Below are 57,671 nucleotides of genomic sequence, written 5' to 3' on the forward strand. Positions count from 1 at the left end.
CTGCGGCTCCTGGAAGACCATCGCGATCCGCCGCCCCCTGATCCGGTTGAGGTCGGTCTCGGGGAGGCCGAGGAGCTCCTCGCCGTCGTACCGGATCGAGCCGGCGGCCCGCGCGCCCGGCGGCAGCAGGCCCAGGACGGCGCGCGCGGTCATCGACTTGCCGGAGCCGGACTCGCCCACCAGAGCGAGGATCTCGCCCCGGCGCAGGCTGACCGACACGTCCTCGACCGCGGGCCGCGGCTGGGCGAAGGAGATGGCGAGGTGCTCGATCGCGAGCACCGTCTCGGTGGGGTGGAGGTCAAGCACGGCGGGCCTCCGAGAGCGACTGGGAGATGAGCAGGAGCCCGAGGACCAGCGCGACCACGACGGCGAGCGGGCCCACGGCGAAGAAGGGGGCGTCGTGCAGCAGCCGGACGCCGTCCTTGATGAGCGAGCCGAGGGACGGGTTCGGCGGCCGCACGCCCAGGCCGAGGAAGCTCATCGCTCCCTCGATGAACACCGCGACCGACATCGACACGGCGAGCTGGACGGTCAGTGGCTCCAGCGAGTTGGGCAGCACGTGCTTGCGCAGCACCCACAGCGGGCCGGCACCGACGACCTGCGATGCCTCCACGAACGGCATCTCGCGCACCGTGCGTACCGCGGTGCGCACCAGCCGGCCGAAGACTGGGATCTCCAGCGCGACGATCACGATGCCGACCGTCAGCAGGCCGGGGCCGAAGAAGGCGGTCAGCAGGATGCCGAGGATGAGGGCCGGGAAGGCGAGCAGCAGGTCGAAGGCCCGCTGCGCGACAACGTCGGTGACCGACCACCAGCTGGTGACCAGGCCGAGCAGGACGCCGAGAGCGGCACCGACCGGCACCGCCGCGAAGACGACGACCAGGTCGGCCCGGATGCCGTAGAGCGTGCGGGACAGGATGTCCCGGTTGAGCTCGTCGGTGCCGAGCCAGTGCCCCGTGGACGGCCCCACCAGGTTGGCGCCCGTGACCTGCTCCGTCGCGCCGTACGGCGCGAGCAGCGGACCGAGTACGCCGAGCAGCACCACCGCGCCGACGAGCACGAGGCCCGCCAGGCCGCGGCCGTGGCGCAGCGCGTGCAGCAGCCCGGGCCGCCGGGTGGGTGCGGGATCGCCGGGGACCGGCCCGACGGGAACCGGGACGAGCGGTTCGGCGACGGCGATGTCGGTCATCAGGAGACTCCGTTCAGCCGGACACGCGGGTCGAGCCACGCGTGGATGAGGTCGCCGGCGAGCTGGGTCAGCACGAACACGACCACCGAGAGCAGCAACAGGACCTGCACGACCGGGTAGTCGCGCGCCGAGATCCCCTGCTCGATGAGCCGCCCCAGTCCAGGCCAGGCGAAGACCGCCTCGACCAGGATCGCGCCGCCGAGCAGGGTGCCGAACTGGATGCCCAGCACCGTGACCGACGACGGCAGCGCGTTGCGCAGCGCCTGGGTGAGCACGATCCGGCGCCGCGGGATGCCGAGCGCCCGGGCCGTGGTCACGTACGGCTGCTGCAGCTGGGTGCGCAGCGCCTCGGTCAGGAAGCGGGTCAGCGCCGCCCACGCCGGGAGCGCGAGGGCCAGGCCCGGCAGGAGGAGGTACTGGAAGGCGATGTCGGGGTGGGTGAAGAACCCGCCCGGCGGCGTACCTCCGGCCGGCAGGACCGGGAAGCGCACCGCGAACACCAGCACCAGCACCAGCGCCGTCGCGAAGGTCGGCACCGCGACCGCGGCCGTGTTGAGAGCGGACAGCAGCGAGTTCAGCCACCGCCTGTCCCACACGACCGCGGCGGTGCTGGTGACCAGGGCGCCGACCGAGGCGAGCACCAGCGCGAACAGCGTCAGCACCACGGTGTTGAGCGCGCCGTCGGCGATCAGGCTGCCCACGTCGCCGCCCAGCTTGTACGACGGGCCGAGGTCCAGTCGCGCGAGGTCGCCGAGCCAGTGCGCGTACTGGCTCCAGAACGGCCGGTCCAGCCCGAGCTCCGCGCGGATGGCCGCGCGTGAGGCGGGCGTGGCGTCCGGCCCGGCGAGCACCGAGACCGGGTCGCCGGGCACCAGGCGGATCAGGGCGAAGATCCCGATCGACGCGAGCACCGTCACCAGCAGGGCCGAGCCCAGCCGGTGGAGCAGGTAGCGGATCATCGCGGACTCACCTCGTCAGGTAGCTGTCGTAGAACAGCGGCTCGCCACGCTTGGTCTGTCCGACGTCGTGGACCTCGGTGCTGCTCGCGTCCTGCGGGAGCGTGATCGCGATCTCCAGCAGGAACGAGCCCTCGAGCAGCTGCTCGTTGAGCGCCGCATAGTCGGCGGGGTCGACCGCGCCCGGCTTCTGCTGCCACACGCCCTCCGCCGCCTCCTTGTACTCCGGGTCGACGTAGAGCGAGGCGTTGTGATCGGCGTTGAAGGGGTACGCCGACACGGCGAGGGTCGACGGCGTGTAGTGCGCGTAGCCGTGGCTGAGGATCCACAGCGCGGGGAACTTCGCGCCGATCAGCTGCTGGATCACGCTGGCCTGCTCCTGCGGGTCGAGCTCGACCTCGATGCCCACCTTCGCCAGGTCCGCCTGCACGATCTGCGCGATGGCCCCGTAGATCGGGTTCTCCGAGGGATAGGTCAGCGGCAGCTTCGGGATCGCGACGCCGTCGGCCTTCGCCTCGTCGACGAGCGCCTTCGCCTGGTCGAGGTCGAACTCGTAGGTGGCGTCGGCCTCCTCGTCGTACGCCGGCGAGTAGTCCGGCCACGGCAGGCTGATCGGGATGGCGGCGCCGCGGAAGACCTCGTCGACCACGCGCCGGCGGTCCAGGGCGTAGGCGATGGCCCGGCGGACCCGTACGTCGGAGAGCGCCGGGTTGGTCACATTCGTGCCGACGTACACCTGACCCTCGGCGCCGTTCCACTGGTTGACGTGGAACCGGTCCTCCTTGCCGAGGCTCTCGAAGTCGCGGTACGACGCGCCGAGGATCAGGTCGAGCTGGTGGGCGCGGAGCTGGGAGACCTGGGCCTGCGGGTCCGGGATGACGCTGACGTCGATGCCGTCCAGGGCCGGCTTGCCGCGCCAGTAGTCGTCGTTGCGCTTGAAGCTGATCTTCGCGCCCGGGCTCCAGCTGTCGAACGTGAACGGGCCGGTGCCGACGAACGCCTTGCCCTCGCGGAGCTGGTCGATCGACTCCGCGTCGATGATCGGCAGCATGTCGAGCAGGTCGAAGACGTTGCTCAGCGGGTGCGCGAAGGTCAGCGTGATCGCGTGCTCGTCGCTGGTGTCGAAGCCGGTGATCGCGGCGGCGGTGCGCTGCAGCTGCACCGTCCAGACCGGGTCGGCCCAGGTCTTGATGCTGAACTCCACGTCCTTGCTCGTGAAGGGCCGGCCGGAATGGAAGGTCACGTCGTCGCGCAGCTGCAGGCTCAGCCGGGTGCCGTCCTCCGACAGCTCCCACGACGTCGCCAGCGACGGCTGCGGCTCGAGCTCGTCGAGCGGGTAGTCGATGAGCGAGTCGTAGACGCTGCCGATCAGCAGGTTGATGGAGTCGCTGGAGTTCGTGAAGATCCGCGCCGGGATGATGTCGTTGAGGGCGCCGACGCGCAGGGTGCCGCCCTCCTGACGCTCGCCGGAGCTGGTCTTCAGCTCGTCCACGGCGGAGGAGCACGCGGCGGCCGCCACCAGGGTGGACGTGGCGATGAGCGCGGCGGCCACGCGCCGGACCTGTCGGGGTCGCCGGAGTCGCCGGACTCGTCGGGGTCGTCGGCGGGGACGGGCGGGGACGGCAGGGGACACGGGTGTTCCTTTCGCAGGGTGATGCGGGAGGTCCGAGAGGGGTGGGATGGTCAGGCGCCGCGGCGGCGTCGACACGCGCCGTCCGCCTCGACGCACGCGAGTGGGTCGTCGAGAACGGGACCGAGGGCGACGGTGCAGGCACTGATCGCCTGGATGTCGCTGCCGAAGCGCGTGAACGAGACGGGGACCGGCCGCTCGAGGGCGGAGTGCGCCTCGTAGGCCGCGACGATCACGTCGAGCAGGCCGGGGTCGCCGGTGAAGGCCTGCCCGACCAGCACCACCTGATCGGGGGAGAGCATGTCGCGCACCGAGCCGGCCGTCGCGCCGAGGGTGCGCGCTCGCTCCACGTCGGGGAGTACGTCGATGGCGGCGGCCAGGCAGCCGGACCGGCCGCACGGGCACGGGACGTCCGCACCGGTGGGGAAGTGGGCGAGGCTCGCGGCCCGGGTGACGTCGGTCTGCACGCCCCGGTCGACCGCGACCGACCAGCCGAAGGTGTCCCGGGCGTAGAGATAGAGGGTCAGCCCGCCGGCGTCCGCGGCGCGGTCGGGGTGGCCGGCGCGGTGGCTGTCGCCCTGGCTTTCGCGGTGGCTGTCCCGGCGGTTGTCGCGGCGGTGCAGGAACTCCGCTGCCGCGACCGCCGAGATGTGGTCGCCGGTGCGGACCGGGAGCCCGGTCAGCTCGTGCAGCTCGGCCTCACGCTCGGTCGGGACCAGCCCGATCTCCCGCCAGGGCGCGACCAGCCCGGCCGCGAGCGGGACCCGCCCCGGGTGGGAGCCGAGCAGCGTGGCGGCCTCCCGGCTGAGCTGCTCGAGGTCGGGCTCGGTGCCGAGCGGACGGCGTACCGTCTGCGAGGCGAGGACCCGGCCGGTGAGGTCGCCGAGCGCGACCGTCGCGATCCGGCGGCCGACGTGGACGCCGATGGTGACGTAGTGGTCGGTGTCGATCTCGACGGGGACTCCGGGGCGGCCGGTGACGCCGGGACGGGCGAGGTCGGGGCGCTCGCGCAGCAGGCCGCGCTCGACCAGCAGGGCAGCGGTGCGGCCGACGGTCGCGATGCTCAGCCCGGTGGCCGCGGCGATCTCGTCGCGGGAGGCGCGGCCCGCGGCCCGGACCTGCTCGAGCACCTGGGTCGCGGTCGAGCTGAACCGGCCGCGGGACACGGTGATGATCGGCGAGCGCGTCACGCCGTACCTCCTCGTCCCCGGTCGTCTCGACCTGCAATGTCTACCAACCTACTTGACAAACTCTAGATCACGACGGTGCCTGCGACGCAAGCCGAGCCCGCGATCCGGGCGGGTTCGGCTCACGGTGAGCGAAAGCCTTGTCCGGTGGGGGTTTCCTCCCCACCGTTGGGCCTCGTCCCGATTCCCAGCGACCCGAAGGACCACCCATGACCATCAGCCTCGACCGCGAGAACGCCGCGCCCACCGCCGCGCCCACGAGGATCGGTGTGAGCAAGCTGGGCAGCCGGATCGGCGCCCGCATCGACGGCGTCCGCCTCGGCGGCGACCTCGCACCGGAGACCGTCGCCGAGATCCGCAAGGCCCTCAACGAGCACAAGGTCGTCTTCTTCCGCGGCCAGGACCACCTCGACGATGCCGGCCAGATCGCCTTCGGCGAGCGGCTCGGGCCGCTGACCACCGCGCACCCGACCGTCAACACGGGCAGCGCGCGGGTGCTCGCGCTCAAGGCCACCCAGGGCATGGCCGCCAACTCCTGGCACACCGACGTGACCTTCGTCGACCGGGTGCCGGCGTTCTCGATCCTGCGCGGCGTCACGATCCCGGAGTACGGCGGCAGCACCGTCTGGGCCAACACGGCGACGGCGTACGAGACACTCCCGCCGCAGCTCAAGGCGCTCGTCGACGACCTGTGGGCGGTGCACACCAACGACTACGACTACGCCAACCACTACACCGAGGAGGGCGAGGCGAACTCCCAGTTCAGCCGCGCCGAGTTCGCCTCGACCGTCTACCAGACCGAGCACCCGGTGGTCCGGATCCACCCGGAGACCGGCGAGCGCGCACTGCTCCTGGGCCACTTCGTGAAGAACTTCGTCGGCTTCAACGCCAAGGAGTCGGCCGTCCTCTACAACCTGCTCCAGGACCGCGTCACCAAGCTGGAGAACACCGTCCGCTGGGCGTGGCAGGCCGGCGACGTCGCGATCTGGGACAACCGCGCCACCCAGCACTACGCGGTCGCTGACTTCGACACCCAGCTGCGCGAGGTCCGCCGGATCACCGTGCAGGGCCCCGTGCCGGTGTCGATCGACGGCCGCGAGAGCCGCGTCCTGGAGGGCTCGGCCGACGTCTACAACCGGCTCGACGAGCTGATCAGCTGAATGTCACCGGTCGGCACGCGGGCGTAGCGTCGGCGGCATGACTCCTGCCGCGCTGCTCACCGATGCCCTCTCCCGCGTGCTCGAGACCGTCGAGGCCGTCCTCGACGGTCTCGGCGACGACGTCCTCGTCGAGCGCCCGGGTCCGGACGCCAACACCATCGCCTGGTTGGTGTGGCACCTGACCCGGGTGCAGGACGACCACATCGCCGATGTCGCCGGGACCGGCCAGGTCTGGACCGACGACAGGTACGCCGAGCGCTTCGACCTCCCGTTCGACCCGCACGACATCGGCTACGGCCACACCACCGAGCAGGTCGGCCAGGTCCGCGCCGCCGCCGGCCCGTTGCTGGACTACTACCGCGCCACCCATGCCCGCACCCTGGCCTTCGTCGACACCGTGACGCCCGACGACCTCGACCGGGTCGTCGACACCCGCTGGGACCCGCCCGTCACCCTCGGCGTCCGGCTGGTCAGCGTCGTCAACGACTGCACGCAGCACGCCGGCCAGGCGGCGTACGTGCGGGGACTGCTGGGCGGCGACCGGACGTGAGCCGCCTGTTGGCCTCGATCGACGAGCTCGAGTCGGGACGGAGCGGCGGAGGTCAGTAACACGCCGTCCACCCGACTGGTCGCCGGTTCTCCGCACGACACGCCGGCGAATCAGCGCTTTCCCCGCTGACAACCGCCGGGTAGTCGGGTGCGCGGCGTGTCACAGCACCGCGCCGGGAAGCGGACCGTCAGAGCTCGGCCACCAGCTCCCGCACGATCTCGCCCGCCGGCCGCGCCTGCGCGCTCCGCCAGCCCGTCCCCGCCCACAGGTGCAGCCGGTGCGGGTCGCCCGCGCGTCCGGCGGCGCGGCGCAGGTCGCGGGTCAGGTGGTGCAGCTCCGGATAGCCGTACGGCGCCGCGGCGTGGTGCCGCTCGACGAACCCGTTGCGCAACGCCCGGGCCGGCCGTCCTGTGAAGCAGTGGGTGACCACGGTGCTGTCGAAACCGGGATCCGCCAGCGCGGCGCGGTGGGTGGCGCTCGTGCCCGCCTCGGTGGCGCGGAGCAGGAGGGTGCCGACCGCGACCGCCTCGGCGCCCGCCGCCAGCAGCGCGCGTACGGCGCCCGGCCCGTCGACCCCGCCGGCGGCGACGAGCGGCAGCCGGGTCGCCGCGGCCACGGCGCGCACGACGTCCGCGGTGTCAGTGTCGGTCGCGACCTCGGGGATCGGGCGACGCGGGTCGAAGGTGCCACTGTGCCCGCCGGCCGCAGGCCCTTGGACGATGAGCCCGTCGACCCCGGCCTCCTCGGCGGCGCGCGCCTCGTCGGGCGTGGTCACCGTCGCCAGCACCCGGGAGCCCGCGGCCCGCAGGGCGGCGATGTCGGCGCGATCGGGCAGCCCGAAGGTCAGCGACACCACGGGCACGGGACGCGCCACCAGCAGGGCGATCTTCTCGCGCCAGGCGTCGTCGTCGTGCCGCGGCTCGGCGAGGAGGTCCACGCCCAGCGCCTCGGCCTCACCCCGGATCGTGGTGGCGTACGCGCGATAGGTGTCGGGCGCGATCGCCCCGGGCTGCGGCACGAACAGATTGACCCCGAACGGCTGCCCGGTTCCGTGGGCGGCCGCGAGGTCGGCCTCGAACGCCTCGGCCGACAGGTAGCCCGCCGGCAGGAAGGCGAACCCGCCGGCACGGGTCACAGCCGTGGCGAGGGGCAGGGAGGAGGGCCCGCCGGCCATGGGCGCCGCGGCGAGGGGGAGGGTGGAGTCGAGCAGGGGCACGGCTCCAGCATCCCTCAGGCCCGGGTGGACGTGATCCGGTAGCGCGCTCGTGGGTGGCCTCGTCGTAGAGGTTCATCCCCGCTGGCGCGGGGCGGACTCGCCGTCGCCGACCACCTCGAGGTAGACGTGGGGCTCATCCCCGCTGGCGCGGGGCGGACAGCTTCAGGGGCAGTGAGGCGGCAAGGACCACGGGTTCATCCCCGCTGGCGCGGGGCGGACGCCTTGTTGTTCTCGATGACGAGGGCGCGGGCCGGCTCATCCCCGCTGGCGCGGGGGCGGACCACTGGCTCGACCACCCACGCTCGGCCGCGACGGTTCATCCCCGCTGGCGCGGGGCGGACACACCGTACCCACCGCGGTCGGAGGCCACGCGGGGCTCATCCCCGCTGGCGCGGGGCGGACAAGCTCCGCAGCCCGCGAGGGATGCACGGATGGGGCTCATCCCCGCTGGCGCGAGGCGGACAAGGAGTACCCGTACGAGATCTCCGTCGGCCAGGGCTCATCCCTGCTGGCGCGGGGTGGACTCTCGGAGTCTGGCGGGGGCGACAACGGCGTTGCGCTCATCCCGCTGGCGCGGGGCGGACACGCGCGACACCCCCCGAGCCTGTCTGGCGTGGGGCTCATCCCCGCTGGCGCGGGGCGGACCTCAACGCTAGGAGCCCGCCGGCCCCGGCCACGGGCTCATCCCCGCTGGCGCGGGGCGAACTCGCCCGCCGTGGTGATCCCGATGAGCAGCGCGGGCTCATCCCGCTGGCGCGGGGCGGACTCCGCAAGCTGCTCGAAGCGAAGGACTGCTTCGGGCTCATCCTCGCTGGCGCGGGGCGGACCCCGAGGACACAGTCGTCGTTCCGGCGATCCCAGGGCTCATCCCCGCTGGCGCGGGGCGGACGACGGCCAGATCGTGGTGCCGGACCTGTCGGTGGGCTCATCCCCGCTGGCGCGGGGCGGACAAGGTGTAGCGGCGCGTCAGGACGCCGGGCTGGGGCTCATCCCCGCTGGCGCGGGGCGGACCGAGGAGGGGGCGAGGGAGTCGACGCCGTTGGGGCTCATCCCCGCTGGCGCGGGGCGGACATCCTCGGCCTGCACCCCGCCACCGAGCCGGAGGGCTCATCCCCGCTGGCGCGGGGCGGACCTGACCGAGCGACCCGGCCCGGACGACCACCCGGGCTCATCCCCGCTGGCGCGGGGCGGACTCGAACGCGCGCTCGGTGGAGTCGCCGGCGCGGGGCTCATCCCCGCTGGCGCGGGGCGGACCTGGTGCGAGTTGGCGACGTGCTCGCGGGTCTGGGCTCATCCCCGCTGGCGCGGGGCGGACCGCTTGACGACCGAGGTGTCGATCATCTCCAGGGGCTCATCCCCGCTGGCGCGGGGCGGACCCGATCATGACTGCTGACGAGGGCCGTACCCAGGGCTCATCCCCGCTGGCGCGGGGCGGACCTGTGCCGGCGCTGCCGAAGTTCCGTGCCGCTGCCCTCATCCCCGCTGGCGCGGGGCGGACATCTCGGACAGGTCGTGCGTCCCGGTCGGCGCGGGCTCATCCCCGCTGGCGCGGGGCGGACGGGCTCTCAGGCGAGGCGGAGCCCCTGTGCCGGGGCTCATCCCCGCTGGCGCGGGGCGGACATGTCGAAGTCGATCGAACCGACGCCAGCGCTGGGCTCATCCCCGCTGGCGCGGGGCGGACATGACCGACTCCAACGCCGAGTTCGTCGACGAGGGCTCATCCCCGCTGGCGCGGGGCGGACAAGCTCGAGCTGGCCCGCGCTGACTGCCGGTCCGGCTCATCCCCGCTGGCGCGGGGCGGACCGTGGTGTCCTGTCGTGGACCCGAGTGGGCGACGGCTCATCCCCGCTGGCGCGGGGCGGACCCACGGCGGTCGACGGCGTCGCCCTCGACGATGGGCTCATCCCCGCTGGCGCGGGGCGGACCGTCCGAGCTGGGTGAGCGCCTGCGGTGCGTTGGGCTCATCCCCGCTGGCGCGGGGCGGACGCGCACCGGACCAGCGACGGCGTGGTCGGGACCGGCTCATCCCCGCTGGCGCGGGGCGGACCGTCGCTCCGGCTCGACGCGGCTGATGTGGTAGGGCTCATCCCCGCTGGCGCGGGGCGGACGGCAGCAGTCCGGCGACCAGGGTCACGGCCCGGGCTCATCCCCGCTGGCGCGGGGCGGACGGCTTCTGGTAGACGCCATTGAGGAACGACCAGGGCTCATCCCCGCTGGCGTGGGGCGGACGCCGTCGCGAGCGCATCGTCGGCCCGCTTCCCGGGCTCATCCCCGCTGGCGCGGGGCGGACGCTCGGTCAGCGACTACTCGCTGGATCACGCGGGGCTCATCCCCGCTGGCGCGGGGCGGACTTCGGGGAGCCGTAGTCGAGGAGGGGCCAACCGTGGCTCATCCCCGCTGGCGCGGGGCGGACCCCAACGCACACGACCAGTGGCCGCTCAAGGCAGGCTCATCCCCGCTGGCGCGGGGCGGACGACGCACGACCAGGAGACGAGTTCTACGACCTGGGCTCATCCCCGCTGGCGCGGGGCGGACGCTCGACCGGCGGGGGGTCTGATGTTCTGGGCGGGCTCATCCCCGCTGGCGCGGGGCGGACCGGTCGGCCTGGGAGATGCACAGCGGGTCGATGGGCTCATCCCCGCTGGCGCGGGGCGGACTCGTAGGCCCGGGCCTCCTCGACCGGCGACAGGGGCTCATCCCCGCTGGCGCGGGGCGGACCAGCACGACGTCGGGGAAGTGGAGCTCGCACAGGGCTCATCCCCGCTGGCGCGGGGCGGACATCCGTCGCGACGCCGGCCTCACGCAGGCGCAGGGCTCATCCCCGCTGGCGCGGGGCGGACGTGCGGCTGATCTTCCCCGACGTGATCCACGGGGGCTCATCCCCGCTGGCGCGGGGCGGACCGTGCACGGCGGCCGACCCGCGGCTGCTCCGGGGGCTCATCCCCGCTGGCGCGGGGCGGACGTTCGATGCCGGGCAGCGTGCAGCGTGACCGCGGGCTCATCCCCGCTGGCGCGGGGCGGACACCGTGGATGTCGTCGGTACGGCGGTCGATCTGGGCTCATCCCCGCTGGCGCGGGGCGGACGTGGTCGCGTTGATCGCGTGGGAGACGAACCCGGGCTCATCCCCGCTGGCGCGGGGCGGACGTCCCGGTCCAGCCGCGGTCGTAGGCCGTGAAGGGCTCATCCCCGCTGGCGCGGGGCGGACGAATTCGCCACCGACGGCGACAAGTTGCTCAGGGGCTCATCCCCGCTGGCGCGGGGCGGACCTGCGGAAGATGCGGCGCCGCTGGTTCGGCCCGGGCTCATCCCCGCTGGCGCGGGGCGGACTTGCTGGCGGGGTTGATGGATTTGTTTGTGACGGGCTCATCCCCGCTGGCGCGGGGCGGACGGCCGGTGTTCATCGGTGACGACTGTGGCGCGGGGCTCATCCCCGCTGGCGCGGGGCGGACGGCCGGTGTTCATCGGTGACGACTGTGGCGCGGGGCTCATCCCCGCTGGCGCGGGGCGGACTCCGGCGCGGGCTTCGGGTTCGGCTCGGACGCCGGCTCATCCCCGCTGGCGCGGGGCGGACACCCTTCCGCGGATCCTGTGCCAGACCCAGCAGGGCTCATCCCCGCTGGCGCGGGGCGGACACCCTTCCGCGGATCCTGTGCCAGACCCAGCAGGGCTCATCCCCGCTGGCGCGGGGCGGACCACAAGGGCTGCCACTGCCTCGCCTCGCCCGTGGGCTCATCCCCGCTGGCGCGGGGCGGACTACCGCCTCGCGACGCTCGACTACTCGCCGTTGGGCTCATCCCTGCTGGCGCGGGGCGGACGGCTGCTGCCGGCCGCGAAGCACGCGGGACAGGGGCTCATCCCCGCTGGCCCGGGGCGGACCGGGAACGGTCGGGGGAGCCACGGGCGGAACGGGGCTCATCCCCGCTGGCGCGGGGCGGACATCCCCCGGATATGCCTCTCGATGTCGACGGGGGGCTCATCCCCGCTGGCGCGGGGCGGACCGACAGTGGGCGGCCGATGCCGCCTGGCGACCGGGCTCATCCCCGCTGGCGCGGGGCGGACGCAGTGCGGGGCGGGACGGTGATCGTGTAGCGGGGCTCATCCCGGCTGGCGCGGGGCGGACCCCGCGAACGCCACCTCACTCCGGCTCTTCCCGGGCTCATCCCCGCTGGCGCGGGGCGGACGCCGGCCGATAGAAGGCAGTTCGGCGAGTCGGGGGCTCATCCCCGCTGGCGCGGGGCGGACGCGGAGCAGTCGCTCGGCGCGACCCAGACCGTGGGCTCATCCCCGCTGGCGCGGGGCGGACTGCGATCGCGGCCTAGCTGACGTCGTGGAGAGGGGCTCATCCCCGCTGGCGCGGGGCGGACTGCGATCGCGGCCTAGCTGACGTCGTGGAGAGGGGCTCATCCCCGCTGGCGCGGGGCGGACTCGCAGTCGCCGACCACCTCGAGGTAGACGTGGGGCCCATCCCCGCTGGCGCCGGCCGGCTCATCCCCGCTGGTGCGGGGCGGCCACACCGCGCGGCGAACCCGCGTCGTGGGCTACGGGCTCATCCCCGCTGGCGCGGGGCGGACACCCGGATCAACACGCACACCGTGGCCGGTGCGGGCTCATCCCCGCTGGCGCGGGGCGGACCTCAAGAAGATGGTCCGCGACTGGTGGGGTCCGGGCTCATCCCCGCTGGCGCGGGGCGGACAGGCTTCGGCGAGGAGCGCGACTGCATCTGGTGGGCTCATCCCCGCTGGCGCGGGGCGGACCGCACGGCGAAGTGGCAGCACGCCTTCGACTCGGGCTCATCCCCGCTGGCGCGGGGCGGACGGGCAGGCGATGTCGCAGGCCCAGCAGGCGCTGGGCTCATCCCCGCTGGCGCGGGGCGGACACGCACGCGGCCCACACGTCGAGGGCCTTGCGGGGCTCATCCCCGCTGGCGCGGGGCGGACGTCACCGCGGCGACCGGCAAGGAACAGGCCAAGGGCTCATCCCCGCTGGCGCGGGGCGGACGGCGACATCGGGGACGGTCAGCGGGAGGTCGAGGGCTCATCCCCGCTGGCGCGGGGCGGACGCACTTCGACGTCACCATCGACGAGCTGATGACGGCTCATCCCCGCTGGCGCGGGGCGGACCTCACCGACCCCGTCGAGCCGAACGGCGGCTCGGGCTCATCCCCGCTGGCGCGGGGCGGACGAACATCAGATCACCCCTTCGAGGACCGATGCGGGCTCATCCCCGCTGGCGCGGGGCGGACAACATGTAGATGTTCGGATGCTTGATCGCGTAGGGCTCATCCCCGCTGGCGCGGGGCGGACGCCGCCGTAGATCGACGGGCGTGCGGCGCCGAGGGCTCATCCCCGCTGGCGCGGGGCGGACGCCATCGGTCAGCAGGGACCGCACGATCTGGAGGGCTCATCCCCGCTGGCGCGGGGCGGACGACCCCAGGCTCGCGCGCGCGGACGTGAAGCAGGGCTCATCCCCGCTGGCGCGGGGCGGACGACCGGAAGTTCTACGACTTCCCCAACGAGGGGGGCTCATCCCCGCTGGCGCGGGGCGGACTACACCCCGCCGACCGTGATGATCGACGAGGCGGGCTCATCCCCGCTGGCGCGGGGCGGACAACACCCCCGGTGGTGTCGAGGCGTCCGGAGCGGGCTCATCCCCGCTGGCGCGGGGCGGACGGCGGCGCAGCTCCTCGCGGATGTCGTCGAGCTCGTCGAGCAGGGCTCATCCCCGCTGGCGCGGGGCGGACGAGGCGCCCGAGGATGAGGACTCGTGCGGCGGGGGCTCATCCCCGCTGGCGCGGGGCGGACACGCACCGGTCGAGGTGCCCGAGGGGATGACGGGGCTCATCCCCGCTGGCGCGGGGCGGACTGACGCCACATCTTCGACCCGGACTCTGACCGCGGCTCATCCCCGCTGGCGCGGGGCGGACCTCGGGGCGGTACTCGGCGCAGGGGACGGTGTCGGGCTCATCCCCGCTGGCGCGGGGCGGACACTTGCTGACCTGCGAAGATACCCGCCGCGATGCTGGTTCGAATTCACTTTCGCCGACGTGCCCGCCTGGCCCGAGCAACGCTGCTCCATCCGGGCCTGAGCTCCGGCTGACTACCGGGCTCCTGCGGCCGGAGCATGAGGGACAAGCCGTCGACGTCGACCACTTTCCAGTCGTGGCGATGCACGCGGAAGGACATGCCTTGCTCGGCGTCCGAGCTGAAGACCATGATCGCCCGGCCGTCCTTGCACAGTTCGAGCACCCGGCCCCACATCAGGTCGCGGACCCGGGCGGAGATCTTTCCGACGAACACGCCGGGACTCACCTCAAGGAGCCACCGAGTCAGATGGCCCCGAAGGCCGGCGGGACAGGCGGTGAGGACGAGAACTACCACGGCACGTCAACGTCGTACGACGTTCCGCCGGCCACGTTTCGAGAGCCGCCGTCCCACAGCTGGACCACGTTCCAGTCCTGTCCGTCGTCGTCCGCGTCGGGCAGAAGCAGACGGCGGATGTCGCGGCTACAACGAGCCAGGATCCGCCCGTCCTGGACGGCGTCGCGAACCGCGCGGCGGGTCTCGCCGGGGATGTCCTCGGGGTTGTCGGCGGCGACGTCGAAGGCGACCGGGATGGCGATCTCGGCCTTGTAGAGGTCCGCGATGTCGAAGACGAAGGAGCGGGCGTGACCGTTGTGGACGAAGCCCAAGCCCGGAGAGCAGCCGAGCGCGACGATCACGGCGTGGCTGATGCCGTACAGGCACGTGGTCGCCGCCGACAGCGCCTGGTTGACCGCCGAGCCGCCGGCGAAGTCCTTCACGTCGTAGTCCCGCTTGCTCCAAGGGACTCCGGTGCGCTCGGAGTGCTCGCGGTAGAGCGCGCGGACCCGGGCACCTTCGCGGCCGCGTAGCTGCTGCATGGTGGAGGTCGACACGTCCTCGTCCGGGAAGCGCATGCCGTACATGGCGCGAGCGACACGCAGGCGCGAGGATTGATTGGTGACGGCCGCGGCCTGTGCCTCCAGGAGGCGGGACGATTGGGCTAGTCCGCGGCCGTGGGCGTAGTAGCGCACGCCACGCTCACCGATCCACACCGCGGTGGCACCGCTCTCCGCGAGCAGCACCATTGCTTGGTGGCTGACGTTGGTGCCCGGCCCGAGCAGCAGGGCGCCGAGTGTCGCCGCCGGAATGTGCATCGTCCCGCGCTCGTCCATCGCGGTGATCGCGTTGCCCTCGCGGTGGATCACGCATCGTTCGAGATAGACGAAGCTCAACCGGTCCTGCGCCCGTACGAGTTCCGAGATGTCGACCGGCGCCGGCCCGGGGATCTCCTTCACGGCCGCGGTGCCAGCGTCAGGAGACCGCAGCCATAGCCCTTGGCTCTCCCCAGGCCGTGCCGCATGGAGCGTCGGAGGGGTTCCGGATCCGAGACGGTCAAGGTGCCCTCGTACGTCGCTGTGGTCAGCGTGATCTGTCGCCGGTCGCCGTCGCTGCGCCGCTCGAAGGAAAGACCGCGGCGCGACACGACATCCGCTGTGAGGGGGCCATCCCGGCCGCCGATGTCGAACCCCCATTCGGAGCTGCGCTCAACCAGCCACTCGAGCTGGTGCTGCACCGTGACGTGGCCGACCCGCTTCCCGCGCCCTGATCCCTGCGCGACGCTCCGTACCGGATTGGCGGTGAGCCGGAAGGCCCAGCCCTGCCCGGTCTCCAGCCGGTCGGTGAGCCGCGACAGCGGAGCCGACTGCCAATGGTCCTGTCCGGTCGGCCAGCCGGCCTGCTCGACCATGTGGGCCAGGTCCGGCTTTGCCGGGCTGGAGATCAGCAGCGTGAGCTCGTGCGTCCTGCCGACGTCCAGGCGCCAGAGCACTCGGCCGCTCTCCGTCTCGGTCGGCGTGCCGGGCGGGAAGGCGGACAGCACGGCGGCATGCATCTTCTGGGGTGAGCCGACCAGCGAGCGCGTGCCCCGCCGGGCAGGGTTGAGGTACATCCGGGTGAGGTACATCAGGCCCCTCCGAGCGCCGCGAAGAAGTCGAGATCGGATCGTCCCTCCGGGTTGGCGATCTCGACCGGCCGAGCACGGTGCACGTCGCGCCAGCCGTACTCGCGTCGTACGGGCGAGAAGCTGATCGGTACGTCGCGCACAGTCTCGGTGTCCGGCTCCCCAGGATCCGCATCGAGGACCAGCTCCAGGTGGACCGTTCTGCCTTGCTGACGGCGATACCAGGGACGCGCCAGCCAGTCGGCCGTTCTCAGTGCCTTCTCGAGACCGGTCTCGTGCAGTCCGAGGCTGACGCCGTGCTCGGAGGGAGGGCAGGCGCGTCGTCCCAGGTAGAGCGGAAAGACCGGCGCCTCAATTGCCGCTGCCAGCCCCTCCAGCAGACTCCGGTCGCCCTCGACGCCGGCGATGAAGGCCGCGTCCGCCAGGTAGTAGCGGTACGACAACGGCATCGGTTCCGGCTTCCCCGGGCCACGCCGGATCGCGGTCTGGAAGTCGCGCACCAGGCGTCCCCGCTGGTCGACGCGTACGCCGAATCGCAGCTCCGCCAGGTCCTCGATCGGATCAGTACGCCGGCGCCCCTGCGCCGCCGCAAGCAGCCCGATCACTCCGCTCTTCGTCGGCTCGGTGCGGGTGTGCCTCTTGACGAAGCGGCTCGCGTCCCCCCACGCCTGCAGGGGGCCGTCGAGCCGGAGCAGCAGGACGGTCACCCGATCGTCTCCAGCACGGCCCGGGCGCGCTCCTTGACCGCCGACACCAGCGGGTCGAGCCCCAGCACCTCACCCGTCGAGCCCAAGACCTCGCGGACCGACCCGTTGACCGCCAGCACGAAGCTGTCGGACGGCGCCATGCCGTAGCACTCGTCGATCTCCTGGGCACGGGTCGCGAGTCGCTCGGCGGACAGGGTGGAGATCGACCGGTCACTGTCGGGGCGCACCGGCTCCTCGAATGCGCCGACCAGGTTGATCGGTCGGCCGTCGCGAAGCTGGACCACGACGGCGTCGGGCAGGGTGCCGTTGGCGAAGGTGTTCTGCTTGCCGGTCGGCATGCTCACCACGAAGGACCGGATGAAGGCCTCGGCGGCGCGCGACTCGAGCTCGAGATCACCGAGGTTCTCGTGCAGCTGGTCGAGGTTGATCGTCGCGTAGCGGTACAGCGTGCTCGAGTTGAACTCGATCACACCGATCATCCCCGCCGCGGGATCTCCTTCGGTGTTCCTGTCATCGACGGCGGTGTAGTAGTCGTACTCCGACTCCACCGCGTGGGTGCTCAGCGCGTGCGCGACCTGGACGGCGGCGTCGACGTTGATGGACGCGTCGTCGGCGACCATCCGGCCGAAGAGGGCGACCTCGATGCCGTTGTCGAGCTGGATCGCCTTCTTCGCGGCGGTCTTGTCGATGGCGCCGCTCCGGCCCTCGACCGCCAGCCGGGCGAGGTTCTGGACCTGCTGGTTGCTGACGAACAGCAGGTACTCGCTCAGGTCGAGCTGGTCGTCTCCCTCCTCGCCCTTCTTCTTGCGCGCCGCCTTGAACTTGATGCCGGCCGCTCCCATCACGTTCTTCGCCAGCTCGATCGCCTCGGTCTGCTCGATCGAGTCGTCGATGGCTCGGATCTGCTCGATCAGGTCGGCGATGATCCGGCGCGTGCGGACACCACGCTCGGCGTCCGGCAGGTAACGGGCGAAGTCCTTCCGGGTGGCGCGCTTCCAGGCCTGGGAGCTGACCCGGGCTCGGGTGAAGCCGCCGAAGATCCCCGTCTTCGGCCGGCCGGTGTCGTCACGGTTGATATTGCTCGACGGGACCGTCTGGAGCACGTGGATGTCGATGAAGGTGGTCATGCGTCGTTCTCTCCTGCGGTCGTGGCGGTCGTGGCGGTCGTGGCGGTCGGGACTGGCGGGTCGTCGGTGGCGGTGGACGGGATGGGTCGATGGAAGTCGCGGCTCCAGCGTTCGCGGGCGCGGTGGATGCGGCCGGGGTGCTGGACGTCCTGCAGATCGACCGCGAGCTGTGCGTAGTCGAGGGGGATCTCCGCAGCGCGCAGCTGCGTCACGAGCGCGCGGAGATGCTCGAGGACCGCGTCGAAGGAGCCGGCCCGGACGAGTGCTTGCATGTGGCGTCGTACGCCGTCGGACTCGTTGCGCAGCATCAGCGTGTGTGCGGCGCGGCCGAGGCGGTGCTTGTCGTCGCGTCGATGCATCGACTGCTTGCGCTTCGACTGCTGGTGCAACGCGAAGAACGAGAGCGCCGAGGTGGCTGCCAATTCGTAGGTTGAGGGGGCATCGCCGCCCCCGCGCAACTCTTCAGGGAAGTCGCGGGCCAGGATCTCCCACGCCTCGGGAGGGGTGATCCCACCGCGGGGAAGCGCCCGGCGCAGGCGGGCGAGTTCGGCGACGACACTGCCGCGGTCGGCCTCGTAGCCCTTCCGGAGGCGAGCAGCCTGAGCCTGCACGAACCGTTCGAGCAGCGCACTCCTCTCGCTCCAGATGCTCGGTGGGGGCGTCTCGGTCATGACGTCGCTCCTTCTGCGGGCTGCCGGGTGAGCGGCAGCGCCTTGGCAAGGTTGAGGTAGAACCAGTTGGTCGCGGTCGCGGCGTTGAGCGGGCGGCGTACGTCGTTGTCGATGAGCACGCCCGGCCAGGCGGCGGCGCTGACACTGTCGAGCAACTGACGCATCACGGCGATCACCTCCCGGCGGACCCGCCGCTGCCAGGCTTCCCGAGCAGCACCGCGGTCGGTGTCGACGGAGAGCGTCCGCACCCAGCCGCGGTACGGGGCGTCGAGCGCGGCGTACCCCTGCTCGCGGGCCTCAGCGCGATGACTGCCGCGCAGCTCACGATCCGCTCCGGACGCGCGGGCCAGTTCGTCGGCGAACTGGCCGAGCGCTCGAACCGCCGCGTCGACGTCGTCGACCCCGTTGATGGCGAGGGCCTTGAGCCGGGGGTCGGACAGGACGGCGAGGTTGAGTGGCAAGACGTCGTCGGTGAGGTCGTCGATGACGGAGCTCTGGGCGCCGTAGTGCACGCCCACGGCACGGAGCTGGAGTGGGTACGACGACGGCAGGATGTCCTCCTCCAGCTCGGCGAGCCATTCCAGCCATCGGCCCGACTGGGTGACGGCGCCCCGGTCGGTCCCGGTCAGCAAGCCGGCGAGACCCCTCCACACCGCACGCTCGGGCAGATGCTCGCGAGGCATGAAGATCGGGTCGGCACTCTTCTGTGCCTTCTCCTGGGCCTCGCTACGGCGCCAGCTCGTCATCGTCTCGGCCCGGAACAGGTTGCGCGGGTGCAGGGGATCACCGTTGGCGATGAGGACGCCGGTCACCCGCTCACCGTCGTGCCCGAGACAGATTCTCCGGCTCTGCCAGGTGAGCAGGTCGACCGGGCCGGTGGGCGCTTGTGGCCGGACTTCGACGCCCGGTCCCTGTGGCGGGCGCTCCCACACCGGCAGGTCGTCCTCGGTCCAGGAGGGATCGAACGGGAGGTTGAGCATCAGTGTCTCGAACAGGTTGGCTCCCTCCACGATGACCAGGCCGAGCCAGCCGCACCACGCGGTGCCGATCGGATACCCCTTGCCGCCCTTGACCCGGTCGTCGCCGACGGCCCCGGACTTGATGCCGGAGGGGTCGAAGGAGTGTGCGTGGACGAGCCAGCGTGCCGCCTCGGCGTAGGACATAGATCCGGTCTCGCGGCCGGTGCGGGTGGTGAAGTAGCGATGACCGGCCGGTACGTCGGCGATGAGACGCGTCAGCTCGGTCATCTCGTCCTTCGCCGTGTGCAGCCCGGCCACCTGGAAGAACGGGAGCTCCGGGTGGAGCAGATCGAAACGCTCCGCGTGCCGGCCGAGGTAGTCGTCGATCACGGCTGCGTCGAACCGCCCGTTGCCCCAGAGGACGGCCCAGTCGTCCGGAGTCCTGCCTCCCGGGTACGCGCGTCTCAGCACGGCGAGGAGGAGGCGGAGCACGGCGACGGCCTGCGTCGGCACCTCTCCACCGAGACGCCGGAACTCGTGGGAGCGGACGAGCGCGTCGCGCAAGGAGACGTCGCGCACAGCGTTGTCCGCGTCGGCGACGGTGACCCACGCGGCGTTGATCAGGTCGAATCCGGGGGCTCCGGTGCTGTCCGCCATGCGCGCAGCCTCGCGTGGGGACAGGCCGACCTGCGTCGGTTCGGGTAAGCCGGAGGGGCAGAACCTGGCATGTTGTCAGCCGCGTGATAGGAGTTGGCGAACCATCCCTACACGTGTATGGACATGGATGCGCCCGGAGGTGCTCACGGTCCGGTACCGGTCACCATGAGCCCGGTCTCCAGGTCGTAGCCGATCTGGTAGCCGCCCAGCTCGGCGCGCCAGCTGTCGTCGAGATGCAGCGCCAGCTGCCCGGCGAGCCAGTGGGACTCCTGCCAGCCGACGTGCGCCTGCGCCTCCAGTGCGGCGAGGGTGGCGTCGAACTGGCGGTCGTTGGTCAGCTGCAGCGGCAACCGGACGGTCGTGGCGGCGAGGGCCCGGGCGATGTCGTTGTCTGGCGGCCCGTGGAGAGGCACGACCGGGCGCCCGGCGTACTCGCTGCCGTCCTTGAGGTAGACGATCTCGCCGTCCGTGCGGCGCTGGACGACGATCACCTCGATGCCGTCCTCGCTGTCGCGGACCCGGCTGGCACCGGGCGAGCGCGTGTCGTCGGCCTCCGACCCGCCGCCGAGCTCGAGCCAGCCCCGGAGGTCGCTGGTGGCGGCCACGGCGCGCAGCCGGTAGTCGTCGGCGCGGCGTCGCTGGTCGCCGACGATCAGGCGGTGGCTCTCGTCGGCCTGCACGATGACGTCACCCCAACCGACGGGACCGGGCACCGGGGTGGCGTAGGCCTCCTCGACGAGGGGCCGGATGTCGTGCGGCAGGGTGAGGACCCCGGGAGTTCCTGGCGTGAGGCCGAGCACGGCGGCGCCGCGGAGCAGCAGGCTGAGATCGTAGATGGCGCGGCTGCCGCGGACCGGCTCGGGGACGCCGTCCTCACCCCAGTCCGCGACGCCGGTGACATAGAGCCGGGCGCTGCGCAGCGGCTCCGGCCGGTCGGCTTCGCCGTCGCCCCGGCGGTGGCGGTGCAGCCGACCGACCCGCTGCAGCAGGAGGTCGACCGGTGCCAGGTCACTCGCCATCACGTCGAAGTCCAGGTCGAGAGACTGCTCCAGCACCTGCGTGCCGACGACCACCTGCCGGGCCGGGCGCCGGGCGCCGGGCGGTCCCAGCGCGTTGCGCAGCCGGGTCTCCCGCTGCGCGCGATGCGTGGCGACGAACCGGGAGTGGATCAGTACCACCTCCACCTCCGGGAGGCGCTCGCGGAGGAACCGTGCGGCGTCCTGGGCACGGCCGACCGTGTTGCGGATGACGGCCGCGCACCCGCCCTCGGCGAGCAGCCGCTCCAACGTGGCGGCCAGCGATTCCAGTTCGTCGTCGAGGCAGGTGACCTCGACGGATCGAGGCGGCTCCGGCGGCGTGTCCTCCGGCGAGCCGGTGACCTCCACGCCGGTGCGGCCGACCGTGGTGACGGCGGGATAGGGCGCGTCCTCGGGAACGGCGGCGGAGGGCTCGCCGAGGCCGCGCCGGTAGGCGTCCGCGAGCTCCTGCCGCTGCCCGTGCGGAAGGGTCGCCGACATCAGCACCACCGGGACGCCGTACGCAGCGAGCCACTCCAGCGCGCGGGTGAGGTAGGCCCGCATGTAGTCGTCGGCCGCGTGCGCCTCGTCGATGATCACGACCTTGCCCGCGAACGCGAGGTGGCGCAGCGCCAGGTGCTTGGCCTGGAGTGCGGTGAACAGGAGTTGGTCGATGGTGCCGACCACCATGGTGGCGAGCACTCCCTTCTTCCGCCCAGTGAGCCACGACAGGACGCGGGCCTCGGCCTGCTGCGCGGTGGCGCCGTCGTCGTAGACCGGGCTCACCCGGCGCTGGGCGACGAGCTCCCGGTAGCGATCGTTGAGTCCCGCCTTGCCGTGGGCGAGATGGGTGCTCAACGCGCCGGTCTGGTCGAGCCGGGAGATCCAGCCGAGTACGCGGTCGAACATCGCGTCCGAGGTCGCCATCGTGGGGAGTGCGACGTAGACGCCACCGCAGCCGAACCTCGCCGCCAGGGCCTCGGCGGCGAGGAGCGCCGCCTCGGTCTTGCCGCTGCCCATCGTCGCCTCGACGATGATGAGCGGTGGCTCGCCGGCCGTTCGAGCGGCGGTCAGCGCTATCCGCTGAATGGGGCGTGGGGCGAACGCGGCGAGGGCGGGGAACCGGCGAGCCAGGAGCGCAGCGGCGTCGCCCTCCGGCCGAGAGGGTGCCCAGGGCGCTGGGAGACCGAGATCCTGCCAGGCGCGTTCGGCCCGCTCGCCCTGCCCGCCGCACTCGCCGAAGGGGAAGAGGTCGGTGTTGGACGCCAGCCAGTCCGAGACGATGACGGCGCCGGTCAGCAGCGCCTGAACGGTCGCCGGGAGCACACAGTCGGTCCAGGCCGCGAGCAGCTCATCGAGGTCGAGGCGGCGGGCGGTGGCATCGAGGATCTCGTCTTGGACCTCCGCCCACCGACCCTCGCCCACCAGGTCCGGCCGGCTGCGGACCCGACTCAGCTGCGTTGTCGTCGGTGGGGTGCCGTGGTGGCCCCCGACCACCACGGCCTGGGACCGGGCCTGATGCAGGCCGAACCCGTGGTGCTCGCGCAACCACCGCTGGAGGATGTGGTGACCGACCAGTCCGTGGGGTGCTGTCGAGAACTCGGTCGAGTCCCGGGGCAGCAGGAGACCGTGCTCGCGCATCCGGTCGGCCAGTGCCGGCACCTTGGCCGCGAACGGCGGGGAGCACTTGCCGATGTCGTGGACGCCGGCGAGCCACTGGAGTAGCCGCCGGCCGTCACGCGCATTCGGTGGCAGGCTCGCTTCGATCAGCGACCGGATGTGGACCGGGAGCCAGTCCCAGACGAGCGCCGCGACGTCCGCCGAGTCCTCGAGGTGCTGGACCAGCGCCATGGAGTCGGTGCCCGCGAAGTCGGCGGACTTGCCCCACACCGACCACGCGGCATCGCTGTATCGGCCGGGGTCGGTGGACATGGCCGGGAACCTAGTGGCCGCCGCTGACGGAATCAGGGGAACGTCAGATCGATCGTCAACCTCAGGCGGATCTTGTCACCCGGTAGCGCACGAACGACGGCACCGCGAGCGCCGCCACGACCACCAGCACGACGACCAGCACCCCGCCACCGGCCGCCGCGGCCGCCGTACCCACCATGGCGGCGCTCGCGCCGTGCGCGACGTCGGCGATCCGGGGGCCGCCGGCCACGACGACGATGAAGATGCCCTGCAGGCGACCGCGGACCTCGTCGGCGGCCGCGGTCTGCAGCATCGAGGTGCGGAAGGCGGCCGAGGCCATGTCGGCGGCGCCACCGACGACGAGCATGAGGACGGCGAAGACGAGCCAGCCACGGGCGGGGCCCGACGTCGCGTCGGCGCCGAAGACGGCGAGGCCGAAGCCGACCATGGCCAGGCCCCACACGATGATGCACCAGATGACGGCGCGGCCCTGGGCGGTGATGCGCGAGACCCAGCCCGAGAACACACCGCCGAGCACGGCCCCGATGGGGATGCCGGCGAAGAGCAGTGCGAAAGCCAGGCCGCCCTCCTCGGGGCCGAGGAAGCTCTCGTGCGCGATCTCGGGGAACAGCGCCCGGGGCATGCCGAAGAGCATCGCGATGATGTCGACGACGAAGGACATCATCAGCACCGGCTGGCCACGCAGGTAGGTGATGCCCTCGATCACCGAGCGGAGGCCCGGAGCCCCGGAGACGAGACCCTCGATCGGCAGCGCGGGAAGCCGGATGACGGCCCACAGCGTCGCGAGCAGGCACACCGCGTCCGCGAGGTAGAGCCACGAGAAGCCGGTGAACGGGATCAGGACGCCGGCGATGAGCGGTCCGCCGATCGCGCCCGCCTGCATCACCGTCATGTTGAGCGCGTTCGCCGCGGGCAGCATCTCCGCGTCGAGCAGCCGCGGCAGCACGGCCGCGCGGGTCGGCTGGTTGACCGCGAAGAAGCCCTGCTGCACGGCGAACAGCCCGAGCAGCAGCCACACGTTCCCCAGACCCAGGGCGGCCTGCAGGCAGAACAGGGCGGCGGTGCCGATCAGTCCGGTGGTGGTGACCATCAGGATGGTGCGCCGGTCGAAGTGGTCGGCGAGCGCGCCGCCCCACAGGCCGAACACGACGAGGGGAACGAGGCCGAAGACACCGGTCAGGCCGACGTACGCCGACGAGCCGGTGTCCGCGTAGATCTGGGCCGGCACCGCGACGACCGTGAGCTGCGCCCCGACGACCGTGACGATGTTGGCGGTCCACAGCCGCCGGAAGTGCGGATCCTGCAACGGCCGGGTGTCGGCCAGCATCCCGCGAAGACTCACCAGAGAAGGCTACGGACGGTACCGGGCGGGCGATGAATCGAGCCCGGTGCGACGGTCGACACGTCATGAGCACCCCGGAGCAGAGCGGCGTCGGCCCGCTCGACATCACCTTCATCGAGACCCTTCGCCAGAGCGACGCCAAGGGCGGCTGGACCTATGTCATCTGGCCCGACTCCGTCGCGCGCTTCGGCACCCGCGGCCGCGTCAAGGTTCGCGGCACCGTCGACGGCGCCGCGTTCGAGACGTCCTTCATGGCCCTCGGGGACGGCACGCACAAGCTGCCCGTCGCCAACGCGCTGCGCGTCGAGTCCGGCAAGCACGCCGGCGACACCGTCGAGGTCCACCTCACCGAGCGACTGGCCTGACCCCACGCGCCGCGGCCGCGAACCGGACCTGACCCACGGGCGGGGCAGAGGAATCTGAGAAAGTTCGTGGCACGCTGTCGTAGGCAGTGTCCCCCGTTCGTGGAGGGGGTGAGCGGCGGTCATCGGGACCGCCCCGCACCGACTGAACCCAGGAGAATCCCATGACGCAGTACCTGCTTTCCGTGCACGGCAACGAGGAGGAGTACGCCGCGGTCCCCGAGGACCAGTGGCCCGAGATGTTCGCCGCGGTCGAGCGCTTCAACGAGCAGCTGCGCACCGACGGCGTCTGGGTGTTCGCCGGCGGCCTGGAGGGCGCCGAGACCGCGACGGTCGTGGACGCCCAGGGGGACACCCCGGTGTTCACCGACGGCCCCTACCTGGAGACCAAGGAGCACGTGGGTGGCTTCTGGGTCATCGAGGTGCCCGACCTCGACGCCGCGCTGCGCTACGCCACTGCGGGCTCGAAGGCCTGCCAGGGCAAGGTCGAGGTCCGGCCGTTCCAGGCCGAGCCCCCGGCCGAGGCGTGACGGACGACCCCAGGGCTGCCGTCGAGCGGATCTTCCGTGACGAGTACGGCCGGCTGATCGCCTCCCTGGTCCGCCGCTTCGGCGACATCGACATCGCCGAGGACGCGGCCGGGGAGGCGCTCGTCGCCGCCCTCGAGAAGTGGCCGAGGGACGGTGTGCCGCCCAACCCCGGCGCGTGGCTCACCACCACCGCCGGCAACCGGGCGATCGACCGGCTCCGGCGCGAGAAGCTCCGCGACGGCAAGCACCAGGCCGCCATCATGATCGAGGACGACACCCCCCATGAGCCGACCGGCGTCATCGAGGACGACCGGCTCCGGCTGATCTTCACCTGCTGCCACCCGTCGCTCGCGCCGGAGGCACGGATCGCGCTCACCCTGCGCCTGCTCGGCGGTCTCACCGTCGCCGAGATCGCCAGCGCCTTCCTCGTCCAGGAGACGACGATGGCGCAGCGGATCACCCGCGCCAAGGCCAAGATCAAGGGCGCGAACATCCCCTACCGGGTCCCCGAGACCGAGGACCTGCCCGCGCGCGTCGGCACCGTGCTCGCCGTACTCCTGCTCATCTTCAACGAGGGCTACCTCTCCTCCGGCGACGGCGAGCCCGTCCGCGCGGAGCTCACCGGCGAGGCGATCCGGCTGGCCCGGACCCTCCACGAGCTGCTGCCCGCGGACCTCGAGGCGACCGGCCTGCTCGCGATGCTGCTCCTCACCGAGGCCCGCCGCTCGGTGCGGGTCCGCGCCGGGGAGCTGGTCCCGCTCGACGAGCAGGACCGGGGCGGCTGGGACCGCCGCCTGATCGCCGAGGGCCACGCGCTCGTCCGCGCCTGCCTGGCCGCCAACCGGCCCGGCCGCTACCAGATCCTCGCCGCTGTCAACGCCGTCCACACCGACGCACCCACCGCGGCGGCCACCGACTGGTCCCAGGTCGTCGCCCTCTACGACCAGCTCGCCCGACTCGACGCGTCGCCGATCGTCGCCCTCAACCGCGCGGTCGCGGTCGCCGAGCTCGACGGGCCCGAGGTCGCGCTCGCGATCGTCGAGCGACTGCCGCTCGACGGCTACCACGCCTGGCATGCGACCCGCGCCGAGCTGCTCCGCAGGCTCGGGCGCAGCGCCGACGCCCGCGCGCAGTACGACGCGGCGCTGGCCGTCTGCGACAACGTGGCCGAGCGCGCCTACCTCACCCGGAGGCGCGGCCAGCTGGCATCGGCCTGAACCCGGGCCCACGCCGTCGGTCACGGCCCTCGGGTGCCCGTGGCGGCCCGGGGTCATCGGCCCGGGCTCGTCGGCCCAGCAGAAGGGGGACCACGACCCCTGCTGCCCGGGTCATCCGTTCCGGGATCGTCGGTCCGCCCAGCACGAACAGCGGAAGAGGACGAGAAGATGCAGGCTCGACGTACGGCGATATTGACCGCGACCACGGTGATCGGCGCGTCACTGGTGACGATCGGGACGATGCCCGGTGCGAGCGCGGGCCCCCAGCGGGCGGACCTCATGGTCTTCGCGCTGGGCACGCCGCCGGCGACGGTGAAGCACGGCAGCTCCTTCGAGCTCGGTGCCACCGTGGCCAACAAGGGCCGCGCGAGCGCCAAGCGGAGCTCCCTGCGCTTCTACCTCTCCCGGGACCGGGCACGGAGCGCCGACGACATCGTCGGCGGGAGCGTGGCGGTGAAGCGGATCAAGCCTCGCAAGAAGAAGACCGTCAGCGGCAAGGTCCACGTCCCCGTGGGAGCCAGCGGGAGCTACTGGGTGCTCGCCTGCGCGGATGCGACCGCGAAGGTGAGGGAGACCAAGGAGCGCAACAACTGCCGGGTCTCGAAGAGCCAGGTGGAGGTCGACGCGGGTCTGCACGCGGCCCTGGTCGGCCGGCTCACCTTCCTCGACGAGGGGGAGCGGACCGATCCGACCACCGGGCGGGTCGAGACCTGGCGGCGCACGGCGTCCGCCTCGATCTCGATGGCCGTCGACGGGGACCCCCGCAACCCGACCTTCGCCAGCACCGGCAGCACCTACGAGCGCGCCGGATCGGTGGTCGCTCTCGAGGAGTCGGACAGCTGCCGCGTCGAACTGGACCGCGAGGAGACCGGCGGCGGGACTCTGAGGTACGCCGGCGACCGGTTCAACGACGACATCAACGGTCGTTTCACGCGCACCGACCTGAGCGGGCTGCGGATCGGCCTGTCGCTGCGAGCCGACTGGACCGCGACCACCACGCGGACCGGCCGGGGCCAGTTCCCGTGCGACCCCTCGACCACCACCACCCAGGGCACCGTGCTCGACGTCAGCAGCATCGAGCTCGCCGAGGTCTCGTCCACCGCCTCGGGCATCACCTACCGCGTCGTCGGCTGGCTCGGCGAGCAGAACACCCCGTCCGAGTGGGACAGGGTCGAGGGCACGCTGACCCTGACCCCGCGCTGAGAAGATCTCGGCGACGCACGGCGCTCGCGACGGCGCCTCGGCTCGGTGTGTTCCTAGGCTGGGCCCATGACGCTCGCTCCGCTCGCTCTGCCGACCTCGCCCGACGACTGGCCCACCTGGTTCCGGGCCTACACCGAGGCGGAGCTGGACCGGGCGACGGCGCTGGTCGGCGCGCTGCGGGCGGCGCCGCCCACCGACCCGATCGACGCCCTCCGGCAGTGGGACCGCGCCTCGGGCCACCTCGGCAACGCGTCCGCGGCGGGCTCCCTCTTCGGCAACGTCCACCCCGCCGCGGAGGTCCGCGACCTCGCCGACGCGGCCGAGCAGGAGGCGCAGCGGATCGCCACCTCCTGGGGTCTGGACCGGGCGCTGTACGAGGTGTTCGCCGCAATCGACGAAGCCGCGGTCGCCGCCGACCCCGCGGCCGCCCGGATGCTCGCCAAGGTGCGCGACGACTTCCGCCGCTCGGGCGTCGACAAGGACGAGGCCACCCGGACCCGGATCGCGGAGGTCCGGGAGCGGATCACCGAGCTGGACCAGGAGTTCAGCCGGGTGATCCGCGACGACGTACGCACCGTCCGGGTCGCGCCGCGGCAGCTCGCCGGGATGCCCGACGACTGGCTGACCGCCCACCCCGTCGACGACGAGGGCATGGTCACCGTGACCACCGACTACCCGGACTCGGTGCCGGTGCGGATGTTCGCCCGCGACCAGGACGTCCGCCGTGACGTCACCATCGCCTTCCTCGACCGCGGCTGGCCCACCACTGAGCCGCTCCTCGCCGAGCTGTTCGCGCTGCGCCACGAGCTCGCCACCACGGTCGGGTACGCCGACTGGCCGTCGTACGACGCCGACGTGAAGATGATCGGCGACGGGCCGGCGATCCCCGCGTTCATCGAGCGGATCGTCGAGGCGGCCGACGAGCCGATGCGCCGTGACCTCGACCGACTGCTCGAGCGCTACCGCCGCGACTTCCCGGACGCGACGGAGGTCCCCGGCTACGACTACAACCACTACGCCGAGCTGGTCCGTGCCGAGAGGTACGACGTCGACTCGCAACGGGTGCGCACGTACTTCGACTTCGGCAAGGTCCGCCAGGGCCTGCTCGAGGTGACCGGCCGACTGTTCGGGCTGCGCTACGAGCAGGCCGACGCGCCGGTGTGGCACGAGGACGTCACGGTCTACGACGTCTTCCGGGACGGGGAGGCGGAGCGGATCGGCCGGATCCATCTCGACCTGCACCCGCGCGAGGGCAAGTACAAGCACGCCGCGCAGTTCACCCTCGCCGACGGCGTGGCCGGCGAGCAGCTGCCCGAGGGCGTGCTGGTCTGCAACTTCTCCCGGGGCCTGATGGAGCACGACCACGTGGTCACCCTGTTCCACGAGTTCGGCCACCTGCTGCACCACGTGCTGGGTGGCCACGGCGAGTGGTACCGCTTCGCGGGCGTCGCCACCGAGTGGGACTTCGTCGAGGCCCCGAGCCAGATGCTCGAGGAGTGGGCCTGGCATGCCGACGTGCTGCGCACCTTCGCCACCGACGCCGCCGGCGAGCCGATCCCCGCCGACCTGGTCGCCGCGATGCGTGCCGCGGACGACTACGGCAAGGGCATCTACGCGCGGACCCAGATGTTCTACGCCGCGATGTCGTACTGGTTCCACGCCGACCGGGCCGCCGCGCAGGTCCCCGACCTCACCGCGCGGATGATCGAGCTGCAGGACCGCTACGCCGCGCTGCCCTATCTCCCGGGCACCCACATGTTCGCCAGCTTCGGTCACCTCGGCGGCTACAGCTCCGGCTACTACACCTACATGTGGTCGCTGGTGATCGCGAAGGACATGTTCAGCGCCTTCGACGAGTCCGACCTGTTCGCACCCGAGGTGGCACGTCGCTACCGCGACCGCGTACTGGTCCCCGGCGGCGCAGGCAATGCCGCAGATCTGGTCGCCGGCTTCCTCGGGCGGCCGTTCTCCTTCGACGCGTACGCCGCCTGGCTGGCCCGCTGAGGCCGGTGACCGACCAGGTCGGCGTCCGATCCGGAGCCGATGACGCCCGCGGGTCGCGGTCGGCCTCCGCGCGGGTGAGGGCGGCCCGGTCCGAAGCGGCCGCGCCGGCGACGGCGGACCGGGATCGTGTCGCCACGGACGGGCCGCGCCGGACGTGCCGGTCGACCGGGCGGTGCGCCCAGACCCACACGCCGGCGGCCGCGCCCAGGCCCAGGGCGAAGACGATGAAGACCGAGGCGGTGGTCGGCGTGGTCGGCCGGCCGTGGGTGAGCGCCAGCGTCAACGCCGGCCCGGCGACGCCGAGTGCCCCGAAGACCGACACGACGGCGGCCTGCGCCCACCTCATCCTGGTCGGGATCCGCGGTGTGGCGGCGGGCGTGCCGTCGCGGCCCGGCCAGGTCCGGGTCTGCCACGGGCGTGCCGCCAGGAGCACGCCTGCCGCGGTCACGGCGGTCGATGCCGATACGAGTGTGGTGAGAGCCTCTGGATGGGTGCCCATGTTCGGGTTCCGTTCGCAGGGCGGCTGGGCCCGAGATCGAGGCCGCGGTGGTCGGTGCGTCAGGTGCGTCGGGTGCGTCGGAGAAGGACCGGACACCCGGGAGCGGGGTCAGGCAGATCGGCCGATGCGGCGCGATCCGATCCGGACCGCATCGGCCGCGGTGGCGCCGAGCGGGGCGATCATGACGGGTCCGCGTACCGGGCGCGCTGGGATTTCCACGATTCTCCTTCAAGGGCGTAACGCCGATGAGGCCTCGGCGTTGAGCCGGACGAACCCCCGCAGATGCTCTGGGGCCCGCATTGTCCGGCCGACGGATCTGTGCGCCGCCCGAGAAGTGCGCGACCTCCATCTCAACATGGTGCGTCGGCCGGCCCGACCGGCTGGTTCTCGGATTCGATATCGCCGAGCGGCGACGGTGGTGGACACCACGTTGCGCTGCGGGTAAAGACCTCGTTCTGATCCTGGATCCGGCTGCCGACCGTCGTGGGGCTGGTTAGGGTCGGCCAGGTCTCCTGTCGATGGCCAGGCGGGTCTTCAGGTGGGCGCTCTCGGGGAGGGGGTGCCGCCATCTGTGAAAGAGGACCAGGCGAGTGTGGGAGATCATCTCGTCCTTCGAGGCTCGCGCCGCTGCGGGCCATGATTCCCGCGTGTCGTGGGACGGAGGGCAGGCGCGGTGGGTCGCGCTCGAGGGCCGGGCGGCGCTGCTGCACCGCGCGGTGCTCGCCAACAGCCTGGCGCTCGTCCACCTCGCTTCGGCGGACGATGTCGGACACCTCGACGCACTGACCCGTGCGGAGGGGGCGGCCGACATCGCCCGGATCCAGGAACGGGTGCTGGCCCCGATCGATGACCCGGAACGGTCGCTGACGGTCAGGCTGATCGAGAGCCTGGGGCGCCTCGCCTGGGGACGGCGGGCCCGGACGGGGACCTCCGTCATCAGCGGCCGCCCCGAGCTGGAGCAGACGTGTGCCGAGGCCGCGCTGCGCCTGCTGCTGGTGGGGAAGCGGGCCGCCGAGCCGCGGCCCGTCCACGCCGCGGCGGACCTCGACGCGCTGATCGACGGCAAGGACCTGGCAGCGTGGCGAGCCCTGGCCGCGGCCGCGGTCGCCGCACCGTGGACGGGACAGGCCGAGCGTCACCTGGCGTTGATCAGCTCCGGCGGCCGGGTCGGCGAGACCGCGGGCCTGCAGGCCTTCGTGGAGATGGTGCAACGGGTGACCCGTGAGGACGAACGGCGCGCCGTCGCCCACCAGATCCGGTCCAGCGTCGAGAGCACCGGCCTGTCCCAGCGGGAGTTCGCCGCCCTGATCGGGACCTCCCCGTCGCGGCTCTCGACGTACCTGACCGGTGCGGTGGCTCCCTCCGCGACCATGGCCCTGCGCATCGCCCGGGTCGCTCGGTGGGTGGTGGCGACCGCGGTCGCCGGCGTGGACGGGGCCGGTGGCCCCGCGCCTCGGCGGCGCCATCCGAGCGACCACGACCTCGGTCCGGGACCGCGTACCCGGCGCCGGCACGCCCGTAAGCGGCCCGGCCGCGCGTGACGTCCCCCTTGCGTCGGCACCATCGATCGCGTACGGTTGCGATATATCGCGATACGAACACGACCTGTTTCCGCGATATCTCGAACGCAGACCGGGACCCACGAGGTCCCCGACACACCGAAGGAGGTCCCGCCATGGGACGCCATCACGAGAACCCGAGTCAGTACGACGACCGCGACCCCTGGGGTCGCTCCGAGCCCCGCGGATTCCAGCGCCGCCAGCGCGGCGGGGGCCCCGGTCCCTGGGGTGGCTGGGCCGGCTGGGACCAGTGGGGTGAGCCCGGCCGCGGCCGGGGACGCCACGGTGGTCCGGGCCACGGCTTCGGCCCCGGTCCGGGCATGCCCCCGCCGTGGCTGGCCGGCCTCTTCGGCATGGGCCGCCCCGAGCCCGGCCGGGGGCCGCGGGTCCGCCGCGGCGACGTACGCTCCGCCATCCTGGACGTGCTGCGCGACGCCAACCAGCGCGAGGAGTCGCCGAACGGCTACCAGGTGATCCAGGCGATCACCGACCGCAGCGGCGGCGTGTGGAAGCCGAGCCCCGGCTCGGTCTACCCGACCGTCCAGCAGCTCCAGGACGAGGAGCTCGTCGAGATCGACGAGGCCCGCGGCCGCCGCGCCATGCGGCTCACCGCCAAGGGCGCCGCCTGGTGCGCCGAGCACGCCGACGAGCTCGCCGCCGTCTGGGTGCCCTTCGACCGCTCCCGCGAGAAGGCCCAGGCCGGCGACGTCGACCAGGGCCATGCCGACCTCAAGGCGGAGATCGGGCAGGTCATGGGGGCGGTCTGGCAGATCGTCACCGCCGGCTCCGACGCCCAGCGGCAGGCCGCGGTCGGCGTCCTCGTCGACGCCCGCCGCAGTCTCTACGGCATCCTCGCCGACGGCCCGGCCCGGGACGCCGACGACCCGGCCGACCAGGCCGACCCGGAGGATCCCGCCGACCCGGAGGATCCCACGGACCCGACGGACCCCGCCGACCGCTGATCCCGTTGCGCCGACCCGGCGCAGATTGATGAACCGGACGCGCCGACCCGGCGCAGATTGATGAACCGGACGCGCCGGCCCGGCGCACAGCAGCTCAAAACGGAGCTCAGTTTGCGCCGGGTCGGTGCGATTTCGGGCTCAGTTTGCGCCGGGTCGGTGCGATTTCGGGCTCAGTCTGCGCCGGGTCGACGGCCATTCAGATTCAGTCTGCGACGGGTCAGCCGGTGTAGTACTCGTCCGCCACGTCGAGCGCCTCGTCGAGGATCGCGAGCCCCTCGAGCAGCTCCTCCTGCGAGGTGGTGCACGGCGGTGCCACGTGGGTGCGGTTGAAGTGGACGAACGGCCACAGGCCGCGCTCCTTGCAGGCGGCCGTGAAGCGGGCCATCGGCTCGGCGTCCGGGCCGGCGGCGTTGAACGGCACGAGCGGCTCGCGGGTCGCGCGGTCGCGGACCAGCTCGATCGCCCAGAACATCCCCAGTCCGCGGACGTCGCCGACGCTGGGGTGCCGAGCGGCGAGCTCGGCCAACCGCGGCGCGATCACGTCGCTGCCCATCGCGCGCACGTGGTCGAGTACGCCGTCCGACATCACCCGGATCGACGCGACCGCGGCCGCGCAGGCCAGCGGGTGACCGGAGTAGGTGAGGCCGCCCGGGTACGCGCGCTCGCGGAAGGTGTCGAAGATCGACTCCGAGATCACCACGCCGCCGAGCGGCACGTAGCCGGAGTTCACGCCCTTCGCGAAGGTGATCAGGTCCGGTGTCACGCCCCAGTGGTCGACGGCGAACCACTCGCCGCAGCGGCCGAAGCCCGCCATCACCTCGTCGGCGATCAGCACGATGCCGTGCTGGTCGCACAGCTCGCGTACGCCGGCCAGGTAGCCCGGCGGCGGCACCAGGATGCCGTTGGTGCCGACCACCGTCTCCAGCACGACCGCGGCGATCGTCGCGGGGCCCTCGACCATGATCGTGTCGGCGAGGTGCTGCAGGGCGCGGGCGCCCTCTTCCTCCTCCGACGCCGAGTGGAAGGCCGAGCGATAGGTGTACGGACCCCAGAAGTGCACCGATCCGGGGATCGACGGCTCCGACGGCCAACGCCGCGGGTCGCCGGTCAGCGCGATCGCGCCGGCGGTGGCGCCGTGGTAGCTGCGGTAGGTCGACAGCACCTTGTGCCGACCGGTGTGCAGCCGGGCCATCCGGATCGCGTTCTCGTTGGCCTCGGCGCCGCCGTTGGTGAAGAAGACATGGTTCAGCGAGCCGGGCGCGCGCTCGGCGATCAGCCGCGCCGCCTCGCCACGTACGTCGTTGGCGAAGGCGGGCTGCACCATGCACAGTCGCGCGGCCTGCTCCTGGATCGCCGCCACCAGGGCGGGGTGCTGGTAGCCGAGGTTGAGGTTGACCAGCTGGGAGGAGAAGTCGAGGTACGTCCTGCCGTCGTAGTCCCAGAACCGCGATCCCTCGCCACCGGCGATGGGAAGCGGACTGATCCGGTCCTGCGCCGACCAGGAGTGGAAGACGTGCGCGCGGTCGTCGGAGACGACGGCCTCCGCTCCGGAGCCGGTGGTGATCGCGTGCGAGAAGGTCGTCACGGCGTCACCGGTTCCGCGGGAAGCCGAGGTCGATGGTCGAGGTCGCGGGGTCGGGCCAGCGTGAGGTGATGACCTTCGCCCGGGTGAAGAACTCGATGCCCTCGGCTCCGTACATGTGGTGCGAGCCGAAGAGCGACGACTTCCAGCCGCCGAAGGAGTAGTGCGCGACGGGCACGGGGATCGGCACGTTGACGCCGACCATGCCGACCTCGATCTCGCGCTCGAACTTGCGTGCCGCGCCGCCGTCGCGGCTGAACAGCGCGACGCCGTTGGCGAACTCGTTGCGGTTGACCAGGTCGATCGCCTCGTCGAAGGTGTCGACGCGCACGACCGAGAGGACCGGCCCGAAGATCTCGTCGCGGTAGACCGACATCTCCTCGGTGACGTGGTCGATGAGCGAGGGGCCGAGGAAGAAGCCCGACTCCGGGACGTCGGTACGACGGCCGTCGAGCACCACCGTCGCGCCCGCCTCGGCGCCGGCGTCGATGTAGCCGGCGACCCGGTCGCGGTGGGCACCGGTGATGAGCGGACCCATACCAGTATTGGGCTCGGTGCCGTCGCCGACGGTGATGTCGAGGGCGCGGGTCTCGATCTCCTTGACCAGCTGGTCGGCGACGTCCCCGACCGCGACCAGCACGGAGACGGCCATGCAGCGCTCGCCCGCCGAGCCGTAGGCGGCGGAGATGGCCGCGTCGGCGGCCATGCCGAGGTCGGCGTCGGGCAGCACGATCATGTGGTTCTTGGCGCCGCCGAGGGCCTGGACCCGCTTGCCGGCGCGGGTGCCCGCCTCGTAGACGGCCTGGGCGACGGGGGTCGAGCCGACGAAGCTGACCGCCGCGACGTCGCGGTGGGCGAGCAGCTCCTGCACGGTGCCGGCGTCGCCCTGGAGGACGGTGAACACCCCGTCGGGCAGGCCGGCCCGCTGCCAGAGCTCGGCGAGCAGCAGGGACGCGGACGGGTCGCGGTCGCTGGGCTTGAGGATGAACGCGTTGCCGGTCGCGATCGCGTTGGCGCACATCCACAGCGGCACCATGACGGGGAAGTTGAACGGGGTGACGCCGGCGACGACGCCGAGCGGCTCGCGGATGGAGCGGACGTCGACACCGGTGCCGACCTCGGAGGAGAAGGAGCCGCGCAGGTGCTCGGCGATGCCGACGGCATAGTCGACGTTGTCGAGGCCGCGAGCGACCTCGCCGGCGGCGTCGTCGAGGACCTTGCCGTGCTCGGCGGTGATGGCGGCGGCCAGGTCGTCGGCGTGGCCGCGGACCAGCTCGCGGAAGGCGAAGAGGACCTGGGTACGCCGGGCGAGCGAGCTGTTCTTCCAGTCGCGGGCCGCCGCGGCGGCCGAGGCGACGGCGCGCTCGACGAGCGCGGCGTCGGCGAGCTGCACGGCGCCGGTGACCTCACCGGTCGCGGGGTTGAACACGTCGCCCGTCCGCGCGCCGTCGACACTCAGCCGGGCGCCGTCGAGCCAGTGGGGGATGGAGGTCACGGTCATGCTGGTGACCGTAGGTCGGAGACTGCCCGGTCACCAGTGGCAGACTGTCTCAGATCAGTCGATCTGGTTGACACTGTGCCAAGGAGGTCGCGCGCGTGCTGCCCACTCTCGCCGAGGTGCTCGCCCTGCCCGAGCTCCAGCGCGGCGACCCGGCCGTCGTCGCCGCCCGCGACCGTCTCGGCCGCGCTGTGCGCTGGGTCCACGTCAGCGAGCTGAGCGACATCGCCGAGCTGCTCAGCGGCGACGAGCTCCTGCTCACCACGGGCATCGCCCTGCCGTCGTCCCGCCCAGCCCTGCGCCGGTACGTCGACGGGCTGGTCGACGTCCGCATCGCCGGTCTCGCCATCGAGCTCGGCCGGCGCTACACCGACGCACTGCCGCCCGCCCTCGTGGCCGCCGCCGAGGAGCGCGGCCTTCCGCTGATCGCCTTCCGCCGGGAGACGTCGTTCGTGGCAGTCACCCAGGCGGTCCACCAGATCGTCGTCAACGCGCACCTCGCCGAGCTGGAGGCGTCCGAGGAGGCGCACCGGGCCTTCACGCGGCTCACCCTGGGCCGGGCCCGGCCGCAGCAGGTGGTCGACCTGGTGGCCGAGATGGCCGACCGACCGGTGGTGTTCGAGAACCTCGTCCACCACGTCATCGCCTACAACACGGCCGGCCGGGACCACGACGCCGTGATCGGCGACTGGGAGCGGCGCTCCCGCAGTGCCCGGCTGCGTGGTCCAGGTGGTCCAGGTGGTCCGGGCGCGGCGGTCGACGTGGGTCCGGAGCCCGGCCGGTTCGGCCGCCTGGTTCTCCTCACCGACGGCACCGACAGCACCGACGGGGAGGTCACGCCGCGGCACCGGATGCTCCTCGAGCGCGGGGCGACCGCGCTGGCGATGGGCCGCCTCATCGACCGCGACGCCCAGAACCTCGAGCTCCAGGCGCACCGCACCCTGCTCACCGAGCTCGCCGCGGGCGTGGACGTCCCGCACCTGGCGTCCCGGCTCACCTCGCTCGGGCTGCGCTGGAAGGGTCGGCAGGTGACCGGGCTCGTGGTCCGGATGCACGGCCCCGACGGTGGCGCCGGCGAGCTCCGCGCGGTGGCCTCCGACCTGCTGGACGAGCTGCGCGTACGGCGTACCAGCGGGCTGGTCGGCCCGGTCGACGACGAGCGCGTGGTCGCTCTCGTCGCCCACCCGCCCGGGTCGTCCGACGCGGTCGCCGACCGTCTCGTCGAGCGGCTGGCCCGCACCGGAGCCCGCCTGGTCGTCGGCGTCGGCTCGGCCGTCGACGACGTCGCCGGCGCCGGGGCCAGCGTCCGCGAGGCGCTGGTCGTCGCCGACTCGGCCGCGCCCGCGGACCCGCCCCGCGCGGTCCGGCTCTACGACCTGCGCCTGCGCGGCCTGCTCCACCTGCTGCGCACCGACCCACGGCTCCAGCAGTACGTCGAGCGCGAGCTCGGATCCCTCCTGGCCCATGACGCCCGCACCGGTGAGCGGCTCGCCGAGACGCTCGCGGCGTACTGCCGCAGCGGTGGCAACAAGGTCCGCACCGCCGAGCTCTGCCACATCTCCCGCCCGGCGCTCTACGCGCGCCTCCAGCGGATCGGCCAGATCGTCGACATCGACCTGGCCGACCCGGAGAACGTGCTCGCCCTGCATGTCGCGCTGCTCGCCCGCGAGGTGATGGCGGAGCGGACGGGTCAGCCCAGCATCAGGTAGTCCGCCGGCAGCACCAGCGGGTTCTCCTCGTCGGTCCACGGGATCGGGGCGTCGTCGCACCGGCCGTCGACGTCGCACCGGCGCAGCGTGCTGGTGCCGTCGACCTGACCGTCGACCTGACCGTCGACCTGACCGACGACCCGACCGCCGAGGCTCCAGCTGCTCAGGCCGGTGAGCCCCGGCAGCTCCACCGGCGTCCCGCCCGCCGTCGGCTCGATGCTCGCCACGGACCTGGTGTCGTCGAAGCGCACGACGAAGACGTGGTCGCCGTCGGGGGAGAGCGCCGTGGTCTCGATCCGTCGGCCGAGGTCGCGGATGACGTCGCCGGTCGCGGCGTCGACGAGGGTCCAGCGGCCGCCGTCGTCGAACGAGGTCGCCACACCGTCGTGCACGGCGACCGGCGAGAACGGCAGCTCCCGGTCCTCGCCGGTGCGCCAGTCGACCCGGTGCGCCGTGCGCTGGTCGGTCCCGACGTAGGCGAAGTCGCCGTCCAGCTGGATCTCGCGGACGCCGGACGTGCCTCCCTCGGGGATCTTGCCGGGCAGGTCGACCTGCAGGGTGGCGAGCTCCTTGTCGCGCGCCACGTCCCACACGTGGATCCGGCCCTCCTTCTCGAGCGGGACCAGCCAGGCCACCCGGGCGTTGCGCGGGTCGCCGGAGACGGACCAGGCGTCGGCGGGGATCGACAGTGGCGTGACGGTCCCGTCCGGCCGGACCAGGCTGAACGCCTTGCCGCCGGCACCGCCGGCACCGTTGAACTGCTGGGTGACGACGCCCACCGACGTCTGGGCGAGATGGTGGGGCGCCGGGGACAGCTCGGCAGTGGCGTCGCCGACGATGACGTGCTCGCCCACGGAGAACGCCCCGAGCTCGGCGTACGCGTCGCCGGCCGGGTCCTGGGTGGCGACCTGGGAGTTGCGAGCCGGGCGGTCGTCGAGGCCCGCGACGACCGCGCCGCCGATGCCGACGGCCGCGATCGCCGCGGTCGCGGCGGCGACGGTGCCGACCCGACGGCGGGTACGACGGGCGCGGCCCGCCGCGGCGATCGCGGTGGCGTCCGGGTGGGGGATGGGCAGGTCGTCCACGGTGTGGTGGAGCAGGTCGGTGAGGCGCTCAGCCATGGTGGCCTCCGGTGGTCAGTGGCTTGCCGGGGATCGTCTCGGGGAGGTCGACGCCCTCCCCCAGGAGGCGGCGCAGGTTGTCCAGCGCGGCCGAGGTCTGGCTCTTGACGGTGCCGGACGTGATGCCGAGCAGGTCGGCGGTCTCCTCGACGGAGAGGTCGTCGTAGTAGCGCAGCACCACGACCGCCCGCTGCCGTGGCGGCAGCTGGGCGAGGATCGCCAGCAGGTCGATCCGGTCGCCGGTGGCGCCGCGCGGGTCGGTCTCGGCGACAGGCTCGGGCAGCTCCGCGGTCGGCCGCTCCCCGCGGAAGGAGCGCCGCCGGAACCAGCTGGTCGCGGTCGTCACGACCGCCCGCCGCGCGTATGCCCGCGCCGCGCCGACGTCCCGGATCCCCGACCAGTTGCCGTAGGTCTTCGCCAGCGCGGTCTGCACCAGGTCCTCGGCCAGCGCGTGATCGCGGACCAGCAGCACCGCGGTCCGGTACAGGCTCGGCCAGGCGGTGTGGACCAGGTCGGCGAACTGCTCGTCCGTCGGGCTCCGAGATGCGCGCGACGCCATCGGGCCATCCTCTCGTGGTGGGGGTTGCACAGAGAGGGACGCGCGAGGAGCGCATTCGGTTGGGCCCGATCCGGCGCCCGATCAGGAGAGCGTGACCGCGCGGTGCACCCAGGTGGAGGCCGGGCGCATCCCGACCTTCTCGTAGAGGCTCAGGGCTCCGGTGCGGGAGTCCGTCGACAGGCTCGAGGAGGTGGCGCCCCGCGCTCGGCCGGCGCCGAAGGACGCGACGAGGAGGGCCTGCGCCAGCCCGCGGCCACGGTGCTCCCGGGCGACGGCGAGCCGGGACACATAGGTCTCGGTGCGGCCCCCGTCCGTGCTGTTCCAGGCGTTGGACACGCCGACCACGCGCCCGCCGGGCCCGGTGACGACCTGGAGGTGCCACGGCTCGAAGCCGGGCCGGCCCCACACCTGGGCGCCGAAGTCGGCGAGCGTGGCGCGCCCGCGCTCCGACCATTCCAAGAAGGCGTCCTCGGTGACGGTCCAGACCTGTTCGTGGTCGTCCGGCCGTGCGGGGCGCAGCGTGTACGGCGCCGGCAGCGGGCGCTCGTCGATCCGCGCGCCGTCCGGCAGCCGGAGCATCCAGCTGGTCCAGCGCACGTGGTAGCCCAGCGCGATCAGCAGCCGGTCGCCCGCCGATCCTTCGGGCACGGGCATGCCGAGCACGGCCACGCCCCGTCGCCTGGCCAGCTCCTGGACCCAGTGCGCGAGCCAGGTCCCGATCCCGCGCCCGCGGTACGACGGCAGCACCGCGGCGTCGTACCGCTCCTCACCGAGGTGCTCGACATAGGCGACCACCCGGTCGCCGTCGAGCACCGCCACGGAGCTCGACTCGAGGTCGGCCGACGGACGCTGCCAGTCGGCGAGCAGGTCGGCCTCGTCGATCTCGGCGCGGCCCAGGTCGTGGCGCTCCTGCTCGGCGACCAGCTCCGCCACGGCCGCGGCGTCGGCGAGGGTCAGCGGCCGGGTGTCGAGGTCGGGGGGTAGTGCCACGGCGAACATCCGGGTGAGTCTGCATGACTCACCCGGATGTCGCGCGGGATTTTGCGTCGGGTCAGGCGTTCTTGATCGCCGAGATGTCGAACTCGAGCTTGATCTTCTCGGAGACGAGGACGCCGCCGGTCTCGAGCGCGGCGTTCCAGGTCAGGCCCCAGTCCTTGCGGTTGACGGTGACCGAGCCCTCGAAGCCGACCCGGATGTTGCCGAACGGGTCCTTGGCCGAGCCGTTCTCCTCGAAATCGATGGTGACCGACTTGGTGACGCCCTTGATCGTCAGGTCGCCGGTGATGGCCCAGTCGTCGCCGTCGCGGGACACGTCCGTGGAGACGAACGTCCACTCCGGGAAGTTCTCGACGTCGAAGAAGTCGGCGGAGGTCAGGTGGCCGTCGCGGTCGGGGGCACCGGTGCTGACGCTGCCCGGGTTGATGGTGAGCGTGACCGACGAGCCGGCCGGGTTGGCCGCGTCGATGTGCGCCGTCGCGTTCCAGTCGGTGAACTGGCCGCGGACCTTGGTCACCACGGCGTGGCGGGCGACGAAGCCGAGGCGGCTGTGGGCGGTGTCGAGGGTGTAGTCGCCGGTGATGTCGGTGAGGGCTGAGGACTCGCTCATGGTGGGGCTCCTGGATCGTGGGGTTTGTTGAATCTTCAAAGACCGGAACCAATGGTGACACGTCAACCATTCCCGGGCAAGTGCGTGACCCGGGTCACCGTGCCGGGCCCGGCCTCGTGGGGCGGTACCCGCAAATGCGGCAAGCCGCCCCGGTCGGGGCGGCTTGTCGAAGAGAGTCGCGTGCGTCAGGCAGCGTGTGAGTGCGCGGCGGCGGGCTGGCCGACCTCGACCCAGACGGCCTCCATGCGCGTGCGTCCGTCGGCGCCGGTCACCGGCAGCCAGCGCATCTCCAGATGCGTGTCGGTCATGTGCGTGTTGGTCATGGGTCACCTCCTGTTCACCTTGTGTTCACCAAGGTAGCACATCCCCCACCTGGGTGCCTGAAAGCGGGCGATCCGTGCCGTCGGCGCTCCACTTCGGGGAGCAGGTGTCGGTCCCGTCGGGCCTCGCCCCTCCACCTTCTCGTTCAACAGGGGAGATCGAGGGGAATCAGGCACATCTGCCCGATTCCGGGCAGGAATTTGAACAATCGGCTCCAGGGGTGCACGCTCACCGGGTGCACGTCGATCAGCGACTCCTCCAGCACGTCCAGGACAGCACCGGTCTGGGCACCGCGGAGGCGATCCGGCTGGTCCAGGACGTCCTCGCCTTCCACGACGAGACGGTGGAGGCCTGGGTCCGGCGGCGGCACGCGGAGCTCAAGACGCACGGCGCGAGGAACGACGAGATCTTCGCCCGGCTCCGCGAGGAGCTGCGGACCACCGTGGTCGCGGCGCCGGACCTGTCGGAGCGCCAGCTCCGGCGGGTCATCTACGGCTGAGGGAGGACCAGGACATGTGCGGGATAGTCGGCTACATCGGGACCCAGCAGGCGGCACCCCTGCTGCTGGAGGGGCTGGCCCGGCTCGAGCACCGCGGCTACGACTCCGCGGGGGTCGCCGTCCTCGGCAGCGGTGGGCTCAAGGTGGCCAAGCGGGCCGGCCGGGTGCGTGACCTCGCCGACGGCCTGCCCAAGCGGTTCGGCGGCAAGATCGGCATCGGGCACACCCGCTGGGCCACGCACGGCCCGGCCAACGACGCCAACGCCCACCCGCACACCGACGAGGCGGCCCGGGTCGCGGTCGTCCACAACGGCATCATCGACAACGCGGCCGCGCTGCGCGCCGAGCTCGCCGACGACGGGATCGTCCTGGCGTCCGACACGGACACCGAGGTGCTCGCCCACCTGATCGCGCGGTCGGGGGCGGCCACCCTCGAGCAGCGGATCGCCGAGGCTCTCGGCCGGGTGGAGGGCACCTACGGCATCGCCGTCGCCCATGCCGACTTCCCCGACCGCCTCGTCGTCGCGCGCAACGGCAGCCCGCTGATCATCGGCGTCGGCGACCGCGAGATGCACGTGGCCTCCGACCTCGCCGCCCTCGTGCGCTACACGACCACGGTCGCCCACCTCGACGACGGCGAGATGGCGACGATCACCGCCGGCGGCTTCACGACGTACTCCCTGGGCCGGCTCGAGGCCACCGGCCGCACCGAGCTGATGGCCACCGACCGCCGCGCCAAGGAGGTCGACATCGACCCGGCGGCGTACGACGCCGGTGACCACGACTCCTTCATGCACAAGGAGCTCCTCGAGCAGCCCGCCCGCGCGGAGGCGGTGCTCCGGGGTCGACTCGACGACAGGTTCGGCACCGGGCACCTCGGCGGCCTCAACCTCGACGCCCGCGAGCTGCGCGGGATCCGCCGGGTCAAGATCCTCGGCTGCGGATCGGCGTACTACGTCGGGCAGATGGGGGCCTCACTCCTCGAGGAGCTGGCCCGGATCCCGGCCGACGCGGAGCCGGCGAGCGAGTTCCGCTACCGCAACCCGATCGTCGAGCACGACACGCTGTACGTCGCCGTGAGCCAGTCCGGCGAGACCATCGACACGCTGCTGGCCGTCCAGGAGGTCCAGCGCAAGGGCGGTCGCGTGATCGGCCTGGTCAACGTGGTCGGCTCGGCGATCGCACGCCAGGTCGACGGCGGCATCTACCTGCACGCCGGGCCCGAGGTCGCCGTCGCCTCGACCAAGGCGCTGACCAACATGTTCCTGGCGTTCGCGATGCTCGCCGTCCAGCTCGGCCGGGTCCGCGACCTCTCCATCGCCGACGGCCGCCGGCTCATCGCCGGCCTCACCCGGATCCCCGAGCAGGTCGACCAGGTGCTGGCGACCGAGGCCGAGCTCGCTGTCGTCGCGAAGCGCCTCGCGGAGGCCGAGAACCTGTTCTTCGTCGGCCGGGTGCGCGGCTTCCCCGTCGCCCGCGAGGGCGCGCAGAAGTTCAAGGAGATCAGCTACCGGCACGCCGAGGCCTACCAGACCAGTGAGCTCAAGCACGGCCCGCTCGCCCTCATCTCTCCGGAGGTGCCGACCGTCGCGATCGTCCCCGACGACGAGCTGGTCGAGCGCAACGTCGCCGCGCTCCACGAGATCGCGGCCCGCGGCGGCCCGCTCGTGGTGGTCACCCACGCCGGCGTCGACCTCGGCGACCTCGAGCGCCCGGGTGGCGGGGTGGTCGGCCGGATCGACGTGCCGAGGAACGAGCGCGAGCTCGACCCGATCCTGCTCACCATCCCGCTGCAGGTGCTGGCCTACCACGCCGCCCTGGAGCTGGGCCACGACATCGACAAGCCCCGCAACCTCGCCAAGTCCGTCACCGTGGAGTGACTACCTAGTGCCGCGTCTCGGAAGTTCTTGAACGCTTCGCGCACCCAGTGCACGCACCTCGCGGCGTTGCCGACGCTGGCGAGACGACCCGGTATGGCTGCGCGCCGGCGCCTTGCGATGCACGCGCCCTGAGCACGCCAACCGACCAACAACTTCCGAGACGCGACACTAGTCTGGGTGCATCCGACCTGGAGGATGCGCGATGGGTGACGAGCTGCGCGGCCTGGTGGGCCGGTTGCGGAGGCGGCGCGCCGGAGCGGGCGCCGATGCCGTCCTCGGCCTCGTCGCGCGTCACCTCGCCGGCCGTCGGGAGGCGCTCGTCGTCGTGCTCGGACCCGGTCGTGACGACCTCGTAGCCAGGGCCCGGGCGATCGGGCCGCACTGGCAGGTCCTGCGGCCCGACGAGGACGCGGGCGAGCGGCTGGTGGCGCTGGCGCTGGCAGGTCCGGCCGAGGTGGTGATCGACCTACCCGTCGCCGACCAGGGACTGCGCCGGTTCAACGCCCACTTCTTCCAGGTCGCCGCCGGCGGGATCTACGTCGTCCCGGGTGCGGCCGGTGAGCTCGGCCCGACCCCCGGGCCGCTCGGTGCGTTCCTCGCCGAGTGCTGGGCGAGCGATCCGAAGCCGCTGCGCGCCGGCAAGCGCTCGCCCACCGACAGCCGCCGGATCGCTGTCCGGATGCATGTCACCGGCCGGGCCGAGGCCGGTGCCCTGGTCCTGACCCACGACCTCCCCGACGTGCTCGTGAAGCTCGACGAGCCCCAGGGCAATGCGTACCTCGACCGCCTGGGCGGGCCGCATCGGGTGCTGTCCGTCCTCGCCGCGGAGACGCCTCCCGACGCCCGGGTGATCACCGAAGGACCGGAGCAGCGCGAGCCGGCGATGGACCGGCCGGTCGCGGAGGCCGCGATCGCCCTGCGCGACTACCGCGGCGTCGTCGTGGACGTGGAGCAGACCGTGATGACCGACCGGGTCGTGCTGCCCGACACCTTCCGACACAACCAGTGGCATCGGTTGACCACCCGCCGGATCGCGGACGTCGCACCCCGCTTCGGCGTACCGATGACGCCGGTGCCACCGGACCTCCCCCTGCTCGAGGGCACCTATCTCCACCTCGACAGCGAGTTCCGCGGGCACTTCGGCCACCTGATGACCGAGGTGCTCTCCCGGATGTGGAGCTGGCCGGCCGCGCTGGAGGTCGACCCCGACGTACGGGTGCTGGTCGGCGCGGCCCGCAAACGGCCGGAGCTCGCCGCCTGGGAGTACGACTTCTACGCGGCCTGCGGCATCGCCCGCGACCGGATCGTCCGGATCGACGGTCAGGTCCGGGTCGAGCGGCTGCTGTCGGGGACGCCGATGTTCAGCAACCCCAACTACGTGCACCCCCGGATCGTGGAGACCTGGGACCGGGTCGGCGACACCCTCGCGGCCGGCGCCGACGACCGGTCTCGGGCCGAGCGGATCTTCATCGCCCGCCGGATCACGAAGCGGTCCTGCACGAACGCCGAGCAGGTCGAGGGCCTGTTCCGCAGCCACGGGTTCCACGTCGTGTATCCCGAGGACCACCCGCTCGGCGAGCAGGTCGCGATGTTCCGTGCGGCCCGGGTGGTCGCCGGGTACGCCGGCAGTGGCATGTTCACCGCAGCGTTCGTCCCCCACCCGCAGCGTCTCGTCCTGATCGGCTCCGCGGCGTACACGCCCCGCAACGAGGTGCTGATCGCGGCGGTGCGCCGCCACCGGGTCGACTCCGTCGTCTGCCGTGCGGACGACGCGGACGACGTCCACTCCTCGTTCCGCGTCGACCTGGACCGCGAGGGCCCCTACCTGCGCTCGGTCCTGGCCTCGCTGTGACGGGCCCGCGCGTCCGCCGCGCCGGCCCCGCCACAGCGTCGGTCAGGGAATCTGGACCGTGACGCGGACGGGCGCGTGGTCCGACAACAGGTCGGTCCACAGTCCGTTCGCGTAGGGCTCGTCGGTACGCCACGACGTCACCCGCGCGCCCGGCGGGACGAAGACGCGGTCGATGTGGCCGCCCCAGCGGGGGAAGATGCGGGGCGTCGACGACCAGGCGTTGAAGGAGTTGAGGTACGGCAGCGCGGCGTACTCCTCGGCGACGTCGTAGGCGTCGTCGTAGCCGAGCGCGTTGAGGTGCTCGCGAGGCCCGTCCCGGCCGCTGTTCCGGTCGGAGTTGAAGTCGCCGGCGAAGATGATCGGCGGGACGGCTCCCGGGAGGTGACGCGCGGCGACATCGGCCTGGACCGCCGCCACGAAGGCCACCGCCTGGTCGTGGCGCACCTGGTCCGAGGCCTGCGCCGGCGGCGCGAGGTGGAGGCTCGCGATGACGACGGGCCGGTTGCCCGCGCCGGGCGCCTTGTCGGTCAGCTCGACCCAGCAGCCGCCGTGGCTGTATCCCGAGAAGCGCATCCCCCGCGCGGTGTTGGCGACGATGTCGAACTTCGCCGACTTCACGATGAGCGACTGGTTGCGGGCGTTGGGCTGGTCGGGCAGGCCGACGCCGACATTGCAGGCCCGCTCATATCCCGCGGTGTCGTCGAGATCGTCGACCGCCGGGGTCGACTCCTGCAGCGCCACCGCGTCGGGACCGATGGCCGCGATCCGGGCCTGGGCCCGCGCGGCCCGGTCGTTCCACGGGTGGCCGGCGCAGGCGGGTCCGTCGGCGCTGCACACGTTCCACGTCATCATGTTGACCTGGATCCCGCCGCCCGTGAACCGGCTGGCCGGCTCGGTGTACTTGCAGCCGGCCACGCCCCAGGCGCCGGTGCCCAGCGGGCCGCTCGGCCGGACCTGGAAGCAGTAGGTCTGGCTGGGGGCGAAGCCGCCGATGAGCGCGCCCGCCGTACCGGTGCCCGTCGCGTTGACGGTGACGACCTTCTTCTTCTTGTGCTTCTGGATGTCCTTCTCGCCCGGCACGTAGGCGAGCTCGTACGACGTCGCGCCCGGCACCTCGTTCCACCGGAAGGTCAGTGCCAGCGTGCCGCCCTGGGGCTGCTGTCGGTCGACCCACACCGGCTGGACCGGGCCGAGTCGCGGCGACGTACGACACCGGGACTTCGACCACTTGCCCTTGCGCTTGCCGTTGTAGGCCCGCACCTTCACGCAGTAGTCCGCGCCCTGGGCCAGGCCGGTGATGACGTGCGAGGTCTTGCCGGTCCGGGCCTTGTGCGCCTTGCCGCCCGGCACCTTCCACTTCACCTTGTACGACGTCGCGCGGGCCGCGCGCTTCCACTTCACCTTGAACGAGGCGCTCGCGCCGTCGACGCGGGGCTTCTTGAGCTTGACGCCCTTCACCTTCGCCGGCTTCGGCGCGGCGCTGGCCGGTTCGGCGAAGCCGGCGACCAGGCCGGACGTGCACAGGAGGACGGCGATCGCCGCGAGCAGCAGGTGCCGCACGCGGCGGTGAGTGGTGTCGGGCCTCATGAAGTTCTTTCTCGTCGCGGAACATGACCGGGTGCCGAAGGTGAAAGCGGATGCAGTGATTCCGGCATTACATTCCGCTATTACATGCTGTCATTACCAGACGGCGCCCCGTCGAACCCTCCTCGACAACCGGGTGACCCAGCGCACCGCGACGTGGATCACGCTCCGCAGGCTTGACGGCACTACGCTTGACGGGTGAGTGACACCGAGGAGCAGCCCGCCACGTTCGCCGACCTCGGTCTCGGTGACCGCATTCTCAAGGCGCTCAAGGACATCGGCTACGAGTCGCCGTCCGCGATCCAGGCCGAGACCATCCCACACCTGCTTGCGAGCCGCGACGTGATGGGCCTGGCGCAGACCGGCACCGGCAAGACCGCCGCCTTCGCGCTGCCGATCCTCGACCAGCTCGACCTGGCCCAGAAGACGCCGCAGGCGCTGGTCCTCGCCCCCACCCGCGAGCTCGCGCTCCAGGTCTGCGAGGCGTTCGAGAAGTACGCCGCCAACCTGCGCGGCGTGCATGTGCTGCCCGTCTACGGCGGCCAGGGGTACGGCGTGCAGCTGTCCGCGCTGCGCCGCGGCGTCCACGTCGTCGTCGGCACGCCGGGCCGGATCATGGACCACCTGGAGAAGGGCACGCTGGACCTCACCGAGCTGCGCTTCCTGGTCCTCGACGAGGCCGACGAGATGCTCAACATGGGGTTCGCCGAGGACGTCGAGACGATCCTCGCCGACACCCCGGCCGACAAGCAGGTCGCGCTGTTCTCGGCGACCATGCCCAAGCAGATCAAGTCGCTGTCGGCGAAGTACCTGAAGAACCCGGTCGAGATCGCCATCGAGCGCAAGACCCGGACCGCGGAGAACATCCGCCAGCGCTACCTCATGGTCAGCTACCCGCAGAAGGTCGACGCGCTGACCCGGATCCTCGAGGTCGAGAACTTCGAGGGCTCGATCGTCTTCGTGCGGACCAAGAACGAGACCGAGACGCTCGCCGAGAAGCTGCGTGCCCGCGGCTACAGCGCCGCCGCGATCAACGGCGACATCGTGCAGGCCCAGCGGGAGCGGACCGTCAACCAGCTCAAGGACGGCAAGCTCGACATCCTGGTCGCCACCGACGTGGCGGCCCGCGGCATCGACGTGTCGCGGATCAGTCACGTCTTCAACTACGACATCCCGACCGACACCGAGGCCTACGTGCACCGGATCGGCCGCACCGGCCGCGCCGGCCGCAGCGGCGACGCGATCTCCTTCATCACCCCCCGCGAGCGGTACCTCCTCAAGCACATCGAGAAGGCCACCCGCTCCACGCTGGAGCAGATGCAGCTCCCGAGCGTCGACGCGATCAACGAGTCGCGGCTGAGCCGCTTCGACGACCAGATCACCGCGGCCCTCGAGTCGCCGCAGATCTCGTTCTTCCGCGACGTCGTCAGCCACTACATCCGCGAGCACGACGTGCCCGAGGTCGACGTCGCCGCCGCGCTGGCGATCGCGATGCAGGGCGACACCCCGCTGCTGCTGGAGCCCGAGCCCGAGCCGCGCCCCCGCAAGGACCGGTACGACGAGCGGCCGGACCGCGGCGACCGCAAGCGCGACTCGTGGGACCGTGACGGTGGCCGGGCCGACCGGGGCGGACGCGACCGCGGCCCGCGCTCGGGCGAGAAGTTCCAGGCCTACAAGATCCAGGTCGGCAAGCGGCACCGGGTCGAGCCGCGCCAGATCGTCGGCGCGCTGGCCAACGAGGGCGGTCTCGACCGCCGTGACTTCGGCAAGATCACGATCCGGCCGGACTACTCGATCGTGGAGCTGCCCGCGCAGCTGACCGACGACCAGTGGGAGCGGCTCAAGAGCACCCGGATCAGCGGCAAGCTGATCGAGCTCGCCAAGGACTTCGGTCCGCCGAACCGCCGTTCCTGATGGCGTACCGTCGGCGGGCGTGAGGGGTTCGACAGGTGTCGTCGCGTGCGCCGCGGTCGCGCTGCTGGTGAGCGCCTGCGGGGGCACGCCGACCCCGGTGGCGGAGCCCGCCGCAGTGCCCCCGGCCGCATCGACCGCACCGGCGTCGCCGACCGCACCGGCCGAGCCGACCTCCGAGCTCCCGCGCTCCGGAGCCCGGGCCGACGTACCGAGCGCCGAGATCATGGCCCAGCTGGCCCGCCGTGCCGAGCGGATCGCGAAGCGGACGCCGCTGGCGCCGCTGCCCGCCGAGATCGATCCCGGCTCGAACCGGGCTCTCGGCTACCGGGAGATGGTCGAGTTCGGCTTCCCCGCCGACCAGTGGCCCTACCTCGACGCGCTCTGGCAGCGCGAGTCGGGCTGGAACCACCTCGCCGAGAACCGCAGCTCCGGCGCCTACGGCATCCCGCAGTCGCTGCCGGCGACGAAGATGGCGGTCGTCGGCAGCGACTGGCGGACCAACCCCGAGACCCAGATCCGGTGGGGGCTGGCCTACATCGCCGCGAGGTACGGCAACGCCCAGAAGGCGTGGGAGCACTCCGAGCGCACGGGTTGGTATTGAGCTCGTCGGCACCCCGCGTGGTTGGTCTCGACGGCGCAACTGCCGAATTCGTCGCCGCTGGTGCGGTTCTACGACAAATTCGGTAGTTGCGCCGCAAGCAGACCGGCCACGTCAGGCGATCCGGGCGAGGGCGGCGTCCTGGACGCAGGCGGCTGCGGCCATGCCTCCGGCCGCCGCGGCGGCGAGCACTGACGCCATCGGCATCGGCAGGCCGGGGCCCTGGGCCAGGTCGCCGGCGGCGTAGACGCCGGGCAGGCTGGTGCGGCCGAACGCGTCGACCACGACCGCGCCGACCTCCGACATCTCCAGGCCCAGCTGCTCGGCGAACGGGGTGGCCTGCTCCCAGTCCGTCTTCACGAGCAGCCCGCCGAGCGCGAGCTCCGCGCCGTCGGCCAGGGTGACGACCAGGCCGTCTCCCTCCTTGCGGACGCCGGTGACGACCTCCGTCCGCACGGTCGCGCCGGTCCGGGCGAGGGCCGCCGCGGTCGCCTCGTCGAGGGCCGCGCCGTGGGCGAGCACGACCCGGTCCGGCGCGATCGGCAGCAGCATCGAGGCCATCGCGGCGACGTGGGGTGCGGCGCCGAGGATGCCGACCCGGGTGCCGGCGTACTCGTGGCCGTGGCAGAAGGGGCAGTGCGCGACCAGGTCGCCGAAGTTCTCGGCGATGCCGGGTACGTCGGGCAGGGTGTCGCGCACGCCCGTGGCGAGCAGGACCCGGTGGGCGTGGACGGTGGGCTCGCCGTCCACGTCGAGCACGAACGCGCCGAGCTCCCCGGATACCCGGGTGACGCCGGCCCCGGCGGCGTCGAGGAACCGGACGTCGGCGTACGCCTCGGCGTCCTTGCGCGCGGCCAGGCGCAGCTCTGCCGGCGCGGCGCCGTCGTGACCGAGGAAGTTGTGCATGTGGTCGGTCGGGTCGTTGCGGTAGCGGTCGGTGCTGATGACGATCGTCGACTGGTGCATCCGGCCGAGGGTCTGGGCGGCCTGGAGGCCCGCAGATCCGGCGCCGATCACGGCGACGTCGTAGGTGTGCGTCTCGTTCGCGGAGTTGATCATGGGCCCAGCCTGTGACTTCATGTTCACATGAAGTCAAGTCGCAACGACATCCGCTGGTCGGTCGGTGAGCTCGCCGCGCGGTTCGAGCTCGAGACCCACGTGCTGCGCCACTGGGAGGACAAGGGCCTGCTCCGTCCGGAGCGGGACTCCGCCGGGCGTCGGGTCTATGGCGAGGACGACGCCTACCGCGTGGCCGCGATCCTCGCCAGCAAGGCGTCCGGCATGAGCCTGGACCAGATCCGCACCCTCGTCGACGGATCGGTCGCCGGGCGGCGTGACGCGCTGCGCGCCCACCTCGACGAGCTCGACCGGCGACAGGCCGAGCTGGAGCGGTCCCGTCACATGACGAAGCACGCGTTGGAGTGCCGGGCGCACGACATCACGACCTGCTCGGGGTTCCAGGCCCACGTTGCCGACATCGTGGACGGTACGACGCGCGGCATCCGCTTCCTTGCCGGCCACGGGTGACCGGGTTGGCTGGTGGAGCACGACACACTGGGGTCATGCGGCGGACCTCGGCAGCTCTCCTCTCCCTGCTCGTTCTCGGCGGCGCCCTGAGCGCCTGCTCCGGCAACAGCGCCACCGACGAGGCCGATGCCGCCGCCCGGAAGCTGGAGAAGGCACTGGTCGCCGCGGCGGCACCGGGCGAGGAGGGCGATCCGAACCCGTTCGCCGGCCTCGCGTTCAGCAGCGGCACGCCCGACGACGTGCGCGAGGCGTATCGCGCCATCGTCGGCGGGATGGACGGCCTCACGCCGACCGTCGACATCGGCGAGGCGGCCGAGAGCAAGGACCGCTACACCGCCCGGGTCACCTGGTCGTGGCCCGTCGTCGACGGGGCGGACCCGTGGTCCTACGAGACCGTGGCCGAGTTCCACCCCGCGAGCACCGTCGACGAGGGCCCGACCCAGGTCGTCTTCGCTCCCGACCTCGTCGCGCCGGACCTGGCGGAGGGTGAGACCCTCGACGCCGTCACCCAGCAGACCGACCGCGGCGACATCACCGGCGCCGGGGGAGCGGTGCTGGTGACCGAGCGGGCGGTGGTCCGGGTCGGCATCGATCGCTCGCGGGTCGACCCGACAGTGGCGCCGGCCTCCGCGCGCGCCCTGGCGGAGCTGGTCGGGATCGACGTGAAGCCCTACGTGAAGGCGGTCGAGGCAGCGGGACCCCGCGCCTTCGTCGAGGCGATCACCTACCGCGCGGGGGAGGAGCCGGCAGGGTTCGCCGATGCCCTCGCCACCATCGCCGGCGGCCACACGGTGGACGGCGAGATCGCACTCGCCCCGAGCCGGGACTTCGCCGCGCCGATCCTCGGCCGGGTCGGCCCGGTCACCGCCGAGATGGTGGAGGAGGATCCCGAGAAGTACCGCTCCGGCGACGTCGCCGGCCTCTCCGGCCTCCAGGCGCGCTATGACGACCAGCTCCGGGGCAGCGCCGGGCGGGTCGTCTACGCCGTCCCCGAGGCCGAGGGGGCCGAGCGTCGTGAGCTGTACCGCCACGAGGCCGTCCCCGGGCAGCCGCTGGCGATCTCGCTCGACGAGCGGTTGCAGGCGCTGGCCGAGACCGTGCTGGCCACGACCGGCCCGGCCGGCGCCCTGGTCGCCCTGCGCCCGAGCGACGGCGCGATCCTCGCGGCCGCCAACGACGAGGCCACGGGCGGACAGAACTACGCGACCTTCGGGCAGTTCGCCCCCGGATCGACGTTCAAGATCGTCACCTCCCTGGCCCTGCTCCGGGCCGGCCTGACGCCCGACAGCCAGGTCGAGTGCACCCCGACGCTGACGGTCGACGGCAAGCAGTTCAAGAACTACTCCGACTACCCGTCGGGCTCGCTCGGCGCCATCGCCCTGCGCGAGGCGATCGCCCAGTCCTGCAACACGGCCCTCATCGGCCAGCGTGACGTGCTCGGCGGGGGCGACCTGGCGGCTGCCGCCGCCACCCTGGGCCTCGGCATCGACCACGACCTCGGCTTCCCGGCCTACTTCGGCGAGGTCCCCGACCCCGGCAGCGACACCGAGGCCGCGGCGGCGCTGATCGGCCAGGGCAAGGTGCTCGCCTCACCCATGGCGATGGCCACCGTGATCGCCAGCGTGCAGGCCGGGCGGACCGTCGTCCCCCGCCTCGTCGACCAGGTCGACGTCACCGTCCCCGCCGAGGCGACGCCGCTGACGCCCGGCGAGGCCGACCAGCTGCGCGCGATGCTCCGCCAGGTCGTGACGGAGGGCAGCGGCCGCGGGCTGGCCGACGTCCCCGGCCCGGAGGTGATCGCCAAGACCGGCACCGCCGAGTACGCCGAGGACGGCACCGTCCGCACCCACGCCTGGATGGTGGCCGCCCAGGGCGACCTCGCCGTCGCCGTCTTCGTGCGGACCGGCGCCTCCGGCTCCCAGACCGCCGGCCCGGTCATCGAGGACTTCCTCCGCGGTGCCCAGTAGCCGCCAGTCGGCAGTGTGGTGCACGGTCGCGAGCGGGAGGAGGCGTGCCTCCGGTAGTGCCGGGGCGGGCAACGTCGGGTGGGTCGCACCCGACCGCCCCGCCAGGCCGGCAGCGTGTCGCACGGCCGCGAAGCGGCACGGGGCGAAGCCCGCGGGGCGAGCGCAGCGAGTCCCGGGCGGCGAGCCCCGTCTGCGACACGCTCGGCCCAACCAAAACGGAGAGAGCCCCTCATTGCATGGGGTCAACGAGGGGCTCAGTCGTATCGGTGCTCCCTCCGAAGTACGACTGAGGCCCACTCTAGCGCGCTGCCGGTGGGGGACAAGACCTGATACCCAGATTTCCTCCGCAGGCCCTCCGGACTCCGGGACGTCGGTCCCGTCCGCACGGTCTCCCGGGGTGGGGCCCGGAGTGTCAGAGTGGACCCATGACCTTCCGTGACCGTCTCGCCCACCTGCTCCCGGAGTCGCGCCGCCAGCTGTACGTCGGGGGCGAGTGGCGTCCCGGCGCGGGCGGGGCGCGCATCGAGGTGCTCGACCCGGCCGACGGGTCGGTGCTGACCGATGTCGCGGACGGCACGCTCGACGACGCCCGGGCCGCGTTGGACGCGGCGGCGGGAGCCCAGCAGGGGTGGGCGGCCACGGCGCCCCGGGAACGGGGGGAGATCCTGCGTCGCGCCTTCGGCCTGGTGACCGAGCATGCCGACGACCTCGCGCTGGTCATGAGCCTGGAGATGGGCAAGCCGATCGCCGAGGCGAAGGGCGAGGTGACCTATGGGGCCGAGTTCCTGCGCTGGTTCTCCGAGGAGGCGGTGCGGATCCACGGCCGCTGGATGCAGAACCCGGCCGGGGGCAGCCGGCTGCTGACGGTGCGCAAGCCGGTCGGCCCGTGCCTCTTCATCACGCCCTGGAACTTCCCGCTCGCGATGGGGACCCGCAAGATCGGGCCGGCGGTCGCCGCCGGCTGCACGATGGTGGTCAAGCCGGCGTCGCAGACCCCGCTGACCATGCTGCTGCTGGCGGCCCTGCTCGCGGAGGCGGGCCTGCCTGCCGGCGTACTCAACGTCGTGACGACCTCCGACTCCGGCGGTCTCAGCAGGACGCTGCAGTCCGATGCCCGGCTGCGGAAGGTGAGCTTCACCGGCTCGACCGCCGTCGGCAGGTCGCTGGTCGCGCAGTCCGCCGGCCAGCTGCAGCGGGTGTCCATGGAGCTCGGCGGCAACGCCCCGTTCCTGGTCTTCGCGGACGCCGACCTCGACGCCGCCGTCGACGGCGCGATGATCGCCAAGATGCGCAACATGGGCGAGGCCTGCACCTCGGCCAACCGGTTCCTGGTCGAGGCGTCGGTCGCCGACGAGTTCGGCGCCCGGCTCGCCGAGCGGATGGGCGGGCTCAAGGTCGGCCGCGGACAGGACGTCGGCGTCCAGGTCGGCCCGCTGATCGACGCGAAGGCGGTCACCTCCGTCGCGGCGCTCGTCGACGACGCGATCGACCGCGGCGCCCGCCTGCTCACCGGCGGTCGCACCCCCGAGGGCGAGGGGTTCTTCTACCCGCCGACCGTGCTCGCCGGCGTACCCGCCGACGCCGAGGCGGTCCGCAACGAGATCTTCGGCCCGGTCGCCCCGATCACCACCTTCACCGAGGAGGACGAGGCGATCCGGCTCGCGAACGCCACCGAGTACGGCCTCGCGGCCTACGCCTACACCCGCGACCTCGCCCGCACCATCCGCCTCGCCGAGCGGCTGGAGACCGGCATGCTCGGCATCAACACCGGCCTGGTGTCCAACCCGGCCGCGCCCTTCGGCGGGGTGAAGGCGAGCGGGTTCGGCCGCGAGGGCGGGTTCGAGGGCATCGAGGAGTACCTCGACACGACGTACGTCGCCCTGCCGGCCCCCTGAGCGGGGCTTGACCCGAAGCCCGCTCGAGGTTGTCTGCTGGGGAGCCTCCAGCGGCTCGGCGCCGGCCGCCGATGAAATCGATGGCCGATGTCGGTCCTCACGTGCAGACTTCGAAGGACCGCCATGACTGACCAGCTCTCGCCGCTCGTGCCGCCGTCAGGCGAGCCCGACCCCGGGCTCCGCACCCCTCGGCGGCTCCCGCGCGCCCTCACGCCGTTCCGGCACGCCTCCTACCGCCGGCTGGGCGCGGCCCTGGTGCTGACCAGCTTCGGCGGCGGCGTGTGGATCGTGGCGCTGGTCTGGGAGGTGATCCGGATCGGCGGCGGCGCGAGTGCGCTCTCCGCCGTCACGACCGCGGGTGCCGTGGGCGTCCTGCTGCCCGCGCTGCTCGGCGGCGTGGTCGCCGACCGGGTCCCGCAGAAGCTGATCCTCATCGTGACCACGACCGTCGAGCTGCTCGGGATGACGCTGGTCGCGGTGCTGTCCTTCGCCGACGTCACCCAGATCTGGCACCTCGCCACCGTGGCTTTCGTCGCCGGCATGGCGATGGCGTTCTACTACCCGGCCTACTCCGCGTGGCTGCCGGCGCTGGTGCCGGAGGAGGACCTGCTCGCGGTCAACGGGTTCGAGGGCATGGTGCGCCCGACCATCGGCCAGGCGCTCGGTCCCGCCGTCGCCGGTGTCGTGGTCGGCGCCGCCTCGTCGTCAGCGGCGATCTCGGTGGCCGCCGTGTCCTACCTCGGCGGCCTGCTGGTCCTGCTGCTGGTGCCCCTGACCGCCGTACGCCGGGACCTGCCGGCTGTCGTCGAGGGCACGGGCGGGGGCGCGGCCCGCGCGGTGGCGACGGCGCTGGCCGACATGCGCGAGGGGTTCGCCTACATGGTGCGCACGCCGTGGCTGCTCGCCACGCTCCTCTTCGCGTCGGTCATGATGCTCGTGATCATGGGCCCGCTCGAGGTCCTGGTGCCGTTCCTCATCAAGGACGAGCTGGGCGGCGGCCCGGGCGACCATGCCGTCGTGATGGCGTGCTTCGGGATCGGGGGTGCGGTCGGCTCGCTGGCGACCGGCTCGCTGCCGCTGCCGCGGCGCTATCTGAGCTTGATGACCCTGATGTGGGGCGTCGGCTGCCTGCCGTTCCTGGTGGTCGGCTTCGCGACGGCGGTCTGGCAGGTCGCGGCGGCCGCCTTCGTCATCGGCGCGCTGTTCTCCGCGCCGATGGTCATCTGGGGAACGCTCCTGCAGCGCCGGGTCCCTCCGGAGCTCCTGGGCCGGGTGGCGTCGCTCGACTTCTTCGTCTCGATCAGCCTGATGCCGGTCTCGATGGCGCTCGCCGGTCCGGTCGCCGAGCTGATCGGCCTCAAGATGACCTTCGCGATCGCGGCCGTGGTGCCCGTGGTCGCCGCGGTCGTCGCCGTCGTGTGGGCGCGACTGCCCGCCGATGAGCTCGCGCACCCGCTCCGCGACGACTGATCGATCAGCGCAGCCGCATCTCCAGCCCGGCGACCACGCAGTCCACGGTGAAGTCGAACATCTCGGTGAAGGTGCGCTCGCCGTCGCTCGCCCAGCCGTTCAGGAAGCCGTGCATGAGCGCCCAGGCCGGAGCCGTGTCCGGGCCGGGAGCGAACCCGCGGATCCGGTCGGCGACGTCGCCGCGCTCCTGGCCGGTCTCGACCCGGTCGTCGACGAGGGCCACGAGCAGGAGGGCGCTGTTGAGCAGCAGCGAGTAGGCCCGCGGGGCGTCGTCACCGAAGCCGCCGTCGATCAGCCGGGTCAGCCCGCGCTCCATGATCGGCATCGCCGACGGGACCGCCGGCCCGTCGCGGCACAGCCGGCGGGCGACGCCGCGGTACCGGAGCAGCACGTCCCGGCCGTCGCGGAGGAACGAGCGGAACCAGTCCTGCCACGGCAGGTCCGCGGGCGGGTTGGTCATCTCGCCGACGACCCGCTCGACCACGGCCTGGCAGACCTGCTCGCGGGTCCCGACGTGGTAGGAGACCGTGTTCGGCCAGGTGTCGAGGGTGGCCGCGAGGTCGCGCAGGCTCCAGCCGTCGATGCCCCGCTCGCGGGTGAGGTCGAGCGCGGCGCTCACCACCCGGTCGGGCGTGAGCTGGGCGCGGGAGGCGGGCGTTCGGGCGGCCACGGGGTCCACCGTGCCACACGGGGGTTGGCAGGGAACTAACTTAGGGTTACCTTATTGGACACTGTCCAAGAAGGAGTCCGCATGAGTACCCCGACGGCCACCGCGCCGACGACCACCACCACCCGTCCCGGCCTCGTCCTCACGGTGGTCTGCCTGTGCCAGCTGATGGTGGTCCTCGACATCACCGTCGTGAACGTCGCACTGCCGTCCATCCGCGACGACCTCGGCTTCCGGCCCGCCGACCTGCCGTGGGTGGTCAACGCCTACACGCTCACCTTCGGCGGCCTGCTGCTGCTCGGCGGGCGGGTCGCCGACCTGTTCGGCCAGCGCACCGCCGCGATCGCCGGGCTGAGCGTCTTCGGACTGACCTCGCTCGCCGGCGGCCTGGCCGGCGAGCCGGGCCAGCTCATCGCCGCGCGCGGCCTCCAGGGCGTGGCCGGGGCCCTGCTCCTGCCGGTCAGCCTCACCGTCATCACCACGTCCTTCGCGGAGGGCCCGGACCGCCGTCGCGCCCTCGGCGTCTGGGCCGCGGTGATGGGTGTCGGCGGCGCCGCGGGCGTGCTCCTCGGCGGCGCCCTCACCGAGTGGCTCGACTGGCGCTGGGTGTTCTTCGTCAACGTGCCCATCGCCGTGGTCGCCGTACCGTTGGCGATGGCGAGCATCCGCAACCTGCACCGCGGTCGCCCGCGTCTCGACATCGTCGGCGCAGTCCTGGTCACCGGGGCGACCACCGCGCTCGTGTACGCCGTCGTGCGCACCGATCGGCACGCCTGGGACTCGGCCCACACGCTCGGTCTCCTCGG

45 protein-coding genes and 1 CRISPR repeat array (2 of these 46 cut by a window edge) are annotated in these 57,671 nt (G+C 72.5%); of the genes, 20 read left to right on the forward strand and 25 right to left on the reverse strand.

The window, feature by feature from the left end; translation table 11 throughout:
• From KVF89_RS30290 to KVF89_RS01145, 5 genes are all read right to left on the reverse strand, one after another.
• Positions 1–306, reverse strand: the 5' portion of a protein-coding gene (locus KVF89_RS30290; RefSeq protein WP_257422657.1) for a dipeptide ABC transporter ATP-binding protein. 1,398 nt of this gene lie to the left of the window's left edge; only the first 306 of its 1,704 coding nucleotides appear in the window; it begins with the start codon at positions 304–306; its stop codon lies beyond the left edge, outside the window.
• Positions 299–1,189: an ABC transporter permease gene (locus KVF89_RS01130; RefSeq protein ID WP_257422658.1), complete on the reverse strand. Its 891-nt coding sequence runs from the start codon at positions 1,187–1,189 to the stop codon at positions 299–301. The genes KVF89_RS30290 and KVF89_RS01130 overlap by 8 nt, the downstream gene beginning before the upstream one ends.
• Positions 1,189–2,148: an ABC transporter permease gene (locus KVF89_RS01135; protein WP_257422659.1), complete on the reverse strand. Its 960-nt coding sequence runs from the start codon at positions 2,146–2,148 to the stop codon at positions 1,189–1,191. The genes KVF89_RS01130 and KVF89_RS01135 overlap by 1 nt, the downstream gene beginning before the upstream one ends.
• A gap of 7 nt (positions 2,149–2,155) precedes the next feature.
• Positions 2,156–3,697, reverse strand: a complete 1,542-nt coding sequence (locus tag KVF89_RS01140; RefSeq protein ID WP_257422660.1) for an ABC transporter substrate-binding protein — start codon at positions 3,695–3,697, stop codon at positions 2,156–2,158.
• Positions 3,698–3,828: 131 nt separating this feature from the next.
• Entirely contained in the window at positions 3,829–4,965 is a 1,137-nt protein-coding gene (locus KVF89_RS01145; RefSeq protein WP_257422661.1) for a helix-turn-helix domain-containing protein, read from the reverse strand.
• A gap of 206 nt (positions 4,966–5,171) precedes the next feature.
• Here KVF89_RS01145 and KVF89_RS01150 point away from each other — a divergent pair, with 206 nt between their 5' ends.
• Both KVF89_RS01150 and KVF89_RS01155 read left to right on the forward strand, forming a co-directional pair.
• Positions 5,172–6,122 carry a TauD/TfdA dioxygenase family protein gene (locus KVF89_RS01150; RefSeq protein WP_257422662.1) on the forward strand — a complete coding sequence of 317 codons (951 nt, stop codon included), beginning with the start codon at positions 5,172–5,174 and terminating at the stop codon, positions 6,120–6,122.
• A 37-nt stretch (positions 6,123–6,159) separates the two neighbouring features.
• On the forward strand, positions 6,160–6,672 hold the full coding sequence (locus tag KVF89_RS01155) for a mycothiol transferase (RefSeq protein ID WP_257422663.1): 513 nt from the start codon (positions 6,160–6,162) through the stop codon (positions 6,670–6,672).
• Between the two features lie 187 nt (positions 6,673–6,859).
• On the opposite strand, the gene KVF89_RS01160 is transcribed toward KVF89_RS01155, so the two are convergent.
• The 10 genes from KVF89_RS01160 to KVF89_RS01205 form a co-directional block, all read right to left on the reverse strand.
• Positions 6,860–7,888, reverse strand: a complete 1,029-nt coding sequence (locus KVF89_RS01160; RefSeq protein WP_257422664.1) for an NAD(P)H-dependent flavin oxidoreductase — start codon at positions 7,886–7,888, stop codon at positions 6,860–6,862.
• Positions 7,889–8,686: 798 nt separating this feature from the next.
• A CRISPR array of direct repeats spans positions 8,687–13,874; the repeat unit is 29 nt; unit sequence GGGCTCATCCCCGCTGGCGCGGGGCGGAC.
• 44 nt (positions 13,875–13,918) lie between these two features.
• The gene (cas2e, locus tag KVF89_RS01165; RefSeq protein ID WP_257422665.1) at positions 13,919–14,266 is read right to left on the reverse strand and encodes a type I-E CRISPR-associated endoribonuclease Cas2e; all 348 of its coding nucleotides are present in this window, start codon (positions 14,264–14,266) and stop codon (positions 13,919–13,921) included.
• Positions 14,260–15,204 (reverse strand): type I-E CRISPR-associated endonuclease Cas1e, encoded by a 945-nt coding sequence (cas1e, locus tag KVF89_RS01170; protein ID WP_257422666.1) that lies wholly within the window; start codon positions 15,202–15,204, stop codon positions 14,260–14,262. The genes cas2e and cas1e overlap by 7 nt, the downstream gene beginning before the upstream one ends.
• Entirely contained in the window at positions 15,201–15,872 is a 672-nt protein-coding gene (cas6e, locus tag KVF89_RS01175; RefSeq protein ID WP_257422667.1) for a type I-E CRISPR-associated protein Cas6/Cse3/CasE, read from the reverse strand. Before cas6e ends, cas1e begins: the two co-directional genes overlap by 4 nt.
• Positions 15,872–16,576, reverse strand: a complete 705-nt coding sequence (cas5e, locus tag KVF89_RS01180; protein WP_257422668.1) for a type I-E CRISPR-associated protein Cas5/CasD — start codon at positions 16,574–16,576, stop codon at positions 15,872–15,874. The genes cas6e and cas5e overlap by 1 nt, the downstream gene beginning before the upstream one ends.
• Positions 16,573–17,703 (reverse strand): type I-E CRISPR-associated protein Cas7/Cse4/CasC, encoded by a 1,131-nt coding sequence (cas7e, locus tag KVF89_RS01185; protein WP_257422669.1) that lies wholly within the window; start codon positions 17,701–17,703, stop codon positions 16,573–16,575. Before cas7e ends, cas5e begins: the two co-directional genes overlap by 4 nt.
• The gene (gene casB / locus KVF89_RS01190; RefSeq protein ID WP_257422670.1) at positions 17,700–18,374 is read right to left on the reverse strand and encodes a type I-E CRISPR-associated protein Cse2/CasB; all 675 of its coding nucleotides are present in this window, start codon (positions 18,372–18,374) and stop codon (positions 17,700–17,702) included. Before casB ends, cas7e begins: the two co-directional genes overlap by 4 nt.
• On the reverse strand, positions 18,371–19,990 hold the full coding sequence (casA, locus tag KVF89_RS01195) for a type I-E CRISPR-associated protein Cse1/CasA (protein ID WP_257422671.1): 1,620 nt from the start codon (positions 19,988–19,990) through the stop codon (positions 18,371–18,373). Before casA ends, casB begins: the two co-directional genes overlap by 4 nt.
• 143 nt (positions 19,991–20,133) lie before the next feature.
• Positions 20,134–22,938 (reverse strand): CRISPR-associated helicase Cas3', encoded by a 2,805-nt coding sequence (gene cas3 / locus KVF89_RS01200; protein WP_257422672.1) that lies wholly within the window; start codon positions 22,936–22,938, stop codon positions 20,134–20,136.
• Positions 22,939–22,999: 61 nt separating this feature from the next.
• A complete protein-coding gene (locus KVF89_RS01205) occupies positions 23,000–24,280 on the reverse strand; it encodes an MFS transporter (RefSeq protein WP_257422673.1) in 1,281 nt (426 codons plus the stop codon).
• A 65-nt stretch (positions 24,281–24,345) separates the two neighbouring features.
• On the opposite strand from KVF89_RS01205, the gene KVF89_RS01210 reads away from it, so the two are divergent.
• The 7 genes from KVF89_RS01210 to KVF89_RS01240 all read left to right on the forward strand — a co-directional run bounded on the left by KVF89_RS01210 (position 24,346) and on the right by KVF89_RS01240 (position 32,616).
• Complete coding sequence (locus tag KVF89_RS01210; protein ID WP_257422674.1) at positions 24,346–24,645, forward strand: DUF1905 domain-containing protein; 300 nt, start codon at positions 24,346–24,348, stop codon at positions 24,643–24,645.
• A 161-nt stretch (positions 24,646–24,806) separates the two neighbouring features.
• On the forward strand, positions 24,807–25,172 hold the full coding sequence (locus KVF89_RS01215; RefSeq protein ID WP_257422675.1) for a YciI family protein: 366 nt from the start codon (positions 24,807–24,809) through the stop codon (positions 25,170–25,172).
• Positions 25,169–26,389: an RNA polymerase sigma factor gene (locus tag KVF89_RS01220; protein ID WP_257422676.1), complete on the forward strand. Its 1,221-nt coding sequence runs from the start codon at positions 25,169–25,171 to the stop codon at positions 26,387–26,389. Before KVF89_RS01215 ends, KVF89_RS01220 begins: the two co-directional genes overlap by 4 nt.
• Positions 26,390–26,557: 168 nt before the next feature.
• Complete coding sequence (locus KVF89_RS01225) at positions 26,558–27,592, forward strand: CARDB domain-containing protein (protein WP_257422677.1); 1,035 nt, start codon at positions 26,558–26,560, stop codon at positions 27,590–27,592.
• Positions 27,593–27,658: 66 nt separating this feature from the next.
• Positions 27,659–29,596 carry a M3 family metallopeptidase gene (locus tag KVF89_RS01230; protein WP_257422678.1) on the forward strand — a complete coding sequence of 646 codons (1,938 nt, stop codon included), beginning with the start codon at positions 27,659–27,661 and terminating at the stop codon, positions 29,594–29,596.
• Positions 29,597–30,742: 1,146 nt separating this feature from the next.
• Positions 30,743–31,636, forward strand: coding sequence for a helix-turn-helix transcriptional regulator (locus tag KVF89_RS30295; RefSeq protein WP_257422679.1), 894 nt, complete (start codon positions 30,743–30,745; stop codon positions 31,634–31,636).
• A 134-nt stretch (positions 31,637–31,770) separates the two neighbouring features.
• A complete protein-coding gene (locus KVF89_RS01240; RefSeq protein WP_257422680.1) occupies positions 31,771–32,616 on the forward strand; it encodes a PadR family transcriptional regulator in 846 nt (281 codons plus the stop codon).
• A 217-nt stretch (positions 32,617–32,833) separates the two neighbouring features.
• Here the strand turns inward: KVF89_RS01240 and KVF89_RS01245 are convergent, their stop codons facing one another.
• Together KVF89_RS01245 and KVF89_RS01250 are read right to left on the reverse strand one after the other, a co-directional pair.
• A complete protein-coding gene (locus KVF89_RS01245; protein WP_257422681.1) occupies positions 32,834–34,201 on the reverse strand; it encodes an aspartate aminotransferase family protein in 1,368 nt (455 codons plus the stop codon).
• Between the two features lie 4 nt (positions 34,202–34,205).
• Positions 34,206–35,699, reverse strand: a complete 1,494-nt coding sequence (locus tag KVF89_RS01250; RefSeq protein ID WP_257422682.1) for a CoA-acylating methylmalonate-semialdehyde dehydrogenase — start codon at positions 35,697–35,699, stop codon at positions 34,206–34,208.
• Positions 35,700–35,794: 95 nt separating this feature from the next.
• Here KVF89_RS01250 and KVF89_RS01255 point away from each other — a divergent pair, with 95 nt between their 5' ends.
• Positions 35,795–37,405: a PucR family transcriptional regulator gene (locus KVF89_RS01255; protein WP_257422683.1), complete on the forward strand. Its 1,611-nt coding sequence runs from the start codon at positions 35,795–35,797 to the stop codon at positions 37,403–37,405.
• Here the strand turns inward: KVF89_RS01255 and KVF89_RS01260 are convergent.
• The 5 genes from KVF89_RS01260 to KVF89_RS01280 all read right to left on the reverse strand — a co-directional run bounded on the left by KVF89_RS01260 (position 37,387) and on the right by KVF89_RS01280 (position 41,014).
• Positions 37,387–38,526 (reverse strand): WD40 repeat domain-containing protein, encoded by a 1,140-nt coding sequence (locus KVF89_RS01260; RefSeq protein WP_257422684.1) that lies wholly within the window; start codon positions 38,524–38,526, stop codon positions 37,387–37,389. The two genes, KVF89_RS01255 and KVF89_RS01260, sit on opposite strands and share 19 nt — an antisense overlap.
• Positions 38,519–39,085 (reverse strand): SigE family RNA polymerase sigma factor, encoded by a 567-nt coding sequence (locus tag KVF89_RS01265; protein WP_257422685.1) that lies wholly within the window; start codon positions 39,083–39,085, stop codon positions 38,519–38,521. Before KVF89_RS01265 ends, KVF89_RS01260 begins: the two co-directional genes overlap by 8 nt.
• An 81-nt stretch (positions 39,086–39,166) precedes the next feature.
• Complete coding sequence (locus KVF89_RS01270; RefSeq protein WP_257422686.1) at positions 39,167–40,084, reverse strand: GNAT family N-acetyltransferase; 918 nt, start codon at positions 40,082–40,084, stop codon at positions 39,167–39,169.
• Between the two features lie 52 nt (positions 40,085–40,136).
• Positions 40,137–40,691, reverse strand: a complete 555-nt coding sequence (locus KVF89_RS01275; protein ID WP_257422687.1) for a YceI family protein — start codon at positions 40,689–40,691, stop codon at positions 40,137–40,139.
• Positions 40,692–40,876: 185 nt separating this feature from the next.
• The gene (locus KVF89_RS01280) at positions 40,877–41,014 is read right to left on the reverse strand and encodes a hypothetical protein (RefSeq protein WP_257422688.1); all 138 of its coding nucleotides are present in this window, start codon (positions 41,012–41,014) and stop codon (positions 40,877–40,879) included.
• A gap of 233 nt (positions 41,015–41,247) precedes the next feature.
• Between KVF89_RS01280 and KVF89_RS01285 the strand changes: the two genes are divergently transcribed.
• From KVF89_RS01285 to KVF89_RS01295, 3 genes are all read left to right on the forward strand, one after another.
• Entirely contained in the window at positions 41,248–41,511 is a 264-nt protein-coding gene (locus KVF89_RS01285) for a hypothetical protein (protein WP_257422689.1), read from the forward strand.
• Positions 41,512–41,525: 14 nt separating this feature from the next.
• Positions 41,526–43,391 (forward strand): glutamine--fructose-6-phosphate transaminase (isomerizing), encoded by a 1,866-nt coding sequence (glmS, locus tag KVF89_RS01290; RefSeq protein WP_257422690.1) that lies wholly within the window; start codon positions 41,526–41,528, stop codon positions 43,389–43,391.
• A gap of 202 nt (positions 43,392–43,593) precedes the next feature.
• Positions 43,594–45,243, forward strand: coding sequence for a glycosyltransferase family 61 protein (locus KVF89_RS01295; RefSeq protein ID WP_257422691.1), 1,650 nt, complete (start codon positions 43,594–43,596; stop codon positions 45,241–45,243).
• Between the two features lie 42 nt (positions 45,244–45,285).
• On the opposite strand, the gene KVF89_RS01300 is transcribed toward KVF89_RS01295, so the two are convergent.
• A complete protein-coding gene (locus KVF89_RS01300; protein WP_257422692.1) occupies positions 45,286–46,830 on the reverse strand; it encodes an endonuclease/exonuclease/phosphatase family protein in 1,545 nt (514 codons plus the stop codon).
• A 195-nt stretch (positions 46,831–47,025) separates the two neighbouring features.
• Here KVF89_RS01300 and KVF89_RS30300 point away from each other — a divergent pair, with 195 nt between their 5' ends.
• Both KVF89_RS30300 and KVF89_RS01310 read left to right on the forward strand, forming a co-directional pair.
• The gene (locus KVF89_RS30300) at positions 47,026–48,741 is read left to right on the forward strand and encodes a DEAD/DEAH box helicase (protein WP_257422693.1); all 1,716 of its coding nucleotides are present in this window, start codon (positions 47,026–47,028) and stop codon (positions 48,739–48,741) included.
• 19 nt (positions 48,742–48,760) lie between these two features.
• The gene (locus KVF89_RS01310) at positions 48,761–49,342 is read left to right on the forward strand and encodes an aggregation-promoting factor C-terminal-like domain-containing protein (RefSeq protein WP_257422694.1); all 582 of its coding nucleotides are present in this window, start codon (positions 48,761–48,763) and stop codon (positions 49,340–49,342) included.
• Between the two features lie 111 nt (positions 49,343–49,453).
• Here KVF89_RS01310 and KVF89_RS01315 read toward each other — a convergent pair whose 3' ends face one another.
• Positions 49,454–50,398, reverse strand: a complete 945-nt coding sequence (locus KVF89_RS01315; protein WP_257422695.1) for an NAD(P)/FAD-dependent oxidoreductase — start codon at positions 50,396–50,398, stop codon at positions 49,454–49,456.
• 27 nt (positions 50,399–50,425) lie between these two features.
• Here KVF89_RS01315 and KVF89_RS01320 point away from each other — a divergent pair, with 27 nt between their 5' ends.
• The 4 genes from KVF89_RS01320 to KVF89_RS01335 all read left to right on the forward strand — a co-directional run bounded on the left by KVF89_RS01320 (position 50,426) and on the right by KVF89_RS01335 (position 56,198).
• On the forward strand, positions 50,426–50,866 hold the full coding sequence (locus KVF89_RS01320; RefSeq protein ID WP_257422696.1) for a MerR family transcriptional regulator: 441 nt from the start codon (positions 50,426–50,428) through the stop codon (positions 50,864–50,866).
• 35 nt (positions 50,867–50,901) lie between these two features.
• On the forward strand, positions 50,902–52,833 hold the full coding sequence (locus KVF89_RS01325; RefSeq protein ID WP_257422697.1) for a penicillin-binding transpeptidase domain-containing protein: 1,932 nt from the start codon (positions 50,902–50,904) through the stop codon (positions 52,831–52,833).
• Between the two features lie 425 nt (positions 52,834–53,258).
• A complete protein-coding gene (locus KVF89_RS01330) occupies positions 53,259–54,728 on the forward strand; it encodes an NAD-dependent succinate-semialdehyde dehydrogenase (protein ID WP_257422698.1) in 1,470 nt (489 codons plus the stop codon).
• A gap of 123 nt (positions 54,729–54,851) precedes the next feature.
• Positions 54,852–56,198 (forward strand): MFS transporter, encoded by a 1,347-nt coding sequence (locus KVF89_RS01335; protein ID WP_257422699.1) that lies wholly within the window; start codon positions 54,852–54,854, stop codon positions 56,196–56,198.
• 4 nt (positions 56,199–56,202) lie between these two features.
• Here the strand turns inward: KVF89_RS01335 and KVF89_RS01340 are convergent, their stop codons facing one another.
• Entirely contained in the window at positions 56,203–56,868 is a 666-nt protein-coding gene (locus KVF89_RS01340) for a TetR/AcrR family transcriptional regulator (RefSeq protein WP_257422700.1), read from the reverse strand.
• Between the two features lie 81 nt (positions 56,869–56,949).
• Here KVF89_RS01340 and KVF89_RS01345 point away from each other — a divergent pair, with 81 nt between their 5' ends.
• A protein-coding gene (locus KVF89_RS01345) for an MFS transporter (RefSeq protein WP_257422701.1) crosses the window boundary here: on the forward strand, positions 56,950–57,671 show its 5' portion. Its footprint extends 709 nt past the window's final position; only the first 722 of its 1,431 coding nucleotides appear in the window; the start codon lies at positions 56,950–56,952; its stop codon lies beyond the right edge, outside the window.

The sequence above is a fragment of the Nocardioides carbamazepini genome, assembly GCF_024614185.1.
GTDB classification, from domain to species: Bacteria; Actinomycetota; Actinomycetes; order Propionibacteriales; family Nocardioidaceae; genus Nocardioides; species Nocardioides carbamazepini.

Bases quoted from the DNA above. Each gene is read 5' to 3' on its own strand.
- KVF89_RS01250 (WP_257422682.1), bottom strand. From the start codon at position 35,699: ATGACCGTGACCTCCATCCCCCACTGGCTCGACGGCGCCCGGCTGAGT.
- glmS (WP_257422690.1), top strand. From the start codon at position 41,526: ATGTGCGGGATAGTCGGCTACATCGGGACCCAGCAGGCGGCACCCCTG.
- KVF89_RS01265 (WP_257422685.1), bottom strand. From the start codon at position 39,085: ATGGCGTCGCGCGCATCTCGGAGCCCGACGGACGAGCAGTTCGCCGAC.
- KVF89_RS01335 (WP_257422699.1), top strand. From the start codon at position 54,852: ATGACTGACCAGCTCTCGCCGCTCGTGCCGCCGTCAGGCGAGCCCGAC.
- KVF89_RS01260 (WP_257422684.1), bottom strand. From the start codon at position 38,526: ATGGCTGAGCGCCTCACCGACCTGCTCCACCACACCGTGGACGACCTG.
- KVF89_RS01330 (WP_257422698.1), top strand. From the start codon at position 53,259: ATGACCTTCCGTGACCGTCTCGCCCACCTGCTCCCGGAGTCGCGCCGC.
- casA (WP_257422671.1), bottom strand. From the start codon at position 19,990: ATGGCGGACAGCACCGGAGCCCCCGGATTCGACCTGATCAACGCCGCG.
- KVF89_RS01155 (WP_257422663.1), top strand. From the start codon at position 6,160: ATGACTCCTGCCGCGCTGCTCACCGATGCCCTCTCCCGCGTGCTCGAG.
- KVF89_RS01210 (WP_257422674.1), top strand. From the start codon at position 24,346: ATGAGCACCCCGGAGCAGAGCGGCGTCGGCCCGCTCGACATCACCTTC.
- KVF89_RS01300 (WP_257422692.1), bottom strand. From the start codon at position 46,830: ATGAGGCCCGACACCACTCACCGCCGCGTGCGGCACCTGCTGCTCGCG.
- KVF89_RS01275 (WP_257422687.1), bottom strand. From the start codon at position 40,691: ATGAGCGAGTCCTCAGCCCTCACCGACATCACCGGCGACTACACCCTC.
- casB (WP_257422670.1), bottom strand. From the start codon at position 18,374: ATGACCGAGACGCCCCCACCGAGCATCTGGAGCGAGAGGAGTGCGCTG.
- KVF89_RS01150 (WP_257422662.1), top strand. From the start codon at position 5,172: ATGACCATCAGCCTCGACCGCGAGAACGCCGCGCCCACCGCCGCGCCC.
- KVF89_RS01325 (WP_257422697.1), top strand. From the start codon at position 50,902: ATGCGGCGGACCTCGGCAGCTCTCCTCTCCCTGCTCGTTCTCGGCGGC.
- KVF89_RS01315 (WP_257422695.1), bottom strand. From the start codon at position 50,398: ATGATCAACTCCGCGAACGAGACGCACACCTACGACGTCGCCGTGATC.
- KVF89_RS01215 (WP_257422675.1), top strand. From the start codon at position 24,807: ATGACGCAGTACCTGCTTTCCGTGCACGGCAACGAGGAGGAGTACGCC.
- KVF89_RS01295 (WP_257422691.1), top strand. From the start codon at position 43,594: ATGGGTGACGAGCTGCGCGGCCTGGTGGGCCGGTTGCGGAGGCGGCGC.
- KVF89_RS01320 (WP_257422696.1), top strand. From the start codon at position 50,426: ATGAAGTCAAGTCGCAACGACATCCGCTGGTCGGTCGGTGAGCTCGCC.
- KVF89_RS01280 (WP_257422688.1), bottom strand. From the start codon at position 41,014: ATGACCAACACGCACATGACCGACACGCATCTGGAGATGCGCTGGCTG.
- KVF89_RS01230 (WP_257422678.1), top strand. From the start codon at position 27,659: ATGACGCTCGCTCCGCTCGCTCTGCCGACCTCGCCCGACGACTGGCCC.
- cas7e (WP_257422669.1), bottom strand. From the start codon at position 17,703: ATGACCACCTTCATCGACATCCACGTGCTCCAGACGGTCCCGTCGAGC.
- KVF89_RS01135 (WP_257422659.1), bottom strand. From the start codon at position 2,148: ATGATCCGCTACCTGCTCCACCGGCTGGGCTCGGCCCTGCTGGTGACG.
- cas3 (WP_257422672.1), bottom strand. From the start codon at position 22,938: ATGTCCACCGACCCCGGCCGATACAGCGATGCCGCGTGGTCGGTGTGG.
- cas6e (WP_257422667.1), bottom strand. From the start codon at position 15,872: ATGTACCTCACCCGGATGTACCTCAACCCTGCCCGGCGGGGCACGCGC.
- KVF89_RS01130 (WP_257422658.1), bottom strand. From the start codon at position 1,189: ATGACCGACATCGCCGTCGCCGAACCGCTCGTCCCGGTTCCCGTCGGG.
- KVF89_RS01225 (WP_257422677.1), top strand. From the start codon at position 26,558: ATGCAGGCTCGACGTACGGCGATATTGACCGCGACCACGGTGATCGGC.
- KVF89_RS01270 (WP_257422686.1), bottom strand. From the start codon at position 40,084: ATGTTCGCCGTGGCACTACCCCCCGACCTCGACACCCGGCCGCTGACC.
- KVF89_RS01240 (WP_257422680.1), top strand. From the start codon at position 31,771: ATGGGACGCCATCACGAGAACCCGAGTCAGTACGACGACCGCGACCCC.